General features: G+C 51.1%; 60 protein-coding genes and 1 pseudogene (1 of these 61 running past the window's edge). 38 read left to right on the top strand and 23 right to left on the bottom strand.

Annotation, left to right across the window (positions count from 1 at the left end):
- From pilO2 to ACEQFP_RS14640, 33 genes are all read left to right on the top strand, one after another.
- Positions 1-693 carry the 3' portion of a type 4b pilus protein PilO2 gene (gene pilO2, locus ACEQFP_RS14800; protein WP_236893589.1) on the top strand. The gene continues 600 nt to the left of window position 1, outside the view, so the window shows 693 of its 1,293 coding nt (coding positions 601-1,293); its start codon lies beyond the left edge, outside the window; its stop codon occupies positions 691-693.
- Complete coding sequence (gene pilP / locus ACEQFP_RS14795) at positions 683-1,246, top strand: type IV pilus biogenesis protein PilP (protein WP_236893588.1); 564 nt, start codon at positions 683-685, stop codon at positions 1,244-1,246. The genes pilO2 and pilP overlap by 11 nt, the downstream gene beginning before the upstream one ends.
- A gap of 5 nt (positions 1,247-1,251) precedes the next feature.
- Positions 1,252-2,739, top strand: coding sequence for a GspE/PulE family protein (locus tag ACEQFP_RS14790; protein ID WP_236893587.1), 1,488 nt, complete (start codon positions 1,252-1,254; stop codon positions 2,737-2,739).
- A complete protein-coding gene (locus ACEQFP_RS14785; RefSeq protein WP_236893586.1) occupies positions 2,736-3,848 on the top strand; it encodes a type II secretion system F family protein in 1,113 nt (370 codons plus the stop codon). Before ACEQFP_RS14790 ends, ACEQFP_RS14785 begins: the two co-directional genes overlap by 4 nt.
- Positions 3,849-3,894: 46 nt before the next feature.
- Positions 3,895-4,488, top strand: a complete 594-nt coding sequence (locus tag ACEQFP_RS14780) for a type 4 pilus major pilin (protein WP_236893585.1) — start codon at positions 3,895-3,897, stop codon at positions 4,486-4,488.
- Between the two features lie 54 nt (positions 4,489-4,542).
- A complete protein-coding gene (locus ACEQFP_RS14775) occupies positions 4,543-5,025 on the top strand; it encodes a lytic transglycosylase domain-containing protein (RefSeq protein WP_236893583.1) in 483 nt (160 codons plus the stop codon).
- Positions 5,025-5,693: a prepilin peptidase gene (locus ACEQFP_RS14770; RefSeq protein ID WP_370555269.1), complete on the top strand. Its 669-nt coding sequence runs from the start codon at positions 5,025-5,027 to the stop codon at positions 5,691-5,693. The genes ACEQFP_RS14775 and ACEQFP_RS14770 overlap by 1 nt, the downstream gene beginning before the upstream one ends.
- A complete protein-coding gene (gene pilV / locus ACEQFP_RS14765) occupies positions 5,690-6,931 on the top strand; it encodes a shufflon system plasmid conjugative transfer pilus tip adhesin PilV (RefSeq protein WP_236893581.1) in 1,242 nt (413 codons plus the stop codon). The genes ACEQFP_RS14770 and pilV overlap by 4 nt, the downstream gene beginning before the upstream one ends.
- A gap of 509 nt (positions 6,932-7,440) precedes the next feature.
- A complete protein-coding gene (locus tag ACEQFP_RS14760; protein WP_236893579.1) occupies positions 7,441-8,598 on the top strand; it encodes a tyrosine-type recombinase/integrase in 1,158 nt (385 codons plus the stop codon).
- An 8-nt stretch (positions 8,599-8,606) separates the two neighbouring features.
- Entirely contained in the window at positions 8,607-9,065 is a 459-nt protein-coding gene (locus tag ACEQFP_RS14755) for a DotD/TraH family lipoprotein (protein WP_336886513.1), read from the top strand.
- A complete protein-coding gene (locus ACEQFP_RS14750) occupies positions 9,062-9,847 on the top strand; it encodes a type IV secretory system conjugative DNA transfer family protein (RefSeq protein WP_236893577.1) in 786 nt (261 codons plus the stop codon). Before ACEQFP_RS14755 ends, ACEQFP_RS14750 begins: the two co-directional genes overlap by 4 nt.
- Positions 9,844-11,001 (top strand): plasmid transfer ATPase TraJ, encoded by a 1,158-nt coding sequence (gene traJ, locus ACEQFP_RS14745; protein ID WP_236893575.1) that lies wholly within the window; start codon positions 9,844-9,846, stop codon positions 10,999-11,001. Before ACEQFP_RS14750 ends, traJ begins: the two co-directional genes overlap by 4 nt.
- Positions 10,998-11,258, top strand: a complete 261-nt coding sequence (gene icmT, locus ACEQFP_RS14740) for an IcmT/TraK family protein (protein ID WP_236893573.1) — start codon at positions 10,998-11,000, stop codon at positions 11,256-11,258. Before traJ ends, icmT begins: the two co-directional genes overlap by 4 nt.
- A 15-nt stretch (positions 11,259-11,273) precedes the next feature.
- Positions 11,274-14,651, top strand: coding sequence for an LPD7 domain-containing protein (locus tag ACEQFP_RS14735; RefSeq protein ID WP_236893571.1), 3,378 nt, complete (start codon positions 11,274-11,276; stop codon positions 14,649-14,651).
- Between the two features lie 7 nt (positions 14,652-14,658).
- Positions 14,659-15,102 carry a hypothetical protein gene (locus tag ACEQFP_RS14730; protein ID WP_227016278.1) on the top strand — a complete coding sequence of 148 codons (444 nt, stop codon included), beginning with the start codon at positions 14,659-14,661 and terminating at the stop codon, positions 15,100-15,102.
- Positions 15,103-15,115: 13 nt separating this feature from the next.
- Positions 15,116-15,838 carry a DotI/IcmL/TraM family protein gene (locus ACEQFP_RS14725; protein WP_236893569.1) on the top strand — a complete coding sequence of 241 codons (723 nt, stop codon included), beginning with the start codon at positions 15,116-15,118 and terminating at the stop codon, positions 15,836-15,838.
- A gap of 18 nt (positions 15,839-15,856) precedes the next feature.
- The gene (locus tag ACEQFP_RS14720) at positions 15,857-16,834 is read left to right on the top strand and encodes a DotH/IcmK family type IV secretion protein (protein ID WP_181367136.1); all 978 of its coding nucleotides are present in this window, start codon (positions 15,857-15,859) and stop codon (positions 16,832-16,834) included.
- 2 nt (positions 16,835-16,836) lie between these two features.
- A complete protein-coding gene (traO, locus tag ACEQFP_RS14715; RefSeq protein ID WP_236893566.1) occupies positions 16,837-18,087 on the top strand; it encodes a conjugal transfer protein TraO in 1,251 nt (416 codons plus the stop codon).
- An 11-nt stretch (positions 18,088-18,098) separates the two neighbouring features.
- Positions 18,099-18,860, top strand: a complete 762-nt coding sequence (locus ACEQFP_RS14710) for a hypothetical protein (RefSeq protein WP_236893565.1) — start codon at positions 18,099-18,101, stop codon at positions 18,858-18,860.
- Between the two features lie 8 nt (positions 18,861-18,868).
- Complete coding sequence (gene traQ, locus ACEQFP_RS14705) at positions 18,869-19,396, top strand: conjugal transfer protein TraQ (RefSeq protein ID WP_181367134.1); 528 nt, start codon at positions 18,869-18,871, stop codon at positions 19,394-19,396.
- A 26-nt stretch (positions 19,397-19,422) separates the two neighbouring features.
- On the top strand, positions 19,423-19,806 hold the full coding sequence (locus ACEQFP_RS14700; RefSeq protein ID WP_109609928.1) for a DUF6750 family protein: 384 nt from the start codon (positions 19,423-19,425) through the stop codon (positions 19,804-19,806).
- Positions 19,807-19,856: 50 nt separating this feature from the next.
- Positions 19,857-20,810 carry a hypothetical protein gene (locus tag ACEQFP_RS14695; protein WP_236893564.1) on the top strand — a complete coding sequence of 318 codons (954 nt, stop codon included), beginning with the start codon at positions 19,857-19,859 and terminating at the stop codon, positions 20,808-20,810.
- Between the two features lie 23 nt (positions 20,811-20,833).
- The gene (locus ACEQFP_RS14690; RefSeq protein WP_236893563.1) at positions 20,834-23,911 is read left to right on the top strand and encodes an ATP-binding protein; all 3,078 of its coding nucleotides are present in this window, start codon (positions 20,834-20,836) and stop codon (positions 23,909-23,911) included.
- A 14-nt stretch (positions 23,912-23,925) separates the two neighbouring features.
- A complete protein-coding gene (gene traW, locus ACEQFP_RS14685; RefSeq protein ID WP_236893562.1) occupies positions 23,926-25,122 on the top strand; it encodes a conjugal transfer protein TraW in 1,197 nt (398 codons plus the stop codon).
- Positions 25,119-25,637, top strand: a complete 519-nt coding sequence (traX, locus tag ACEQFP_RS14680; protein ID WP_236893561.1) for a conjugal transfer protein TraX — start codon at positions 25,119-25,121, stop codon at positions 25,635-25,637. The genes traW and traX overlap by 4 nt, the downstream gene beginning before the upstream one ends.
- Before the next feature lie 54 nt (positions 25,638-25,691).
- On the top strand, positions 25,692-27,839 hold the full coding sequence (locus tag ACEQFP_RS14675) for a DotA/TraY family protein (protein ID WP_236893560.1): 2,148 nt from the start codon (positions 25,692-25,694) through the stop codon (positions 27,837-27,839).
- 90 nt (positions 27,840-27,929) lie between these two features.
- Positions 27,930-28,181: a type II toxin-antitoxin system Phd/YefM family antitoxin gene (locus ACEQFP_RS14670; protein WP_109609917.1), complete on the top strand. Its 252-nt coding sequence runs from the start codon at positions 27,930-27,932 to the stop codon at positions 28,179-28,181.
- Positions 28,178-28,465 (top strand): type II toxin-antitoxin system RelE/ParE family toxin, encoded by a 288-nt coding sequence (locus ACEQFP_RS14665; RefSeq protein ID WP_109609915.1) that lies wholly within the window; start codon positions 28,178-28,180, stop codon positions 28,463-28,465. Before ACEQFP_RS14670 ends, ACEQFP_RS14665 begins: the two co-directional genes overlap by 4 nt.
- Before the next feature lie 17 nt (positions 28,466-28,482).
- Positions 28,483-29,163 (top strand): plasmid IncI1-type surface exclusion protein ExcA, encoded by a 681-nt coding sequence (gene excA / locus ACEQFP_RS14660; protein ID WP_236893556.1) that lies wholly within the window; start codon positions 28,483-28,485, stop codon positions 29,161-29,163.
- 83 nt (positions 29,164-29,246) lie between these two features.
- Complete coding sequence (locus ACEQFP_RS14655; protein WP_236893554.1) at positions 29,247-30,518, top strand: conjugal transfer protein TrbA; 1,272 nt, start codon at positions 29,247-29,249, stop codon at positions 30,516-30,518.
- Between the two features lie 3 nt (positions 30,519-30,521).
- Positions 30,522-31,538 (top strand): DsbC family protein, encoded by a 1,017-nt coding sequence (locus ACEQFP_RS14650; protein ID WP_236893552.1) that lies wholly within the window; start codon positions 30,522-30,524, stop codon positions 31,536-31,538.
- A 10-nt stretch (positions 31,539-31,548) separates the two neighbouring features.
- Positions 31,549-33,879 carry an F-type conjugative transfer protein TrbC gene (gene trbC / locus ACEQFP_RS14645; RefSeq protein WP_236893550.1) on the top strand — a complete coding sequence of 777 codons (2,331 nt, stop codon included), beginning with the start codon at positions 31,549-31,551 and terminating at the stop codon, positions 33,877-33,879.
- Complete coding sequence (locus ACEQFP_RS14640; RefSeq protein WP_236893548.1) at positions 33,800-34,321, top strand: phospholipase D family protein; 522 nt, start codon at positions 33,800-33,802, stop codon at positions 34,319-34,321. The genes trbC and ACEQFP_RS14640 overlap by 80 nt, the downstream gene beginning before the upstream one ends.
- 242 nt (positions 34,322-34,563) lie before the next feature.
- On the opposite strand, the gene ACEQFP_RS14635 is transcribed toward ACEQFP_RS14640, so the two are convergent.
- The 3 genes from ACEQFP_RS14635 to mobA are packed head-to-tail and all read right to left on the bottom strand — an operon-like array spanning position 34,564 to position 37,380.
- A complete protein-coding gene (locus ACEQFP_RS14635) occupies positions 34,564-35,088 on the bottom strand; it encodes a hypothetical protein (RefSeq protein WP_236893546.1) in 525 nt (174 codons plus the stop codon).
- 20 nt (positions 35,089-35,108) lie between these two features.
- Positions 35,109-37,034, bottom strand: coding sequence for a TraI/MobA(P) family conjugative relaxase (gene traI, locus ACEQFP_RS14630; RefSeq protein WP_236893544.1), 1,926 nt, complete (start codon positions 37,032-37,034; stop codon positions 35,109-35,111).
- A gap of 1 nt (position 37,035) precedes the next feature.
- Entirely contained in the window at positions 37,036-37,380 is a 345-nt protein-coding gene (gene mobA / locus ACEQFP_RS14625) for a plasmid mobilization protein MobA (RefSeq protein WP_109609900.1), read from the bottom strand.
- A 279-nt stretch (positions 37,381-37,659) separates the two neighbouring features.
- Between mobA and ACEQFP_RS14620 the strand changes: the two genes are divergently transcribed.
- A complete protein-coding gene (locus ACEQFP_RS14620; RefSeq protein ID WP_236893542.1) occupies positions 37,660-37,971 on the top strand; it encodes a molybdopterin-guanine dinucleotide biosynthesis protein MobC in 312 nt (103 codons plus the stop codon).
- A 174-nt stretch (positions 37,972-38,145) separates the two neighbouring features.
- Here the strand turns inward: ACEQFP_RS14620 and ACEQFP_RS14615 are convergent, their stop codons facing one another.
- The 15 genes and pseudogenes from ACEQFP_RS14615 to ACEQFP_RS14545 form a co-directional block, all read right to left on the bottom strand.
- Entirely contained in the window at positions 38,146-38,979 is an 834-nt protein-coding gene (locus ACEQFP_RS14615) for a DUF932 domain-containing protein (protein WP_236893540.1), read from the bottom strand.
- Between the two features lie 654 nt (positions 38,980-39,633).
- The gene (locus tag ACEQFP_RS14610) at positions 39,634-39,900 is read right to left on the bottom strand and encodes a hypothetical protein (protein WP_236893539.1); all 267 of its coding nucleotides are present in this window, start codon (positions 39,898-39,900) and stop codon (positions 39,634-39,636) included.
- A 92-nt stretch (positions 39,901-39,992) separates the two neighbouring features.
- Positions 39,993-40,433 carry a DUF1419 domain-containing protein gene (locus ACEQFP_RS14605; protein WP_236893538.1) on the bottom strand — a complete coding sequence of 147 codons (441 nt, stop codon included), beginning with the start codon at positions 40,431-40,433 and terminating at the stop codon, positions 39,993-39,995.
- Positions 40,434-41,362: 929 nt separating this feature from the next.
- Complete coding sequence (locus ACEQFP_RS14600; protein WP_236893537.1) at positions 41,363-41,563, bottom strand: hypothetical protein; 201 nt, start codon at positions 41,561-41,563, stop codon at positions 41,363-41,365.
- A gap of 85 nt (positions 41,564-41,648) precedes the next feature.
- Positions 41,649-41,945: a hypothetical protein gene (locus tag ACEQFP_RS14595; protein ID WP_109610017.1), complete on the bottom strand. Its 297-nt coding sequence runs from the start codon at positions 41,943-41,945 to the stop codon at positions 41,649-41,651.
- 53 nt (positions 41,946-41,998) lie between these two features.
- Positions 41,999-42,502, bottom strand: coding sequence for an antirestriction protein (locus ACEQFP_RS14590; RefSeq protein WP_236893536.1), 504 nt, complete (start codon positions 42,500-42,502; stop codon positions 41,999-42,001).
- A gap of 498 nt (positions 42,503-43,000) precedes the next feature.
- A complete protein-coding gene (locus tag ACEQFP_RS14585) occupies positions 43,001-43,123 on the bottom strand; it encodes a type I toxin-antitoxin system Hok family toxin (protein ID WP_227016285.1) in 123 nt (40 codons plus the stop codon).
- A pseudogene (locus ACEQFP_RS14580) lies at positions 43,068-43,217 on the bottom strand (DUF5431 family protein); the annotation flags it as partial. The gene ACEQFP_RS14585 and the pseudogene ACEQFP_RS14580, both read right to left, overlap by 56 nt.
- A gap of 169 nt (positions 43,218-43,386) precedes the next feature.
- Positions 43,387-44,097: a plasmid SOS inhibition protein A gene (locus tag ACEQFP_RS14575; RefSeq protein WP_272906425.1), complete on the bottom strand. Its 711-nt coding sequence runs from the start codon at positions 44,095-44,097 to the stop codon at positions 43,387-43,389.
- Positions 44,098-44,147: 50 nt separating this feature from the next.
- Positions 44,148-45,452, bottom strand: coding sequence for a DGQHR domain-containing protein (locus tag ACEQFP_RS14570; protein WP_109610007.1), 1,305 nt, complete (start codon positions 45,450-45,452; stop codon positions 44,148-44,150).
- An 841-nt stretch (positions 45,453-46,293) separates the two neighbouring features.
- Positions 46,294-47,205 (bottom strand): DUF1281 domain-containing protein, encoded by a 912-nt coding sequence (locus tag ACEQFP_RS14565; protein ID WP_236893531.1) that lies wholly within the window; start codon positions 47,203-47,205, stop codon positions 46,294-46,296.
- A 565-nt stretch (positions 47,206-47,770) separates the two neighbouring features.
- A complete protein-coding gene (locus ACEQFP_RS14560) occupies positions 47,771-48,541 on the bottom strand; it encodes an N-6 DNA methylase (RefSeq protein ID WP_236893530.1) in 771 nt (256 codons plus the stop codon).
- A gap of 264 nt (positions 48,542-48,805) precedes the next feature.
- On the bottom strand, positions 48,806-49,147 hold the full coding sequence (locus ACEQFP_RS14555; RefSeq protein WP_109609985.1) for a hypothetical protein: 342 nt from the start codon (positions 49,145-49,147) through the stop codon (positions 48,806-48,808).
- Positions 49,140-49,520, bottom strand: coding sequence for a plasmid partitioning/stability family protein (locus ACEQFP_RS14550; RefSeq protein ID WP_109609983.1), 381 nt, complete (start codon positions 49,518-49,520; stop codon positions 49,140-49,142). Before ACEQFP_RS14550 ends, ACEQFP_RS14555 begins: the two co-directional genes overlap by 8 nt.
- A 4-nt stretch (positions 49,521-49,524) precedes the next feature.
- Positions 49,525-50,481 (bottom strand): plasmid segregation protein ParM, encoded by a 957-nt coding sequence (locus tag ACEQFP_RS14545; RefSeq protein WP_109609982.1) that lies wholly within the window; start codon positions 50,479-50,481, stop codon positions 49,525-49,527.
- Positions 50,482-50,771: 290 nt separating this feature from the next.
- Here ACEQFP_RS14545 and umuD point away from each other — a divergent pair, with 290 nt between their 5' ends.
- Positions 50,772-51,206, top strand: coding sequence for a translesion error-prone DNA polymerase V autoproteolytic subunit (gene umuD / locus ACEQFP_RS14540; RefSeq protein ID WP_370546749.1), 435 nt, complete (start codon positions 50,772-50,774; stop codon positions 51,204-51,206).
- Positions 51,206-52,477: a translesion error-prone DNA polymerase V subunit UmuC gene (gene umuC / locus ACEQFP_RS14535; protein ID WP_236893529.1), complete on the top strand. Its 1,272-nt coding sequence runs from the start codon at positions 51,206-51,208 to the stop codon at positions 52,475-52,477. The genes umuD and umuC overlap by 1 nt, the downstream gene beginning before the upstream one ends.
- Before the next feature lie 223 nt (positions 52,478-52,700).
- On the opposite strand, the gene ACEQFP_RS14530 is transcribed toward umuC, so the two are convergent.
- From ACEQFP_RS14530 to ACEQFP_RS14510, 5 genes are all read right to left on the bottom strand, one after another.
- Entirely contained in the window at positions 52,701-53,024 is a 324-nt protein-coding gene (locus ACEQFP_RS14530; RefSeq protein WP_236893528.1) for a molecular chaperone GroEL, read from the bottom strand.
- Positions 53,025-53,119: 95 nt separating this feature from the next.
- Complete coding sequence (locus ACEQFP_RS14525) at positions 53,120-53,761, bottom strand: ParA family protein (protein ID WP_236893527.1); 642 nt, start codon at positions 53,759-53,761, stop codon at positions 53,120-53,122.
- Positions 53,762-53,969: 208 nt separating this feature from the next.
- A complete protein-coding gene (locus ACEQFP_RS14520; protein WP_236893526.1) occupies positions 53,970-54,764 on the bottom strand; it encodes a site-specific integrase in 795 nt (264 codons plus the stop codon).
- The gene (locus tag ACEQFP_RS14515) at positions 54,761-55,387 is read right to left on the bottom strand and encodes a DUF2913 family protein (RefSeq protein WP_370555263.1); all 627 of its coding nucleotides are present in this window, start codon (positions 55,385-55,387) and stop codon (positions 54,761-54,763) included. Before ACEQFP_RS14515 ends, ACEQFP_RS14520 begins: the two co-directional genes overlap by 4 nt.
- A gap of 127 nt (positions 55,388-55,514) precedes the next feature.
- On the bottom strand, positions 55,515-56,132 hold the full coding sequence (locus ACEQFP_RS14510) for a hypothetical protein (RefSeq protein ID WP_236893524.1): 618 nt from the start codon (positions 56,130-56,132) through the stop codon (positions 55,515-55,517).
- 541 nt (positions 56,133-56,673) lie between these two features.
- On the opposite strand from ACEQFP_RS14510, the gene ACEQFP_RS14505 reads away from it, so the two are divergent.
- Positions 56,674-57,285, top strand: coding sequence for a DNA-binding protein (locus tag ACEQFP_RS14505; RefSeq protein ID WP_336886512.1), 612 nt, complete (start codon positions 56,674-56,676; stop codon positions 57,283-57,285).
- The gene (locus ACEQFP_RS14500; protein ID WP_396464352.1) at positions 57,282-57,611 is read left to right on the top strand and encodes a hypothetical protein; all 330 of its coding nucleotides are present in this window, start codon (positions 57,282-57,284) and stop codon (positions 57,609-57,611) included. The genes ACEQFP_RS14505 and ACEQFP_RS14500 overlap by 4 nt, the downstream gene beginning before the upstream one ends.
- The last annotated feature ends 60 nt before the right edge of the window (positions 57,612-57,671 follow it).

The following is a 57,671-nucleotide window of genomic DNA, read 5'->3' as shown; positions in this document are numbered from 1 at the left end:
CTGCTGACAACCTGGCAGAAACATGAGGAGGAGGCTCGTATAGCTGCTGCACACGCAGCCCTAGTGGCCAGACAGCAAGAATTATCAAAAGCGCCGGCTGACAGCCTGAAGCCCTGGGCAAAACTACCGCCTCTACCAATCATGCTCAATGCTTGTAGTTCCGTATGGAAAAAGGTACCGATATCTATTGCTGGATGGATCTTCAATACAGCAATGTGTAGTAGTAATGGGATTATAACTCTGCACTACTCCCTACCAAGCGGAGGAACTGTTGGTGATTTTGCTTCAAGACTACCAATCATATATGGCCAAGATATTCAGCCAGTATTTAATATCCCTGGTAGTGCAGATGATGCTGCTTTTACATTACCAGTCCCACTAACGAAACCAGATCACCCAGAAAAACTACTACCAGGCAATCAACAGATTCAGCATTTGACAAGCTATGCCCAACGAATTAACGCTCGCTTACGTCTAAATGAGCTGAATGCAAGTACACAATTAACTCAAGGAAATGTAGAAAACATTCCTTGGCGTACGTATAGCTTTACATTTATTACTGATATTCCTCCGGACCGTCTATTCGCATCTACACGTTTCAATAGCAGTGGAATAAGGGCTAGCGGGATCATTACCACGCTAAAAAGCAATCGTCTGGAGTACACCATTGAGGGACTGCTATATGCCAACTAAAAACCTGCTAGCTTACCTAGCATTGTGCATGATGTTGCTGCCTTCAGGGGGGAGAGCAGCACCAATAGAACCTACAGCCCCCACGCTGAATACAGCAGAAAGCAAACCAACTCAGACGGATACGCCATCACCAACTACCTTCTCTCGAGTAGAGGCCGGCCGCGCTTTAAATCTGGGTCAACTCGAAGCTATACAAGCTGAAACAGTGCTATATGAAGCTCAGCTTGCCAGAGCTAAGGCGCTGAAGGAACTACAAAATAACGGATATGATCGCTCCCTTGATCAACCATTTAATCCAGCCCCACCATCACAAGATAACAAACCTGCAGTAAAGGGAGCTGTTCAAGATGCAATTCCACCTCAAATCGTTGAGATCACCGGCACGAACTCAGGGTATCAAGCAGTCTTGTCACTCACCAATGGTAATCAGGTCACCGTACAAGCAGGTAATCAAATTCCAGGCACTGACTATATAGTCAAGCGGATCACGCTCAATGAGGTTGTGGTCTCTGGGAGAAACCAGACTCTGGTATCCCTCTCTTTTTCAGGATAACAAAGATGTCAAACAACTCAGCAACTGACTACACCTTCCTGGACGATGGAAATGCGGGCTGTCCTCCCGTGCTGTATGTATCAGAAGCTCATAGCGGAGATCTGAATGTTCAGTCAGCCATCGCGAGCGCCTTCAAAGCACTTCCGGGCCTGACAATAGAACGTATTCAGCTCGATAAGCTGAAGCTAATGCAACAAAGCATAGAAAGTAGCGATGCCAGTGAATACTCTAACCAGCAAGCAAAAATCATTAGTTTTTTCCGTCAGGCCAAGGAAAAAGGGGCTAGCGATATTCACATGCTCATCGGGATGAACGATGTAACTGAGGTGCAATTTCGCATCCACGGGGATCTGGAGCCGGTGATGCAGCTCGAGCAAAAGGAGGGGATGACTCTAGCATCTACGATCGTTATGTCCATGTGTGATGTGGCTGAAAAGAGCTTCAACCCAAACCGTGCCCAAGATGGTCGTGTACGTAAAGAGTTCCTACAAGGCATTGGGCTATTCGGGGCACGCTACGCTCATACACCGGCTGAATTTGGTCTGTATGTAGTCATGCGTATCTTACCCGATGAAGGAAAACATCCACCTACACTTGATGAGCTTGGTTTCTTATCAGAGCAACAATTTCTGATCCGTCGAATGCTGTCGAGGCCTGAAGGAGTGATTATTCTATCGGGTCCAACTGGCTCAGGAAAAAGTACTTCTCTGCGGACATTCAGCGAAATGTACCTGTCGTTTACCGGTCATCGTAAACGTCTAATGACGCTGGAGGATCCACCGGAAGGAGAGATTCAAGGAGCTGTGCAAACACCTATCATCGCAGATAAAAGTGATCCAGATGCTGTTAGTCTTGCTTGGGTTAGGTCTATTTCCGCTTCATTACGACTGGACCCCGATGCAATGGTCGTCGGCGAAATCCGTGATACTAACTCGGTGAAATCTGCGCTAACAGCCGCAAAATCTGGGCACTTGGTTGAAACCACGCTACATGCTAATGATGCGGTTGGGATTCTTGATCGCCTGACTGACACATTAGGTATACCTATTGGCCAAGTCGCTGACCCTCAAGTCATGATCGGGTTAATTGCACAGCGGCTTGTACAGATGTTATGTCCGCATTGTAAGAAAAACTGGAATGAGGTTAGCGCCAGCCTGGAGGAAGAGAAAAGAGTATTGCTTGAGCGATTTTGTCAGGTGGAGAAGTTAGCTTTCCGTAACCCTGAAGGATGTGGGAAATGTTATAAAGGCGTAATTGGCCGGCGTGTCATTGCGGAAGTTATTCGCCCCGATGCCAAATTTATGGATCTATTTCGCCATGAGGGCAAGCTAGCTGCACGTAGTTATTGGGTAAACGAGCTAGGCGGCATCACTCGTGGTCAACACCTGATGCGCTATCTCAATAATGGCCTGGTAGATCCGATTGATGCAGATTATATAAGCCCTCTGGATGAAGACAGCCTGACACTGTTACCACCGGAGGTTACATCATGATTTCACGCTTACGCGAACAATTGGCGAGTCTGCGAAAAAGTACGTCGTCAGAAAATCTGAATGAAGGAGTTGGACGATGGCTGGCAAAAAAAACCTTTACTACCACAGATCGCTTGACACTTTACGAGGATTTGGCCTTCCTGCTCGACAATAATCAAAAGGTTGAAAAGGCACTACTAGCCATGATCGGCAGCTACAACGGGAAACGCCCTCCCATGGTGTATTGCCTTGAAGATATGCTTACTGCTTTACGCCAAGGTAAATCTGTTGATCAAGGATTAATATCCTGGATTCCTAAACAAGAGGCTTCCATCCTCAGCTCTGGGGTTCAGGACGGAAATTTAGCCGCAGCCTTATATCGAGCCATTACAGTAGTAAAAGGAATGGCGGAGATGAAGAAGGCTGTTGTTTCTACCCTAGCTTACCCTGGATTGCTACTGGGGACCTCATTCGCCATGATGAACATGGTAAAAGTCTATTTTCTCCCTCGACTTGAATCTATGACTCCCCGAGAGAATTGGCACGGTGCATTATGGTGGCTAAGCGCTATATCTGAGTTTTTTGTGGATAATGCAATTTTACTAGGGATAGCACTCCTTATTTTCCTTGCATTTATAGTTTGGTCATTACCGAATATGACAGGGAATATTCGCCAACATATACTGGATCGTTTACTACCTTGGAGTGTATATCGTGATGTTCAAGGGGTGGCTTTTTTACTGAACTTTAGCGCACTAATGCGTGCAGATGTAAAAACAGAGAACGCCATAGAAATTCTATGTCGTCATGCTCCACCGTGGCTGTATGAACGACTGGCAGCCACATTACGCCAGGTAAGGCAGGGGAATCATATGGGACTAGCATTAAGGGATGCCGGATATAATTTTCCATCTGCCCGAGCAATAAACAAACTGGTTCTACTTACTGGTGGTGATAATTCAGAAGTTATTATTGAAAACTTCGCCCGAGTCTGGCTTGAACAAAGTGTAGCTCGAATAAAACGTACGGCGATTCTACTTTCTAATCTTGCACTAGCTACTAATGCTGGTTACATGCTACTGATCATTCTCTCCACACAAAATCTCAATGACCTCGTGGGTACGCACTAATTAATGCAACCCGTTTTTATCAAAATCAAAAACTGAAGGAAATAATATGGAACTTCATCGGTCTCCATCACACACGGCTGTCCATCGTGGGGCTATAACTCTATTAGAAGCTATGATTTACCTTTTTATTGCACTAGCTGTTCTAGTAGGTGCTATGACCCAAGGAGGAGGGCTATTCAATCGTAATGATGCCAACACGGAATTCAATAACGCGGCTGAGCTGCTGGGTAATTCTCGATCAATGCTCAAGTCATCTGGTACTTACAATTTTACTGGTGCGGCTGATATGACTGGCGCCCTTATTCAGTTTGGTGGTGTACCGGCAAGCATGACTATCGTTGGCACAAAGTCATCCGGAACAGCACAACTACAGAATCTATGGGGAGGTGCCGTAACCGTACAACCGGTCTCTACAAGCGGAGGACAGAAATCAACATTCTCCTTAACCTATACAGCAGTTCCACAGGAGGCCTGTATTACTCTGGCAACAAAAATAAGCGCTGCTCCTAATGTCGTCACAACTACGGTGAATGGAACTACGACCAATGGTCCCATCTCGGCAAGCAAAGTTGGCGGGCAATGTACCGCTGATAAAGGCTCTATTGGTCAAAACACTCTCACTTTTACCAGTAATACCTGATGCCTACTCTGCCGGCAGGATTCTACTGCCGGCATCTCTTTGGAGTGCATGTTTATGTGGTTTTCCTTTCATCGAGGCTTGCTCAGCTTAGCACTCAGCGGAGCCATACTGATATCACTGCCAGTGCAGGCATTTTGCTTTAAAGAAGCGGGTGCCCGGTATAAGGTTGATCCTCTACTACTCCGAGCCATTGCCCAGGTTGAAAGTGGTATGAACCCTCGTGCTATTGGTAAAAATATGTCAGGCAAAAAGCTACTCAGCCTAGATTTAGGATTGATGCAAATCAATGATCGGCACGTTCCGCAACTGAGAGCAATGGGTATTCTGAAGACTGAACAGGATCTACTTGATAATCCTTGTCTCAATGTCCAAATAGGTGCTTGGATACTGGCGAAGCACTTGCAGCAATGCGGTGTCAACTGGGAATGTCTCGGCTCCTACAATGCCGGTTTTGCCAAGGATAACTCGCTCCGCAGAATGACATACGCCCGTAAAATTTACTCAACGTATATAAAATCTTGGGGAGGTAGTACCTGATGGCTATCCTCCCCAAATTATCATTGCTTATATCCTTCGGAATAGCATTTTTTCTATGTGCACAACTACTTGTCAAACAAACACAATTATTTTTACTGGAGCACAGTGGACCAACACTGACTCAACTACAGATTTTTTCAGTTACATCTGTTTTTATCTGCACTGGATTGATACTAGCATTTTGTGCATTATTTAATGACATTAGTTGGTGTTACATAAGCAGAGGAATTATATTGCTTGCCTGGGGTATCCCCATGGTTCTTTTAGATATACGGAATTGTTGGCTGCCATTTCGATATACTACTGGATTCTGGATAACAGGCCTGCTATTTACGTTACTGCCAGAAAGTTATTTGTCGCTCATCGGGGCAATATGCAGTAGTAGTGTTATGTTTATAATGCTCTATGCATTTCACACCGTAGCGTTGTATCTTCGGGGTAATGAGGGGTTTGGTGTCGGAGATGTACATCTAATTGCAGCGATCAGTGCCTGGTTTCCTTGGCATGTGGCTAGCCTCTTAAGTGGTTATGCATTCTTATGTTTAGTAATAGGCTCACTTCTAACTCGCCAAACGGAACAACCCTATGCACCCTGGCTTTTTGCCATACTGACGCTATCTGTCTTGGCAGGAGCTTTCCATCAAACTTCCATTCCTGGTGTTTTATGAAAAAGAAAATAGCAAACGCTCGAATCAATAGAGGAATGACGCTGCTATCTATGGGCATCGTCTTAACACTCGTCCTGATTGCTGCTCCAATCGGTTTGCAAAGATACTCTACATTTCTGGAGGAGCAAGGATGGGCTGTTACAGCAACACACCTAAGTACGGTAAATCAAGCTGCACGCCAATACATTAAAGATAACTATGGCACTCTGCTGAATCAGGTCAAAGGTGGAAGTAATGTAACAGTGACAGGACAAACACTACGAGATAAAGGATACTTACCTCCTGGCTTTTCACTGTCCAACAACAGCTCACAAAACTATATCTTAGCCATCACACGCAACCCTAAGCAGGCAAATAAGCTAGTTGCCTTTGTCTTAACTGCTGGCGGTCAGGATATGCCTTTCAAAGCCCAGCGTTATATAGCCCAAAACACTACAGGGCTAGGTGGATACATCTATCCGATGAATATCGCAAACGGCGCTAGTGGTGGCTGGCAAATTAACCTCTCTTCAATGGGACTCAGTGGACAACAAGGTCATTTAGTGACATTCCTTACCTCTGACGTACTTGCCGGGGGGGCAGAGGAGAGTGATCGTTTATATCGTTATGCTGTAAATGGCCGCCCTGACCTCAATAGAATGCACACAGCAATTGACATGAATAAAAACAATATTGACAACGCAGGTAATATCAGTGCTGATAGTGGCGCATTTAATAAAGCAATAACAGCAGGATCTGATATTACATCAAATGACGGTTGGCTTATCACAAAAGGAAATTATGGCTGGCAAAATAGTAAATGGGGTGGTGGTTTCTATATGTCAGACAGTAATTGGATAAGAACAGTAAATAAGAAAGGGATCTATAGCGGCGGGGAGATAAAGTCAGAAGGACGACTGTCAACCGGAGAGTTTATCCAGCTAGGAAAAGTGGCCGTCGCAGGCACAGCGTGTACCCCCAATGGGCTTGTAGGCCGTGACAACAATGGCGGCATACTTACTTGCCAATCCGGTGTGTGGAAGGGCGTAGGGGTTGGGGAAGCCTGGTTCTCACCAACCATCCACCAATGGCAGTCTATCAATATCGGACAACACTCATACTGTGCATTAGCAACGGCCAATTACGATTACAACAACTGGAGAGGTTGCCAGATTAGCCGTAACCGTGATCGCACCTGGCAGCTAACAGGGCATCACGTCGGTAACGGAGAGGCAACCTGTCAAGCGGTCTGCTTTTGAACAACAGGTACTACCGGCTACTGTCCGATAATGAGTTTTCCTAGGTACGGGCAGGAGTACCAACCACCAGACTGCCTGCACTGGCAAGAGCTACGTGTACTGATTTGCCCGGCACATGTTGAAGCGCTGTTGTTGTCACATATCGAATACGGGCATTTGTACAAATCAACATCAGTTGCTGTTCCGCTAGAGCTTTTCCAGGAACCGGATTGGCAAGTTAATTTGTAGAGCAGATTGCATAAACAGTCAGGTTTGTTCTGGGGCATGCGGCACTCCAACCATTCCCGGTTGGATTTGACCACTTGAGCCGTTCTGATCTATTTGGACTACATTGTGCACCACCGCCTGTTAAATGTTCATACGGCGCACAATTAATACTGGCTACTTCATATCCAGTTGCGACCCGTGTTATGGTTCTTATTGAAACGCCCTTCCACACACCGGATTGGCAAATATGTTGATGAAGTAGAACATATCTATTATCGTGCCCTCTTTTTTAGGGGGCCTAGATGTCAGCAAAAACACGCATTAAAAAGATCACATTGCAAAAAGCACTAGAAAGATACTGCAGCACAGTATCTGTTCACAAAAAAGGATATCAACAAGAGTTTTATAGAGTGCAAGTAATTAGCCGCCATCCTATATCACAAAAAAACATGGATGAAATCACCACTGTAGATATCGCAAGTTATAGAGACAACAGACTTAGCGATATAAATCCGAAAACTAAAAACAAAATTAGCGGAAATACAGTAAGACTTGAGTTAGCCTTACTATCTTCGCTGTACAATATAGCAAGAATAGAATGGGGAACTTGCAAGTCGAATCCTGTAGAGCTCGTTAGAAAACCAAAATTGCCATCAGGACGAACAAGACGATTATCCCCTCTTGAAGAACAATCCATTTCAAACTTACTCATCAAAAAAAATAATGATTTATTTGTTATTTTCAAACTTGCATTATCTACAGCAATGAGGCAAGGGGAAATACTCTCCCTACGTTGGGAGAATATTAATACTCGAATGAGAGTTGCTCATCTCCCATATACAAAGAATGGTTCGTCTCGCAATGTTCCTTTATCTCATGAATCAGTAAAACTATTGTCGGCGATGATAGCAAAAAAAACAGGGCCTGTTTTTTCATACACATCATCAGGGCTTAAAAGTGCTTGGAGGCTAGCCATCCAAGAATTAGATATAAAAGATCTTCATTTTCACGACTTACGGCATGAAGCTATAAGCCGGTTGTTCGAGCTAGGAACGTTAAATGTGATAGAGATCTCCTCAATATCAGGCCATAGGTCAATAAACATGCTAAAGCGATATACGCATCTTCAATCACACAAACTTGCAAGTAAATTGGACAAAGGGAAGAAGCAACAAAAAAACAATAAAAATATTTTTATTCCCTATCCAGCAATATTAGAAAAAGATATAAGGTATAAGGTTTCCTTCTTTGATTTCGACAACTTATATGTAGAAGACGAAAGCGAGGAACATGCTCTAAGAAAAGCTAGTGAAACACTTTTGAGAATACTAGCTACCTCTATACATAATGGAGAACCTATCCCTCCCCCCGGTCTATATCCTCAACAGCAGGGTATAAACATAATGATATGTCCGCTTAATCCTGAACTGGCCATATCAAAACTCACACACCAAATTTAGGAAAAGTCATGATAAAAATAACATTCATTGGAGTTTTGGCATTTGTTTTTCTTTCTGGTTGCCAAATGCCAACCAAAAAAACTTTTTCTCAACGACCATCTGACCTACAGACTACCGCTAATCAAATAAGCCACACGCAGAAGTTGCTATATTCATCTAACGTAATAAATGAAGTTCCTAACATTCAGCCCGGTACTTTTTCAGCAAACAGTGACAGATTATCTGTAAATTGGGAAGGTGATGCAATTGAGCTATTATCTCAAGTAGCCAGGCAGCGCGGCCTACATTTTGCTTATACTGGTGTCAGACTTCCTCTCCCTATCAGTATTTATGAAAGAAATATTACGTTTGAAAACTTATTGCGACAGATAAAGATTCAAATAAATTGGCGTGCCTCGTTAATACAGCACCCCCAAGAACTACGCCTATACTTCTCATCGCCTGATAAGGGAGGTCGGTTCGCATGAAACGACTCGTTATAGTTAGCCTATTACTAGGCTATACACTTCCCAGCCTAGCCGAAGATGCCCCGCCAGGCATTCAGAATTACTTGAGCCCTACCGTAAATGACTACAATGGTCTGAGTGATACAGTTTGGCAAATGCTCACTGATGCAGGGCAAACTGTTGGCTTTCAGGGAGGTAAAGCTCAAAGGGCATGGGAACTTCGGCAAGTACTGATATCTCGCGATACTATACTGAGTAAGATGTATGACTTTCGCCCATTAATTAGCAGGCAAGGATATCTCCCCCCTGTAATCGTCACTGCTACTGATCTAGCACATATAACACCTAACCAAATTAGAACAGCTTATCGTACATATAACATTCTTGTTCCAGCTAAGTTTGTTAGCAACCCTCCTAACTGGCGTACTTGGTTACTACCAGGTTTATCAAGCAAACGTATTGATGCCCCCGATGCTAGTGTTCGCCCCAAAAATAGTAAAGAAAGGAGTGTTTGGGAAACAGCTATTCGAAAAGGCTGGGATGAGGGAAGACAAAGCGCCGATAGAACTCTTGAAGCGAATTTCAACCGACTAACTCGTGATTATACTGGTATGCTCAGATATTCCACACTACTACAGCAAGGAATTATACAAGCACCAGATATTAGAGAAACGCAACAAAGCATTACCGGCTCTCGTGATGAGCTAATGATAGGTGATAAAGTTAAACGAATTCAGGATCCGGGTGGTTTTATTGTAAATAAAGAAAAATGGAAACCAATTATCCGTAAGGGGGATGAATGACATTCCCTACATTTGACTTCCATGCACATGGAGGTATCAATGGAGATAGCCTACGTACCTTCTTGGTTCATTGCGCTAAAAATAATGTCTCAGATATTTTTCTTCAAGGTGGAGGTCCTTTAGTTGTTGATCTATATGGCCGGAAAATCCGCGCCAGTGAATTTCGTATTGAACCACCTCAGTTGGCACGCCTCATGGATGAAGTATTCTCAGAACAAATAAAAGGTGACTTGAAAGCAGGAAAAGGTGTTGACCGAGCGCTGCAACTGAGCGGCGACATGTACAACCGTTATGGGCTAGAGCGTGGTGAGCGACTGCGTTTTCGTTGTAACTTTGTCCAAGCAACTATCGGCGATTACGATATGGTGCCAGCATTAACGCTCAGAACTATCCCTACAGTCATTCCTGAGTTGGAAACCCTAGGACTGGAAGATGATTTATTTCCCTTTTTGCTACCGCATAAAGGCTTGGGTCTGGTCGTTGGTGAAACCGGATCTGGTAAATCGACTCTTCTGGCGTCAATTTATCAGTACTGTGCTATACATGACCCCGACCGCAAGATAGTCACAGCGGAAGATCCTATCGAGTTTCTGCTGAACTTTCCTAACACGATACTCTTGCCTGAACAGTCACAGATAGGTAGGGACGTCGCATCATTTGCCGAACACCTGCGCCTAACTCTACGCCGTGCCCCAGGCGTGATTGGCGTGGGTGAAATTCGTGACTTGGAAACCCTCAGTGGTGCCATCATGAACGGCCAGTCAGGACACCTTTGTTTATCCACGATGCACACCAATTCACCTGGAGAGACTATCCCTAGAGCTCTAATGCTGGTTCCAGAAGATCAGAAAGATGCGATGGCCTGGAACTTGCTCAGTAACCTTCAGTTCGTCATTGCTCAGCGCCTGCTTAAAACAACCGACGGTAAACGCCAGTCGGTCCGGGAATATCTGGTATTTGATGACGAGGTAAAAGAGTCACTTGGCCAACTGAAATACACACAATGGCGTACCTGGATTGATAACTATCTCGGCGAACGCGGTAAGCGGATGAGCGATAAAGCCTGGCTGATGTACCAGGCAGGCATTATCGACCGCAAGGAACTCCTAACAGTCATCAACCCACATGAAATTTCGCGGAGGGAAGCATTGTGAACATCTGTGAATGGCGGGATGCAGGTCGCCGGCTGGAGATTCTTGGGATCCCAGTCGTCTTGTTTGCGTTGTACTTCGCTTGGTTCCAGTGGCCTGAGACCAGCACAATCTGGGCGGTCACAATTCTGATTATCTTTTTCCGGGTCCTCTCCTTCTTCGGCTTCACCATCACTGTATTGTGGCAACGGCTGGTTAGCCTCCTGCGTGGCAAGCAACTTACCGGACGTCCGTGGTGGTACCGCCGGTTCTTTGAATAAAAACAGGAACTGATTATGCAAAAACGTACCTACCTCACTATCACACCGAATAACAAAAAAGACGCATTACGCGCGGCCGGACGTCTTGATGATGGGAAATATGCACTCGAGTATGATCGTTCTGAAAAACTCTGGTTTGCGGTAGAGGGTGCAGACCTAGAGAAAGTGAAAGCCTGGCTACCCGAAAACACCGTAACGGACGTCGGTCAGACCATCACCGATAACCTGACGCCAGCGGAAGAGTTCGCGCAGGTACTAAAGGATGCAGGTTTCATCCTGCCTAAGAACAGCCTGCCTGAGATGGACGGTAAGCGGCACAGGGTTGCCACCAATGGCGATAAAGCCGGTGCCACCTCAGGCGTGTACCAGGGTTTTCTCGATGGACGCCCGGCGGGATGGTATCAGGATCACCGGGCGAGTGAAGGCAAGGTGAACTGGACGTCTACTGGCTCACATACCTATGACCCGGCAGAGACCATGAAGCAACGTGCGCTGGCCGCACAGAAGCGCTGGGACAGGGAAATACAGTCACAACTAGAGTTTGCACAGAAGGGGAAAAATCTGTCGCGGCAATGGAGCAAAATGCCCGCAGCCACAGAGACACACACCTATCTAGCTCGAAAAGGTGTACCGGCAACCGACGGTGTACGTCTGGATAAATACGACAATCTGGTCATCCCTCTACGAAACACCGATGGCGAGCTCCGCACCCTCCAATACATCAAACCCGACGGCACCAAGAACCTAAAGAAAGGCGCAGAGAAGACCGGCAACTTCTTCGTGGTGGGCGGTGAGCTTAGCCCGCAGCGTCCCGTGCTTTACGCAGAAGGTTATGCCACGGCCGCCAGTCTGCACCTCGCCACAGGAATGCCCGTTGTGATGACGGTGGATGCTGGCAATCTGGTGACGGTGTCACGCAACCTGAAGGCTCGCTATCCAGACAGTCTCCACATTATCCTGGGTGAGGACGACTTCACCAAAACCAACAATAGGGGTGAGCAGGATAACAAGGGGGCTAAAAAAGCACGGGAAGCCGCTTCGGCTATTAATGGCGTTTACATCATCCCGACCTTCACCGAAAGCGAGCGTGCACAGGCGTTTGCCGGTACAGCTACCTTCAGCGATTTTAACGATATTCACGTGGCCAGAGGACTGGAAGCAGTACGCGAACAGCTGGCCCCGATATTCGACGAACTCATTCCCGACTGGCGTCAGCCCCTTACGGAGACTCACAGCATGCCTGACAACGACATCCGGCAGGATGAACCTACCATTCCATACTCCGATTTCTCTGACTATCCGGACTTTAGTGGCGATTTTCAGGAGGAGTTTGCGCCGCCAACGAATGTATCTGAACCGCCGTTACCCATACCGGAACGTATACAGCCACATGAATCACCTGAAGTTGTACAGCCAGAAGTCTCAGTTGCGCCACTGGTGCCAGCTAGTGATGAAAAAGCCTCGCCTTCACCTTCTCCGGAAGAACTGGTCTCACATCCGCAGGAGCTATCTGCAGATCCCTCCATACCGGTAGCTGAAAATCCCCCCCCTGCAGACACGTCGTCTTTAACCGCGTCGGACAGTTCTCACATAACTAGCGCCGACCTGCAGAATGCAACCCAAGCTGACATCGCCAGCGCAGAGATGTCACCATCTGTCAGCCCTCCGGATAACGTTGCTGAGGCACAGCAGGCCGATCCCAGCATCCTGCCGGTCACGGAGGCACCATTAGTGCACGCATCATCGAAGGATGAATCACTACATCCGGCCGCTGCAGACGTCGATCCTGCACCCACTCAGGAAAATGGATTTTCATTCACATTCGGGCGCCTACCGGGCGATGTCAGTCCTGAAGGGCCAGAAGTGGCCCGTATCGACCTGGATGAGCTCCTACAGGGACTGACCAGCCGCCAGGAAGGCCGGACCTGGGTATACGCGCTCGATGGCGAAGATGCGTTTCGAGATTATGGCGACCGCATCGTTATGGCTACACCGCAGGCCAGTGAAAACGACCGTATGATCCTGGCCGCACTACTCTCAGCCAAAGCTAATCAGCGTGGTGCCGTTGAAGTTACCGGAAGCCCAGATTTCATTCAGCGCACGCTGACGCTGATTGCCGATCACAACATTGAAGTGCATCTGAAAAACCCGCAGCAGCGCGAGCAGTTTGAGGCCTTGCTACAGGCCAGAGCAGCTGAGGCAACGGCGAAGAACGGCATCAATATCAGCACGCCCGGGCAAGAAGCTACACCATCGCCTGCCACGAATACACCGGCTACCACACCCGGTTCGGATATATCACCAGCAGTGAATAGGGCAGCACCTGAAAATAGCCCCTCCAACCAGACCACACCAAAGGCTGCTGCATCAGCCATCCCTGAAATGACCGTCTTTGAGAAAGAGACACTGCGAACGGGACTGACCGGCAAGCTGCTTGAATCCGGGAGGGCTCCCTACCAGTTCGACAAAACCAATACCGAGAGTTTTTACGTCCAACTGCGTACAAAAGCCGGCAACAAAACCTACTGGGGCGTGGAACTGGAGCAGGCGCTGAAGGACAGCGGCCTACAACAAGGCGATATCGTGAAGCTGCAGTATCTGGGTAAGCAACCCGTGACAGTCAACGTTCCACTGACGGATAAAGATGGGGTGATCATCGGATATGAGCGCCAAGAGAAACACCGCAACCACTGGTCACTGAGCCCCGCGCAGAACAACCGCCTGTTGGTTGCTGACCGCCACCAAGTCGCACCGGCGGCGCTATCTGCCTATGACGGCAATGTCTTCTGGCAGCTGCAGCAGCAGGTGATTAAGGAGGTAGCCCCATCTCTGTCACTTGCTTCGCCGAATGGCCACGGCCTGCTGTACACCGGTCCAGACGGTGAAGGACAAAAATCGCCACAATCGCCACCGGTAAATGCCGTGGTACCGGCCTTATCGAAAGCGGCAGGCTCGGTGGTTATGCATGCGGCAAACAGCGATGGTGAAGTACTGGCACACCTGGTAAAAGCCCACGGCGATTATCTGCAGGGCGTGATGCGTCATGAGGGAGAGCTTCGCCACGTACTGGCCCGGATATGCACCGGTGCCAACGGCAATACTTGGCTTGCCGTAAATACTGTCTCCGATTCTGGCGAACTCACACTGATAGGCCACGGCTCAGCCGTGAACTTCGTGAAGAACGGTGAAGCACTTCGGGACACCTTTGCTTTTCAGCTTAAAGGGAAGGATGCCCCGAAATTTGCCGTTCCCCTAGTATCACCGGGAAAGATCCCGCCGGCCCTGCACAGCAAGCTGGGGTTCGACAAACCCTGGGCACAGCCGAAAGCACCGGAGCCGGAACAGGCACCCCGGGTGCAGGTTAAGCCGGCCAATCAACCTCAACCCATGTGAGGACCTCATGCGTAAAATACTCTGCACCACCCTTTTACTCCTGGCGTGTCTTCCTACAGCCGATGCAGCTTCCTGTCGTGCTGGTATTGCTGCAAAGGCCGGCAGTGAAGCCGGTTATAACCGTGCTAAAGAAGCTGCTGACGCTTGGTCACAGCGCCAGAACAACGTCACCGCGTCACTGGGAGACTGCCTAGGGAATATTTCCACCACCATTACGGCACCAACGTTTCCCAATCTAACCGACATCATGAATCAGATCGGCCAGAAAATTTGTAAGGCTGCTCGCGATAAAATCAGTAACTACGTTCCTCCGACCATAGACCCCTGGGGAGACTATGCCTCCAGTAGCGGCCTTTCGTCTTACAGTTCGGGAACGACATCAATTCCCGTCAGCACGCAATCATCCCCGGCGGCCACTGACAGTGGCCGTTCTTTTATCTCACTGAACTGATGGAAACTACCAAGTGACGAAACAATCTCCAGCCTCCCCAGGGGAGGCTTCTTCAGACACGACAAAAAAGGTTCAGGAGTTTGATGAGAAACACCTCGTCCCCTTCATGGAGGCAATGCAGCTTCAAAAAGACAGGATGCTTAACGCCTCTTTTGCCCGCAAATGTCTGGCGGTCGCTCTGGTGTCCGTCTCCTTCAACCTGGTGCAGTTTCCAGTTAACGCTTGGCTTACCTGGCAGGTTGCTCACCCTCCGGTGAAATACTTCGCCACGCTCAACGGCAGTGTGTTGGCACAGTACCCGACGTCAGAACCAGCTTACAGCGATGATGACGTGATCGCATTTGGTGACAAGGTAGTCCGCAGCGCCTTCCAGCTCGACTTCAAAAACTACCGCACACAGATCAGCGATCAGCAGCAAAAGTTCTCAGAAGAAGGCTTCAGGAGCTACTACAGCGCACTAACCAACTCCAACCTGTTCTCAAAGGTAAAAAAAGACAAGCTGTTGATGTCTGCCAACGTCACCCGCAAAGGGATGATTTACCGCCGTGGCAGGGAAGGTCAGGGCGGACCCTACATCTGGGAAATTCAATATCCCGTAACCCTGAGCCTTGATGGCCAGACCCGCAGTCTGCCACCTCAGAACTTCATTTTTACGATCCGTATTCAGCGCACCGACGTCAGGCTCAAGCCTGAAGGAATCGAAGTAGCCTCAGTAGTCACCCGGGATGCCAGCTAAATTACGACAGGAAAACTCATGAATATTCGACTTCTCACGACAGCTTTATTGCTCTTGTCTGCAGGCTATGTGCATGCCGCTAACTGGGCAGATGCTCGAACAAACACCCCTTCAAAGGATCTTCCGCCCGTCTCTGCTGCACCGATGCAGCCAAGTGAACCAGCAACAGACATCACCGCACCGTTACGTCAGTCACCGCCAGCACCACCGTCTGCAGCGGAGGCTTGGGCTATCGGACAGGCCGCACCACTCAACCGAGGAGAGATAGAAAACGTCAGCCGGGCAGTCGATGATGCCAGTCGGGGAAGAGCCTGGCAGCCTGCGGATGTAGTACCACGGATCTCCACGCTAACTGTAAACCTATCTCCGGGATCATCTCTGCCTGTACTCAGAACAGCTACACATCAAGCCAGCACGGTGATGTTTACGGACAACACCGGCGCCCCATGGCCACTGGCAGCCCCACCCTATAATGCAAACTCCGATGGCTTCACTGTGAATTACATCCCAGATAGCAGCGTGATGACTGTGCAGGCCCGGAGGCAGTATGACCGGGGGAATGTCACGGTCTACCTGAAGGGACTAGCGGTACCGATTATCGTAGACGTCACCAGCGGTGAAGCCAGTAACCAAGCCGCTTCGCGTGTTATTGATACCCGCCTGGATCTGCGCATTCCACAGCGTGGGCCGCAGGCGAAAAAGATGCCGGCACCACAATCAAAGATTGGCCTGAATAACCCCACCCTGCAGGCCTTTCTTGATGGCGTTCCCCCTAAAGAAGCTCGACGCCTGAAAACTGAAGGATCCGTACCTGATACACAGGTTTGGCAGATGGGCGACGACCTCTTTATACGCACCCGCAGCGAACTGCGTGATGCGTTCGAACAGACCCTATCCTCCGGCGATGGAACTTTACTGTACAAACTGCCACTGACCCCAGAAGTGGCTTTTTCTCATGGTGGGAAAACGGTCTGGATGACATTATCTCTGGAGTAAATATGGCCGCTGAAAAAGACGCTCGCCGGGACGTAAAGAAAACCGGCTTAATCATCGTTGGTGGAGGCTTCGCAGTCATCGCCGGGATTTTCTTACTGGTTTCCTGGCTGAATGCACCTCCGCCATCAGTGACACGGATAAGCGTGGATAGAACAGCAGATGGAACAGGAAAAACCACGGCTGAAAGCCCGCGATACCAAACCCTGCTCAGAGAAAACAATGCAGAAGGTGCTAAACAGGCGATGGCTAACAACACCAGTTTTATCGCCTCCGCAGGTTCTGGAACGGTGCGCCAGGTGCCACCAATTTCACAGGAAACTCCACCTTCACTACCAGCACCACGGCCAGAGGAGCCATTGCCTCCGCCTCAGCGTGCCCCAATGCAGTCAATCGATCCAGATCGTAAAAAAGCCTTGGAGGCGCTACTCAAAGAGCTCGTTGCTCAACGAGAGGCACCAGTTGGTCAGTTGGCTAGTGTGACCGGACAGACTGCGGGTCAGGCCGCTGGAGCCTCAGTCGCTACGGCTGCAAGTCCTTTCTCTGGATGGACGGACAGCCTTTCTCCTTCGACGAGAACTAGGAATGTCACGGGGTCAAGCGGCGCAGCAGCTGACCGGATTGTTATCCCTGTCGGTAGTCGTCCGGGTGGTGTGATTGTGACGGCGATTGACTCAGACAACACTGGCTCGCAGGTGCTGGCACAGATTCCAGCAGGACCTTATGCCGGCGCCACGTTAACAGCTAATGGCGTCAAACTCGTCGGCGATGGCGTGTCCATTCACTTCACCAATATGGACTGGAACGATAACACCTGGCGTATCGATGCCTGGGCTGCCATGCCGGATACACTGCAGTCATCCGTCGCCTCATCGGTCAACAACCGCTATGCAACGCGCATTCTGCTGCCTGCGCTGGCTCATGGTCTAGGGTTAGGTGGTCAGCTCTATGCCAGCGCCAATACGCAAATCCTAAGCACCGGACTCAATACTATTGAGGGACGCGTGGGCATGCCGGACGGTAAAGCGGTGGCCGGTACCATCCTTGGCGGGGCCGCCCAACAGGCAGGTCAGGTCATCAGCAACGACGCGCAAAAACTCCCGGTGAAGCAGGTGCTGGTTGATCGTGGCCAAAGCATCGCCGTGTTATTTATGTCCGCCGTAAAGGAAAGCGACAAAGTGATTAAGACTCGTGATGAGCCGACTGCAGTCAGTCTGCAGCCGGCCAGCCGCATGGTCCCTGCCTTACACCCCTGAAGAGAAACGCCATGAAAGAAAACTATTTCGATTCGGACCTTGAGCCCGAGGCTTCGCCCTTGCCGGAGCTTCACCCGGAACCGGAAACCGAAAAGTCTGAGACGCAGGCCAAAGACAACGACCAAAAAGCTAAACGACAGTTCATGGGCTATGACCTTAGCACGCTGCTGATTGCCGGCAGCGTGCTGGTTGCCATGCTTGCCTACGCTGTCTGGCCAGATGAGCCACCTACGCACGCCTTTATACCTGATCACCAGGCGGCCCCTGCACCGGTAGCGCCTACGGTTGTGGAAGAAGCTCCTGCACCAGAGCCCGAACCACTTCAACTCGCAGAGCCAGTTCAACCCGCCGCGCCCCCAGTTGACGCTCAGGCGCTGCAGCAGGTCAGCGAAGCCAGCAAGCAAGGGATAAATGCCCTGAATAGCCGGGTTAGCGAGGTAGAACGACGTCTAACGGCGCTTGAAGCACGAATAAAAGCCGTAGAAGCAAGCCCTCCCCCTCACGCCAGCGCCGCCAATCAGCCTGCAAAACGCGCTGCTGTTAAATCCACTACCACACGCCGTACATCGACGGTGCGGACTGGCACTGTGAGTCAGCGCAGCACCGGCGTGCAGGGATGGCGAGTACATACCATTTACCCGGGCATGGCCTGGATAACTCACGGAGGATCCACCTGGTCGGTACAAGCCGGCGACACACTCAACGGAATGTCCATTCGCAGCATTAATGCCACTACACGCACCGTCACCACAGACAGGGGCGTTATTCGCTAGGAGGGCTGATGGACGCCATTCAAATCCTGGTACAGGTTGCCGACGGTCTCAAGACCAGCGGTATCCGCCTGATACTGGCCCTGGGTTTTATGTTCGGACTTGGCGGATGCATCTTCACGCTGTTTTCCGTCGCCCAACGCGCACGTAGCGGTAAACCGACCAGCGGGCTTAAAGCCCTGGTGTCGGTCTGTCTCGGCGGAGCCCTTATCGCCCTACAACAAATGATGAACAAGGCCGCCCATACCCTGAGCTTTGGCGATGTCTCCTTTGATGCCATCGCCTATGCCCCGGATTCCATGGGTCAGGCAAAACTCGCCATCGATGCCGTGCTTACCTTGCTACGTGCAATCGGGGTGTTGTTTTTCTTCATGGGTCTGTCTCGTATCCGCCGCTCCTTGGTGGATGGCCACACTGGCCTGTCAGCCCGAGAAGATGTCTCTGCCGGCATGGTGATGCTCATCTGCGGCATTCTCCTAGCCTGCAATCCACAACTGCTCAATGCCCTGCAGAACACTCTGCATCTGAGCTGGAATTAACTCCATAAACAAAAGAGGTTTTAACAATGCGTCATTTCACACTGTCTGTTTCCGTTCGTCTCTGGCTGGCAGCTGCTTCTCTGGGTCAACGCCTTATCGCTCCACTGGTTATGCTCTTGAGTACCCTGACCCTCCCAGCTCACGCAGCTGATGATATTTTTGGCATGGTGGATCAGGTGGCCGATGGGGCCGATAACTCAGGGAAAAGCCTGCTGAAACTGGCGAAATTTGGGGGAATTGGCCTCGTAATTATTGGTGTATCACTTTGGGTAGCCAAGAAAAAGAACCCGCAGATTGGCTGGGGCTTGGTTCTGACCTTTATCGGTGCTGGCTGCATCATGATTGCTATTGACCAGTTCATCAAAAAAGGTCAGAGCACCATTCAGCTAAACCCAGTTGATGTGGGTTAATGTCACTTCCCCGGCGCTTGCGCCGGGGTTCTGCTTTACAGGAGGTTATCTTGAACCGATTCCCGGAAACGCTCAGTTTCCTTTACCCCATTCAGCTGGAGCCCTGTCCACCCGACGACAGTGACACAGCGCTCCCGTCCCTGACCCTGAAAGCACCTGAAGCCACGACGTTCTGCCAGTGGCTTCTTCCGGTGGCTCCTGAGTTTTACCACTGCGGTACCTCTGCCGATGCAGGCTACAACTCCAACGTCTGGCTGCTTCCCCTGGCCTCTCTGACAAAACAACTGGAACAGCTGATGCCAGACCAACGTGATGGCACCACGCTGGTAGAGTCGCTAACAAAAGCCTGCCGACGCTGGTCCCGCCATCACGTCACGCATCTGCGTTTGACCGCCGCCATACGTTACCGCCACTTTGACATTGAGCAGCAGGTATGGGGGCATCAGCATGCCGGGCATAACCCGGCCCTGCGCCGGCGTGCAGCAGAGCTCACCGGTGATGTCTGTGAGTTTTGCGGACACGTCAGCACCAGTAACCTGCTGGCATTTCGGGACAATAACCCGGAAAACACCCACGACGATAATGTGACCGTCGCCTGTAACGTATGCCTGTGCAGCCGCCATCTGAATCGTCTGGGCGCGAATGATGGTGTGATGGTTTACCTGCCTGAGCTGGTGCCGGCGGACATCAGCCGGCTGATAAGAGCGGTGGTGGCCGCCCGACGTGACGGAGACCAGCGCCAGCAAAATGGCGCAGCCATGATCCTCAACTGGCTTGCGGCACACCGGGCTGAGACAGAACGCTTTTGGGGGACCAGCCATCCGGGTGAGTTTGGTCAGGCTCTGCAACAGTCATCACCGGTACAGCGGGAGTCACTGCAACAGCGTCTGCGCCATATCGTCCTCATCCCAAATCCGGACATCATCGCCACCCGTTCGTCCAGCCTGAGCCTTCCACCAGGTCAATGGACGTCCCTGTACAACAAGTACTGCCGCCAGTCCTGACGGCGCTATCAGAGAGATTGAATATGAAAAACCCACTGGTCACCGCGCTGGAATGTGTGGAGGAAGCTATTGCCTGGGCCTCACGCTACGCACTGGGCCAGGACTTTACCCGTTACTGCGATCTGCGTACGACTGTTGGACTGACTGATGACGATCGCAAACGCCGTCCTGGCATGGCCTCACCGTATATTCTCCTCACAGAAGAAGGCCACTATGCCAGCGTGTTCGAAATCGAGGGGACCTACTGCGCGTTCAATGAAGAGAAGGCCATAACGGAAGAAGAAAGGCGGGATAAAGCGCTTTTCAGTAACTACATTTCACACCTGACCACCCTGTTGACCAGCGAATTTAAAGAACCTGGACGTAAACTGAGTTTCGTCTTCGAATGCGATCCAGATAAAGCACGGGCAGAACTAAGGAAACTGCTGGCTCACCAGTACCGCAGCCTGAAGCGTATGGGCCTCGACCTGACCGATATTCTGGATGAGCGTATTGAAAAAATGGCGCCCTTTATCGCCAGAGAGCGTGCTTTTCTTGTGGTGTACACCGCCCGTGAAGCGCTATCCACGACCGAAATACGCGATGAAGAAAAGCGACGCGAAACCCTAGTGAAGAAAAGCCCGGGCGCGCGCTATGGTCAGAATCCGGTGTTCCAGGAACTGGAGGGCCTGAAGATCCGCCATGACACATTCATTACAATGCTGGAAAACCAGTTTGGCAAAGGCGACTTCGGTACCCGTATTCGTCTGATGAATGCCCATGAATTTGGATTGGCGTTACGTGAAGAAATAGAGCGTGACAGCACGTCAAAATCCTGGCGACCGTATCTGCCCGGGGATATAAAGTGGCCGCATGGCCGACCTAAGGGTAACGACCATTCCACACTATTGGCGCCTCATCTTCACTATCAGCTATTCAACAGCGATCCGAAGATTGATGGCAGCTTTATCGAACATGATAACCACTGGCACACCACGCTGGCACTCTCGTTGGGACCTCAGCAGCCAGAAACGTTTAGCCAGCTATTTGATAAAATCAACCGCCACCTACCCTGGCGTATCCGTATGGATTTAATGCCCGGTGGAATCAAAGCGCTAGGTGGAAAGAGAACTATCCTGAGCCTGGCCGGTCTGCTGCCACCGCTGCGCCCGATCTATAATTCGGTTCAATGGCTGGATGAGGCGGATAAAAGCATGCCGGTCTGTGTGATGACAATATGCGCCAGCACTTGGGCCCGAGATAAAGAAACAGCGAAGCGTAACCGTACCCTGCTTCAGAAAGCACTCCAGTCTTGGGGAATCTGTGAGGTCACCGGAACATTTGGAGATCCTGCTCGAGCCTGGGCATCCACTCTGGTGGGAGCGAACGCACTCAGCATCCCGTCACTGATGTATCCGCCACTCTCAGCGGCGCTAGCATTGCTCCCCCTGCAGCGACCGGCCACCCCGTGGGCTGATGACGCCAGCATTGTGTTTGCCACCCCTGACGGTAAGCCCTTCCCGGTGAAACTCGCCAGCAACCTGCAGACCAAATTCACGGAGATCGTTGCCGGTGAACCAGGTACCGGGAAGTCGGTAGCCCTAGGGGCACTTAGCGAGGCCATCTTATTCTCAGGCCAGAGTAGCCTGCCATTTCTATCCTATGTCGATAAAGGTTTCTCTGCTCAAGGTCTAGTCAGGCTCATTCGTGACGCGCTGCCCAAATCCCGCCAGAACGAAGTGGTCGGTATGGTTCTTGAAAACAGCCGCAAGCACTGTAAGAACCCGTTTGACGTCCAGATCGGCATGAAATACCCGCTGACGCCGGAAAAGGAATATCTACTCAGCATCTGCGAAACACTTTGCGTCAACCCAGAAACCGGCACTCCACCAAACTCACAGGACTGCCGGCAGATCCTCAGCCGAGTTATCGATACAGCCTATGAGACGAATGCCAACCTGGCGCCAGTTCGCTATGCGCAAACGCTGGAGCCTCTAGTTGATGAGGCGCTGGAAAAGACAGGTATCCGCCATGAATACGACGATAACTGGTGGTCAAAAGCCACCTGGTTCGAGGTCAGGGATTTACTTTTTTCCCGAGGAGAAATGACCGCCGCCACCCGCGCCCATTATCAGGCCATGCCGGAGCTGAGTGACCTACAAGTCTACCTCAATGATGAGGACGTCCGTATGCAGTACGGCACCATCACCCGTGAAGGCAGTGGGGAAACGCTGCTCTCCTATATCAGCCGTTGCCTATCGGATGCCTTACGCACCTACAAAATGCTTTCCGGCCGTACCGTGTTTGAATTAAACCCGGACACTCGCGTGATAGCCATTGACCTGAACAATGTGGTTGGTGGCAAAACTCGAGCCGGTCAGGTCAAAACCGGGCTAATGTATCTGTATGCTGGCCAGTTGGCCGCCGGGCATTTTGAGCTGCCGCAGTATCGCAACGAGCTGATGCGCGAACTGCCGGAAATGTACCAACCATTTCATCACGAACGACTGACCCAGCTGGCGCAAGAGGTGAAAACCAAGATCTACGACGAACTGCACAACGCCAAGGACATCCCGTTTATCATGAATAAACTGGTCACCCAAGACCTGGAGAACCGCAAATTCTTCATCCGTACCGTGCTGAGCTCTCAATATCTGAACCACTTCCCGCACGAGATCTTGAAGTCGGCCAATAGCCTCTATCTGATGCAAGTCAGCCACGAGGATCTGCCTTTGCTGACCGAGCATTTTGGCGTGCCGGTGCATACAGCGCAGACGTTTCGCCATATCGGATCAGGGGCCTCACCTGACGGCAGCGGTACCCACTTCTTGGCGTGTTTCCGCCTAAAAACTGGCAGAGTGGTGCAAATCCTTAAAAATACCCTCGGCCCCAAAGAGCTATGGGCGCTCAACTCAACCCCGAAAGATGCCGCATTACGCGACCAGTTGTATGACCTTCTCGACGGTCGTAAGGCCAGAGCTATCCTAGCTGAAGCCTTCCCGACCGGCAGCGCTGTCAACCTCATTGACCTGCGCCAGAAAGAAGCACGAGAAACCGACCACGGCAATGTAATTAACCGACTGGCCAGCGAACTGATTGCCTCACGCGGCCTGCAAATTTGATTAAGGCAAATCCCATGAATAAACGACTACTAGCCGTCACCATCGGCGGCCTATTGCTGTCTGCAACAAAAGCGCTCGCGATTACGGTGGATGTAATGTCCAGCGTTCCTGTGACCACTCAGATCGTTCCACAACTGAGCGCGGCTAACAGCACGCTGGGTACTATTCTCTCCACCAATCAGCAAATTGGCGGTGCCATCACTTCCGGTAACGACAAGATTGCAGCCATGATCCAGCAGTCAACAGAAAATATGCAGCAGTACGCTACCTATGCACAGCAGGTACAAAACCTGGAGCAGGCTAGGCGCAACTACACCGTACCGGACAGCATCTGCAGTGAATCGGCCTCCGGGCAGGCCTCACAGGTAGCCCGTCAGTCAGCGGCAAAACAGTCAACGCTTGCCAGCGGCGGGAGTATCCGAAACGCCGCTATCAAAAAAGCCCTGTCATCCAAACCCGACGTACCGGAAAAGGACCTGTTTGTCACGGCAGAAATCCACCGGAGCTACTGCACAAAAGAGGATGCGGATGCCTGGGGTGACCTCTGCAGCGGTGAGTCGGCATTACCAGGAGGAGATAAGGAGGTCCGGTCGTTACTGGCCGGTGCAGGCCCAGAAGGCAAGGCACCGGAGCTGACATTCACCCCGGAACAGACAGATGCGGCAATGATGTACCTCAAAAACTCGGTCCGCCACAGCCCCGGTCGTGCACTGAAGAAAGGGGAAGTTAAAACCGATAGCGGCCGTCAGTACATCGGGATGATGACAGAGCATGATGCCATCCAGAGCGCCGCTGAGCAGCCTCAGCTAGCGATGGTGGCCGCTAGCCAGCCTAACGAAGCCACAAAGGATGTTCTCGCTGAGGCTCTCCAGACACCATCGAGTAAAGCCTGGTTTGATGAAAATGCGTCACCGGAAGCAAAGCGTACCGGCATGATGTCGTTACGTGAGTTTGAGTCCTTCGAAGTCAATCGCCGATATGCCAATACTGATTACCAGACCGACCTACAGGCGATGGACGGTGACAACCTCCTGCGTGAATCCATTCGTATTCAGAGCCTACAAACCGCTCTACTTTTGGGTATCAAACAGCAGCTGCAGGAGAACGCCATTATCTCTGGCCAGCAACTGAGCCTAGAAGGTGTTCAATACTACGAGCCTCGCCTAGCGCAGAAACTTCAGCAGGCCGCCGCCGGAGCCACACGCCGATGAAAAAAATACGCAAAAAAGTCTGGCTTGCCGCTAATTTGATACTTCCGCTCTGGGAAGCCGGTCGAATGGCTCACGCGGCCCGATACGCAGCGGAGAAAAATGCGGAACGGTTCCGCCGCCTTTGGCCTGAGTCAGCCAAAAGAGAAACAGAGATGCTCAGTTTTGATGAGGCCGTGGCTGCCAGCGGCCATAGTCGTGAATCGCTGATGCGTCGTTATCTTCTCGCTAAACGGATCTGGCTGAGCATGTTCGCCTCAGCTGTAAGCATCGTCATTCTGTTACCCGTGGGCACACTGACACTGCTTACAGCCCCACCAAGCTCGGGTGTACTGCTGGTGCGAATGCTCAGCCTGATGTTCATGATCTCCACTTTTGCCGGCATGCTGTTTGTCTGTGCGATGAAAAACCAGTTTCATCTTTGGCAGCTTCTCAACCGAGAACTGGGGTCATTTTCGCAGTGGCGGGCAACCGGCACCTGGCTAAAAGAGATCTTCAGTTGGCGTGCAAGGTTCTGACAATCCCCCCCTGCCATCCTCAGGATGAGCATTCTGTTCGTTACGGAAACCTATATGAAAAGACTGCTACTGTTACTGGCTGCTTTCGCGCTGGTCGGTCTGTCATTGCCGACATTTGCAGACAACATCAACTATGACACGATCAGCGGGGCAGCCACCCGTTCTACTGACCTATCCCGTCAGTTACTTATTATGGTCTATGGGGACGTGGTGAATAATCCCCTGCAGCCTCAGAACGTCAGCTTTATTGGCCAGCTGTACGGTGTATTCAACGCTATTATCGCAGGTCTGGCATTTATCTGGTTTATGGGGATCACACTGAGGGCCACAGTCCTGACCGGGAACCGCGGCAAAGTATTTGGTCGTGGTAATACAATGATGGCTCCAGTATCGTCCCTAGCAGGTTTTATGGCTTTGGTACCGACACCTTCTGGCTGGTCTATATCGAATCTGGCGTTCCTGTGGATGTCATCAATTATGGGAGTAGGGAGCGCCAACCTGCTCACTGATAAAGCGGCTGACGCCATTATGGAAGGTCAATCGATGATAATGCAGCCCGTAGCCGGCGAAACCATCACGGCTGCCAGGGGTATCTTCGATATGTACCTGTGTAAGACGGCGATGAATACCGAACAGGCTGAAATGCACCAGTCAGGTAATAGCAACACACCGCCAATGTCAGAACAGCGCTCCCCAGATGGCCGTGAAGTGCGAATATCGAACGGCAGCGCTCTCTGCGGAAGTGCCAAACTACCAGAAACAAAAGACAACACCTCCTGGTTCTCCTTTAGCGTCCCGATAAATTCCGGCCCGCTCGAAACTGCCCAGATGAATGCCTTTACCACGATGAATAGCACATTATCTCAGAGCGCGGAAAACTTTGTCAGCGCCTGGCGTAGTTATCAGGACGGAGGGCAAGGCCAACTCCCTGATGTTGAGGCGGAAATTCAGCAGGCAGCACGCCAGTATGAAGACACAATTACAGCAGCAACAGCAAGCGTGGACAATGAAGGTACAATCCGTAGTGAGCTAGCAAACTATCTGAAGCAAAGCGGCTGGATTTCGCTGGGTGCTTGGTATCAATCCTTCGCAACGGCGAATCAGAAAGTAAACAGCATTGCTCATAAGAGTCCAGTAGTCACTGGACCCTCAAATATAGGCGAAGTTGGGGTAGGAAAACTAAGGGAAGAGATTCAAACAGCATTGTTGGCACAACGTAAGAACTCAACATACACGCCACCACTAGGATCTGCTAATACTGCAGGAAATGAAAATACTGACGATGTTCAAAGTGCTAACGATGCCATACTTAAAATCATGCCTCCTATGCAGACATTTACCAGTTGGGTTATTCAATCGGTTATGTCTGGTCAAAATGGAGATAACTCAGAACAGGTAAATCCATTGCTGAAAATGAAAGCGATCGGAGATTACACTCTCGTAGCAGCCCAAACTTCATTTTCCATTTTTACTGCAGCTAAGGCAGCGGTTGATTGGGCGGGAGCTGATGGTAATGGCCTTACCAAAATAATTAATACCGTCACCGGCGCCGGGTATATCGCAAAAAGTGTGATGGGCTCTATCTCCCCGGTGGTGTACTTTATATTATTTATATTGCTGAGTGTGGGATTTTCACTTTCTATTTTCTTACCTTTTATTCCATTGATTTACTGGATAACTGCCTGCACATCCTGGCTTGGAAGCGTACTCATTGGAACTACAGCAGGTTCACTATGGGCTGCAACACATATAGGCACTGAAGAAGATAAAGGTAGTCGTGCCAACTACGGTTACATCTTTTTGATTGATGCCGCTATCCGTCCATCTCTTATGGTATTCGGATTCTTTTTCGCCAGCCTGGTAGTCGTGGCCATCGGTACATTACTGAACATGTTAATCACTCCGGCGCTAGCAAACGTGCAGGCAGATTCCGTGACCGGCCTCGCCAGTATTATCGGGATCCTGATGATTTATGCACGAACTTGCACCACGCTGGTATCTTCTTCATTCAGCCTACAAGTCTATTTGCCAGATTATGTCATTGCCTGGTTAGGTGGTCGTGAAGCTGCACAGATGATGAAAGGAGCCGTTGAGTCCACCCGTAGCATGTTTGCTGGATTTGGAAGTAAAGCCGGTCACGCACCAGGACTGAAAAAAGTAGATGCAGCCAAACCAAGAGGGGATACTAACGGCTTTAAATAAAATGAAACCAGTCACGTAAAAAAGACTTAAAAATAGGTCATTTTATGATATAATTTGACCTATAAACCAGTCTCATGCCAGGAGAGTATTATGCCCAACATCATTCATAGTGATACCACAGCTAGTGTCAGTGAGCTTAAGAAAAACCCAATGGCTACCGTCAATTCTGGTGCAGGCTTTCCTGTGGCAATTTTGAACCACAACCAGCCGGTTTTCTACTGCATACCAGCCGAACTCTATGAACAAATGCTTGACTACATTGATGATCAGGAGCTGTCTAAACTGGTTCAGAAACGCAGTAAGCAGACCTTACACGATGTAGATCTGGATAGCTACCTATGACATATCGGGTAAAGTTTAGATCGGATGCATTGAAAGAGTGGAATAACCTTGATAAGGCTATTCAGCAGCAGTTCGCCAGAAAGCTCAAGAAGTGTGCCGAAAATCCTCATAACCCCTCCGCGAGGCTTCGAGGGATGCCTAATTGTTATAAGATAAAATTACGGGCATCTGGCTTTAGGTTGGTTTATCAGGTTATTAATGACGAGTTAATTATTGCTGTGGTCGCCGTGGGTAAACGGGAGCGCAGTGAGGTATACACGCTAGCCAGCAAACGGCTCAGATAAATATCGGGAAGATAGCCATGACAATTAAACACATCGATACTTATAGCAAGAATTGGCCTGTCGCTGTAGTTGGGGTCGTGTCATTTGGATATTTGCTTTTTGTTTTCCCGTTTCACCTAGGGCTCGCTGGGTGGTTCTATGCTATGAAAGATAACCCTCGATACGGGATCCGACCACAAGATATACCACTCGCATCTTTCTTGTGGATCTCATTAGCAATCGTAATCGGCTTGGTTACCTATTCGATTATAAAACAACGAAAAAATATTAAAGCCTTTTCAGAATTTTTCAGAGAGTCTGAGCTTTGTGCCCCATCCCCCCAGAATATTGCTAGAGATCGCACGGGGTGGGGCTACCTAGGGATTGATACCAAGAAAGGGACCCTGCTTTACATCAATCATCCTGATACAACCATTTTTAACTTCTTTTTTCCACGAGATGTTAGGGTTATGGGATTCGGTATGTACGACTGGAAATCCATTGAGGTAGAAGGGAAAAAACTGACTATTTACACCAGTAACCCTGAACTCCCATCAGTTTCTATAAACACCGGCAAAGCTGAACAACTGCTCGAAAAAATCAATGCGATGCGTAGCCAGAGCTGGATCTATGAATACAGTATTCCTGGTTGTGTAGAAAATCAGGCACCGAAGATAGCTGAAAGAAACGGCATCAACCTAGTTCTACCACCGAAATAATTCGTACGCTGATCTCACCCCTTCATTAGAGGCACTCCTTTCAGAGTGCCTTTTCTTTTGCATTCGCACGACCAAGGCACCCTATGACGCAACTACCCCGCAATGACGTCCGGTCTAATGACTGGTCAATGGCTGTGGTCGGCGGCTTTATCACGCTGATTATCGCAGCCCTATTTTTTCGCCAGCTCACCGTCGAAACCTGTACTACCCTGCTCTACTGGCTATGGAATATTGCCGATTTCCCTCGTACTCATGAATATGCCGCCTGGCGTATTAACCTTCTGGCCAGAACGCACAATAACGCCCCGAACGTTAGCTGGGGTGAGTTCTTCACCGTAATGGATGTCACCGCAGGCATTCTCATGATTGTACTGCTCCCGCTCATCATTACGGGCATGATCGCCGTTCGCCGGCACCAAGTAAGTCGTACCCGACGCGATATATCAATCCAGACACTGCCCCGCATTATGTCCACGTTCTCACCATCAATTATTCCAGCACTAACCTATGGTGATAAAAAACAGCAGTTGCTGAACGTGGATCCTGAAGAACATCGCAGCGCACAGACACCGGATGAGTTCGCCATTGAGCACAAGCTGGTCGTTAACCAGCGTCTACGCCGTGATCTTGCTCAGGAACAGTTCATCGCCCAACTGGGCACCCGGTTGCCCAAAGTAGCTGCCGGTGAGGACGTATCCCCACTCTTCAACACCTTCAATGACCATGAACGGGCAATGTTCGCCATCTTCGGTTTACAGCATTTCATGGACAAGCGTAAAGACGCAGAAGCACTGCTAGATGCGCTCAACCGCTCCACGCTGAAAGTAGACCGCCGGTACCGGAACAGGATTGGCTACCCAAATCTGACACTAGCCAACGCCGCATTCCAAAAAGTAATAGCCACAGAGCAGGCCCGGAGCTTCATCAGGCAATACGGCTACTGCCGTACTGCCATCTCGGCGCTGCATGACAACGATCTGCACTTACCCATTCGCCGCTTCCGCTGGCTGAAAGGTCTCGATCGCCCACTCTGGTACACCCTAGCGTCTACCGGTCGTCCCTGGCCATTTGTGGAGGCTGCCGGCGTCGTCAGCCAGGCCCACTGGGAAACACTGGCTGCGCGTTACCGCGTTCGCCTTAGCCACCCCATCATGAGCCTCGCGCTGGATGGCCTCGAGGCCGATTTGCGGAGCATCGGGGCCGTCGTTGACGACACGTCAGGAACGGCTCGCTCACCTGTTGAAGAGGAGGGCGATATCGATGATGACGATGAAGATGCCGACCCGGCAGCTGGCCATACAGAAGAACCACACACACACCGCCACACCCATTCCTTTCGCCCAAAAATGAGATAACCCATGTCAGAGAAAACCATTTTCAATATCAGCACCGAAATTCACGATCAGCACCTTCTGGTCCGTCTTAACGACAGCAACCTCTTTTGTCTGAATATGCCGACCGCCGATCGTTATCAACTCACCCTGGAACAGGATGCCGGGCAATACGTTATCTGGATGCGCCAGAGCAATAATGGCTTTGCCCGTCTTTTCTCAACTGAAGACCCGGAGCTCGCCAGCCTGATAATGGACACAACAGCCGATGCACTCACACGTATGGCCATGACCACCAATCCGGTTCGGAAAGTCCCCTCTGTCTTATCGTCGAAGTGGAAATGGTTCACCCCTGGAGTCCTATGCCTGGCCCTTGTAGCAGCCTGGCTGGTACCGCAGCTCAGCGGACCAGTAAAGATGACGGTCTCCGCCCCGCAGGTATTACAGACTCAGCCTGCAGCAGTTGCAGTAGCCCCGGTAGTACCGGTACAACAGGCCCCGCAGGCTCAGAACAGTAATCCCGCGCTCTCTCCGGAAGCAGCCGCTGAGGCCCGGACTTTGCTCGCAGAACGTCTCAAAAATGGTGCAGCAAAGCAGGAATTCACTGTTCGCCTATCCTCTGGCCATGAACGCTCACTTTACATCTTCCTTGATCCGGAATGTCCTAACTGCCGCATCTTTGAACCGACCGTCCAGGCTCTGGCAGAAGACTACAACGTAGAGATTTTCCCGGTAACGTTGATTGGCAAAACCCGCACTGCAGACGAGGTGGCCCCCCTACTCTGCGCAGCACCGGAAAAGCGTGCAGGGATGTGGAAGGCCCTGAACGACACCGGCGCAGATATGCTTACCTTGGCAAAAAAGGAGAAAGCTGTCACCGCCTGTGATGCTGGCAAGCAGGCCCTGGCGCGCAACGATCTGGCATTTGAGCTATATCGCATGCCGGGGACACCGACGGTCATCAGCGATGACGGCCGCATGATCCCACTGCAGGCAATGACCAGTGATGCAGCACTGAAATCCTTCCTCAATACCCGCCAGTAAGGAGATCTTAATGGATTTAAAAGGACGTCCCGGCCCTGTGGACAGCTGGCGAATAAGCCGGCTGGTTCACGATAAGCTGGCTGAGCGCATACTCCTGGCACCGGCTACCGTGCAGCTGCTACTGGTGTTTTCTCTGATTGCCGGCGCCTTATGGCCAGCCACATTGTTGTTATCCCTACCACTCAACACCATCCTGCTGGTCGCATTTAGCGACCAGCGCTTTCGTTTACCGCTGCGGATACCGATGGATGTCGGAGGACTGGACCTCTCGACAGAGCGCGAGCTCAGTTGGAACATTCCACTGCTCAACCTGAACCTGCCCAAGATTATCAGGGGAAAATCAGAAGGTACGCTATGCCTGGGTACAGCACGCAAGCAGGACAGAGGCAAGGAGTTGTGGCTACAAACCTCTGACGCCCTGCGCCATATGCAAATTATGGCCACCACCGGTGGCGGGAAAACGGAAACGCTCTACAGCATGTACCTCAATTCGCTGTGCTGGGCACGCGGGTGCTGTATCTCTGACGGTAAGGCACAGATAGACCTCGCTGTCGCCACCTGGTCAATGGCCAGACGCTTCGGTCAGGAAGACGACTGGCACGTACTGAATTTCATTACCGGTAGCGATGACAAGTTTAAAAAGTTGTTACTCGGTGATAAGTCTCGTCCACAATCGAACGGCACCAATCCTTTCGCTTACGGGAGTCCGACCTTCATCACCCAACTGATGGAGTCTTTACAACCGGCAGGCAACGGTAGCGATGAAGGGTGGAAAGACAAAGCGCGCGCCATGATGAACGCGCTAATTTACGCTCTATGCTACAAACGGGCCAGGGACAACATTCTGCTGACGCAGGACGTCATTCAGTCCTATCTCCCGCTGGTTAAGTTTGTGAGTCTGTACCGTGAAGCGTTGGAGCAAGGCTGGCACGAGGAAGGCTACAAGCCGATGGAGAACTATCTGGCCAACCTCGCTGGCTTTGATATGAACCTGATTAACCGTCCAGGAGAATGGTCTCAGGGCGCTCTGGACCAGCACGGGTACCTCATCCAGCAGTTCACCCGCATGCTCAGCATGTTCAACGATACCTATGGCCATGTTTTCCCCAAAAACGGTGGAGACATCGATATGCAGGACATCCTGCACAACGATCGCACGCTGGTTGTGCTCATACCAGCTCTTGAGCTTTCCGATAATGAAGCAGCCACGCTAGGTAAACTCTACATTTCTGACATCAGGATGAATATCGCCAAAGACCTGGGTAACAAAATTGAGGGTTCACCTGAACACACATTGACTGTGAAAAAGTTCGCCAGCAAGTTTCCGTTCATGCTCCTTTGTGACGAGGTTGGTTACTACTTCGCACCAGGTCTGGAGAAGCTAGCCGCTCAGATGCGAAGCCTTCGTTACATGCTGGTTATCCTTGGCCAGGATCTGCAAGCTATGCTGAAACACGGGAAAGAAGTGTATTCCGTGAATGCCAACCTCGGCACCAAACAGTTCATGAAAACTGAAGATACGGAAGACACTCTGAAGATGATCCGTGCGGTCGGTGGTACTGGCCAGTACGCAGAGCAGCGCACCATGGAACGGACCAGTATGGGGAGCTATCAGGACATTGACCGCGTGGAGTTTCGTGACAAAGACAATATCCAGCTAGATGAACTCAAGTCACTGAAGGAAGGTGAAGGCATCATCGTGTTTGAGGATCAGCTGGTTCGCAGTAACTCCATCTACATCCCGGATAGCGAGAAGATTTCGAAGCTGCAGGTAAAAATCAACCGTTACGTTCCCATTCGTCGCCCAGATTTCACCGATCTTTGTCGAGAAATACCAGCCGCAGAACGCCGGCGTCCAGTATCCCAGGAACGGGTCAACCAGATTCTGGATATCTGCCACTCGACTAGTCCGGAAGAGTATCACGGCCACCTTCAAGCCCGTATCGAGGACCAGACACTTCTAGCCATCACACAGCTGGCCAGCGATCTGGATAGCCGAACCGATGTGGACTACAGCGACGATGAACGCGGTATTCTGCTGTTTGAAGCAGCAGTTAACGCCCTTGAGAAGAACAAGGGCAAATACCGCTGGCTGAAGGACCGCGAAAATATACGCATATCGAAGAAGCGTATTGAAGAGGCACACCAGAACAATGCCGGATACAGCAAGCCACCGGCACAACCATCACCAACGGAAAATTTCTTCCAGCCGGCGGCACCTTCATACCCCGAGCAAACCCACCACACAGAGAACAACACCAATGATGACTGGCACCAGAACTTCGCGCCTGACGCTTTTACTGACGACTTTGCTTCTTCCTCTGTCATCGATCGCATCTGAGGTAAGAATCACTACCGGATTTTCTCCCGGAGGAAGCGCCATCGAAAATATACTGACTGCAATTAATAGCGCCCGGCAAAGCATCGATGTTGCTGCATACAGCTTTACCAGCAAGCCTGTGGCCATCGCGCTGGATAACGCCAGCCAGCGTGGTATCAGAGTTCGGGTAGTCGCGGATGCGAAAGACAACGGCGGCCGATATTCAGCTGTCACCTGGTTAAAGCATAAGGGTATCTCGGTTCGTCTGAACGACCGCTACGCTATTCAGCACAACAAATTCATGGTTATTGATGGAGTGACTACTCAAACGGGCTCGTTTAACTACACGTCTAGTGCAGTTAAACGCAATGCCGAAAATACGATAGTCATCTGGAATGAGCCTTCGACAGCGCAGGCTTATCAGGGGGAATTTAATCGTCTCTGGAGTGAAGGGACTGATTAACGTCAGGCAATCTGGCTGGTCACGTCACGCAGCTGCACCTGGATAATTTTAGGCTACAACCACTCGCTTCCTTAGCTGAGGTTCTAATGGATTTTCATGACCCGTTTCTGGTGTTAAACCTTAACATCCTTACCACAGAGTCGTTTAAAAAAATAAGCTAATGCGCCAATCATAAAACCGCCTTCGTGGCGGTTTTTTTTTGTTTCCTGGATCAAATAACTCAGGGACTAGAAATTACAGCTTCAGGCGTCACTACATGTAAGGTCATACAACACAGAAAGATCGAAGATGATGATTGAGGGCCCATGAAGATAAGAATCGGTCCATGCACCTTCCCAGTCATAAACGCCGTGAAGTCCGCAGTTTCTGAATAGCTCGATGGTCTCTTCCGAATTCACGCCTCTGTTGCCAGCGTAGAACATTTTACCTTTGAATTTCTTGTAATGAGGTTGTGCTAACCCATACCACTCCCTTCCTTGCGAAAGTGACGTGCTGATCCCGACAGGGAGATGGCGATGCAAAAGTTCCGCAACTCGCGGCTGTTCACTGAGAGGTTTGCTGAAATCCGCGAGTAGCGCCCTCTCCGAAAGCTTACATTGGTAGACAAGCGGGGAGTCCCCGTTACGGCATTTGTAACGGGCATGATTACGAGCTCCGGCAAAGTTATTGGTAAACCAGATAGCATCGATTGTGCCTGCTTCCCCTGTGCCCTTAAAGGAGGTATCAAACTCGGTGAAGCGCGCGCGCGACCCGTGAAATAATTCCATTTAATCCTCCAGTTTCAGTGTTACCTGTTGGGTTTAGGCGAATGCTGAGGCTGCATAGTTTTTTTACCGATCGTTGTGTCCGGCTCCTGACGATTCATGCCAGTGTACCCCGCCTGCTGGCGCTGCACAGGATGAGTCAGAGGTACGGTTTTACCGGACGACGCATTGAAGTGCGGAATGTACTGAATAGTACCCTGCACAAACGCTTTATCTCCCCTGACTTCCACCCTCTCCCCGCTTTTCTCTCCGGTGATGTGCAACGCCATTGCCAGATTTTTACCCTTCTCTGCCGGCGCATCGGCAACCTCTATATACAAACCACGATCGAGCAGCACCGGCTTGCCTCCGGATGAATACACCACCGCACCATCACGATTTACATTCGTATCATAGCCACGAATCTGCGACGGACGAATATCATCCGCAACTGAGTGGAGAATAATATTATCAGAGATAGCCGCCGTACGGTTCTTACGCTTCTCGCGGTAAGCCCAACCACGCAGCTGAGAGATAGCCGCTGCGTCATTGCTTGTAGCCTGCACTTCCACCCAAGCTCGATACGACAATGGACGGTAACCCGGCATCGCTTTCAGAGCCTTCCTCTCATCTCTTATCTGCAGACGCAGCGCAGCCATATCCTTCATTTTCTCCACTTCCAGCGCACGGAATATCAGTTTCCGTAGAAGAGGATCGCGTTCGGTCATGCGCACGTTGTTCTTACGGATACGATAACTGGCCGCCAGCTCGCGAAAGCGGCTCCGGGCAACGTCCGCAGAAATCCCTGGTCGCACAAAACTAGTTTTGTACGCCTTATAGCGAGCAATCAGATCCTGGCGAGCCTCAGCACGGGCATTACGCCGCTCAGCTCTAGCACCTTTATCACGACGGTGAAGACGATTGTCGTATTGGGATTCAATATCTACGGCACTCAGCAAAACATCCTTGCCATCACGGTTCACCTCACGGATAACAGATGCCCGGGTAAAAGCACCGATCAGCTCCTGCTGGCAACTAAGCGTTAGCTCCGGATGAAGATCACTGGCTTTAATCGGCGCCTGTTCATCATCGGCAACATCGTAAATTGCAAGTCCCTCACCTTTCTGACGCAGCTCAAGCCCGGCCGAAATCAGAATGTCATGTACCCCATCCCAGTCATAGCGCCCGCCCAGAAACAATGCATCCATCTTCTCTCGGCAGTTATCCACTGCATACGAAAATAGACTCTCTTTGTCACCAAAATGCTCCAACTGACGCGCAGGTGCAGGAGCGGATTTATAGAACTTCTGACGACGAACAATCACACCAGAATCGTTAACCATGTAAGGTCCATTATCATGCTTCCAACCATTTTTAAGCTCCAGTTCACGGCAGCAACGGTCAAGAGTGAAGCGATCGTTATACAGTGAAGCAGCCTTATAACTCACTGGATTAATACGGTTAACGCTCAAGTGGCAGTGCAAATTATCGGTGTCGTCATGGATGGCAAAAACATACTGATGCCCTTCCATACCAAGGCGTTTCAGGCAGTGTCTGGCTGATTCAAAAATCTGGTCTGGAGTAGGTCTTTCAGACTCAGGCCAGGACAGAATGGCATGGTAAACTGGATCATTGCAGCGAGTGTTTTGCACGGCCACCATGTCCATTTCAGTGGAGGCGGTAGCGAGAGAGAAGCAGTTTGTCTCACAGATGACCTTATCGCAACGCACCTGCTGACGTCCGTCCGGGAACGTTGCGATAACATCCTGTGAATCAGGCAACGCATTACGTGTTGCGTACCCAACCAGGTCATTAAAGATTTTCTCTTCTGATCGTGACTTACGAACAAAAGGACGCTCTGGCGACAGCGTTTCACTCATCTCAACATCATCACGCAGAATGGTGTAGGAGACGAGTTGCAAGAAGCTGGACCTGCCATCACGGCGCCTTTCGGCCACGACTGCGAGCATACTAATCCTCAATGTTGTTCAGGCTATCGGCCCGAAATTTCATTAGTGTTTTCTGAAGCGCCGCCAGCGTATCAGCAAACTGTTTACTCAGTTCAGTGGTCATCATCCCCTGCTTTTGCATCTCGCTGTAGAGATGTTTTTGCAAGCCACCCAACTTCAGGATCTCATTCATCTGCTTGGTATCACCCTTAGCCACAATACGACGACTAAGGGCGGCACGGCGGAGAAATTCACCTGAGCTGATCCCAGCTGCTTTAGCACTAGCAACGACCTGTTCTTTTTCTTCAGGGAACCAACGAATCCCAAGAAAAAGGACTGTCCTCTGGCGTTTTTCACTCTTACTCATCATCAATCCTGCTCAGTCTGCCAGGCCAACTCAGTCGATAGGGTGTCGGGACGGAGTCCTGACCAGGGCGTTTTGTTGAACCGTCTGCGTGCAGGCGGTTCAACAAAACATACCCTGTCCCACGTTTTACTATCAATATCGATTCCTGGCTGGAAGTATATGTGATTTTGGCTTTGCCGTCACTGGCTAACGCCAGGAGGGGCCGGGTTCTGGAACTGGGTTATTTCGGAAGGTATACTTGTAGACTGCAATTAAGCACATAAAACAGGAAATCGAAGAATGGCTGAGAAGAAATGGTATAGCGTCGAAGATGTAGAGTTGGCTAAAGCGTCACTGGATGACCTGCCCGATTTGACACCAACACGCCTCACAAAAACAGACGTTCTAGAGCAGTTAAAGGGAAAAATTATTGAACTGGCGAATAACAAAGGTTACAGCGTGGAAGATATTCGAAGTGCGCTCGACTCTGCCGGTATACCAACCAGCGTGAAGGCCATCCGCGAAATTCTTAGCTCTGCAAAGAAAGCACCAACACGCACGGCAAAAAGCAGAAAATCAGCAACAGTGGTTACTGATAAACCGGCTCAATAATTGACGGTATGTGACTAACATAAAGAGCCCCTGGGGGCGGACAGGAGAAAGAAAAACGGCACCATCGTGACGATTTTCTTTCTCCTGGCGGGGGATTTCATTTTGAGCCGGTTCGATACCGGTGAAAAATGACAGCGGGAGAAGGTGGCAGAGGTTTCCCCCTGCCTTTCCCTCTCAGGATTTCAGTTCCTTCATTTTTTCAGCCATCTCCCACAACGCCCGATTTAGCTTCACGTCACCATCAATACCATTGACCGGGCGCGTACGCTGGAATTTTCCTTTCGCATTCCGACCCCAGATTCCGCCCTTTGTCATGTTCTCCTGTACGCGCTGATAGGTTGTCCAGAGGTCATCATGTTTATCCTCATCACGGCGGGTCTGCAACACATCATCAGGCGTCAGCGGAATGTGTTTACCTTCGCCTTTATCATCATATTTCCAGTTCAGCGCGATCTCAGCAAAAATTCTCTGCTCGTCCTTATTGAGTCCAATTTCTTTCATCTCGCCGCGCGACTCTTTCACGCCATCGAAAATATCCAGTACTTCATAAGCGCCCTCTATCACCTTCTCGACAACGTCCCCTTTGTGTGGCACGCGGATTTCACCAAACGTTTTTCCGCAAACCATACCGTTCATACAAACGAAGCGGAACATACCGGGGATCATCTGATAGCTGCTACTACCGTCGTGACTATTGAGGAGAATAATTTCTGGCACCTCCTCACCTGAAATTTCCCCCTCACGGCGTAGACGCAGCATATGCTTAGTATGCTCACGCTTTCCTACATCACGCGTACGCGTCTGGCAGGCAAAGAAAGGGTGAAATCCTTCTTTCCGCAGATTATCCAGCAGGGTGATTGTTGGGATGTAGGTATAGCGTTCGCTGCGTGATTCATGCTTTTCCTCAGAGAAGACGCTAGGGACGAAGCGCATGAGCTCATCGTTAGTCAGCGCGCGTTCTTTACGGATGACGTTAGCAGAGCGGAAAATAGATGATAAACGAGCCATAGTGATTCTCCTCATGGGTTATAAAGTGACTTTCTTCTGGCGTCGTCCTTTTGATGATGATTCACCATCGCTGGAGGCCGTTGCCGTGATGAAATGACCGGCATGGACCTTCAGTGAGGCCTGCAAGGGAGCTGTCCGAGGCCGCAGCGCAAGCGACTGACCAGCGGGAGGGAGTGCGAACGGGGGAGGAAAGCAGGCTTTAGCCGTGCCCTTGTAGGGTGAACGGTCCAGGCCAGTGTCTTTCACGGCAAAGGCAGACTGCGATGAATCTGGGAACAAAAAGGGAAACGCCAGAAGGAAGTGGCGGGCAAGGCCCGTATCCGTAAAGGGGACGCAAAGCGGCCCCGGTTGGGGCGGCGCTGGCGCAAGCCAGCTGCAAGCCAAGGGGTGCTGTCTTGCAGGAAGAATTTGCTGATCGGGAAACATATTGCCCCAGAGTGTGGGGCAGTATCATCACCAGTCAAATGTCTGGAACCCGTCCAGACTATCTCCGACGGAAGAAAAATAGATCATGCTGATATTGGCCTGCTTGATACCATGCCAGATAACCCAACGTGCTCCATTCTACCAGGCTGACTCTTCTGGCGTTCAGCGGCTCAACGCCGGTGAGCGCCAGTCGGGGGTTAAATACCGCCCCTTACGGGGCGGTGGTCATTACACAAGACCTTTGACGATCTCGAGAGAGCGGAGCAGATGCCCCCACTCTGCCCCGTTCAGCGCCGGAACGCGGACAGGTTTGTTGAGGCATTCACTGCGCACAATGTGACGTCCCAGCCTTTTCAGACGACGTGAGATGTCTTCCTCCGGTAACGTTTCACGGCGAAAACGCTGGTGCGCGCTGACTGGCTGACCGGCGGCCAGTGCTTCTTCGCGGCGCTTTACAAAATATTCCTGACATGCGAGGATGAAACGGTCTTTCATGATGTAACTCCATCTGAGACTTGTAGTTTCCGGCCTGCGCGAACAGACCGGGGTGATTAAGCAGAGCGACCGCTCTGCTTTTTTATTGCCGCTTAAACGGCAATCCCTTCGGCATCAATAAACGCCTTAACCTTTTCCATAATTTCGCTGTGTGTGAGCGTGGCGTGGTTGCGCATCTGGAAATAGCGCGTGCCGTATTGGGCAAAAATGTCAGTGATGTTGCCGCTGTACATTTCGCTCAGCTTGAATGACTGGCTGTCAGCCGTTCCGCGCCAGTCGAGCGGCGGAAGCACTTCCAGCATGTCCATAAACCGCGCTTCATTGATTTCGGTCACCGGCTGATAATTTGCCTGGGCAAAACGGGCCTGCGCCTCCTCCTCCGTCACCAGCTCCCAGTAATCGCCATGAGCATTCAGCTCCTCCAGCGTCTTCGACGTGGCACAGGCCGTGGTGTGCCACGCACCCTCGACCAAGTGCGCTTTACGCCAGCCGTTGAATCCACAAGATTTGCTCCAGAATGCCATTGCGCTCATTGCCCATTTCCTCACTGGTTGTGCCTTTCGGCTTCTTTCTGGTGTCCCCTTTTTCCGTTTCCGGAAGGCGGGGAGCACGTTGCTGTGACACATGACCGCCCTGTTCCACCGGGGACGGAAACAAGGGGGATGACAAAGCCGCAGCGCAAGCGACTGACCAACGGGAAGGAGTGCGAACGGGTGCAGGCATCAGGCGTTAGCCGGCCCCTTGTTTATGGACCGGAACAGGGCAGTGTCAGTCACAGCAAAAGTGAACACCGCTGACAACGGGGCTAAAGTGGGCGCCGGAAGAAGCCGGTTTACCGGCTTTCCTTAGCGGCCGTCTGTGACGGCTAGTGAAAGCGGCGCTGCCGGTACGGCAGCTGCAAGCGATAGGAAGTCAGGCATCGCTTGCTATCCGATAGGACGGAGACGGGCGAAAGCCTGGCTCCGCGAAGCGTGGTGGCCGCTCCGGACACCCCGCGAAGTGCAGGCGACGACCCGGCTTGCCGGGGAGCCGAAGGGGCCCATTATTAAAGTGCATTTATTGCACTTTTTTTAGTGTCTTTCTATTGAAAAAAATGAAAGAATTAGTGCAACTTCTGCACTTTTTTTATTTTATTTTTTGAGGACTCTATGACAGGTTACGATCTAAAATTATGGCGAAAAAGTCTCGGATGGAGCCGCGAGCGCGCTGCGCAAGAACTGGGGGTATGTCTAAGATCGTATAAAGATTATGAAAATTCTAATTGTGTAAAGCGGGCTATTGCATTGGCCACTCTTGCACTAAGCACAGAAAACTTACTCACCAGCTTGCCGCAGAAGAAGCATCGCGACAGTCTTTTTGTCATCTTGCAGCGAATGCACAACGACGCCCGTGCAGAATTACCACCGGCGGGGCACTGAATCCCCTGTGCTCGATGCACAGGGGATTCAGCAGGGGCACAGGATCAGCTATCTAATTCATTCTCGCGATACATAGGGGCCACTGTTATTATCCCCTTAGTATCAATACTGTCATACAGGTGCGTAATCTCCATCAACTCCGCTAACAGTGTCCCCATGGATGTATCAACAGGACCGCAGTCCTGCTCAGGGTAAACATCTGCCCTTACGGTCAGCTCTTCATCAACAACCGTTTTTTTAGTCATAACAGCTCCGAGACTTTCCTTTCCCAGCAAGGGAGATCTAAAGCCCCCTCACTCGATGTGAGGGGGCTTTAGCAAGGGCGCCAGATCAACAATCGCGCTCAGATTCATGGTGTATTGAGGACACAGCCAATACCCGCTCAAAAGCAATCCCTACGCTGTCACACAGGTGCATCATATCTGTCAGTAGATCCACCATGATGGTTTCTGCAGGATCACCGCTATGAAGCTGTCCCGTTCTCTTGGCAAACAGACAAAGGACTTCAGCCGCCAGTGCTGATCGTTCGGCATTATCCGGTTCACCTCTCTGCGCTATATCTACTCCACTGATCAGCATGGCAAGATCAGCGATCGACATAACCATTGTCTCTAGCTCATTTTTCATTGCGTATCGTTCTCCTTACTGGACCCGGGCAACTTGCCCGGGTCTCGGCTGAATCAGTCAATGGCGCGGAAGATTTTGCTGCGTTCCGGATGATTAATAATGCTCACGTAGTCTTTCAGGGCATCTTGGCGGTCAACCAGGTTCTGGCAGGTCTGCGCGTACTGCGGTCCCATCTCTGAGGTTTTCCAGCACAGCTGATTCAGCACGAACAGCGTGGCAATGATCCCGGCAGCGTCTGCGGAGACTTCTTCGTCAAAATAATTGCCCGGAATGCTCAGCTGGTAAGTGCCCTCTGGTGGGGTCATATACCCGGTCGGGCGGGTAGTGATGATGTCTGTATGTGGGCCGACATGGCCGCTAATCCCGCGCGGCACCTCCCAGAATTGCCACATGCCACCGTCGTAGTTGCTGTGTCTGTCCAGAAATGACTGCACCAGTTGCTCGCCAAACGGCGTCGCAAACAGCCGAGGCACAAACACCTGGCGCTGGCGTGGGTGGGTGATTTCAATACGTGTTACCTGCTCAGTCTGCGGAATGGTCGCGGTTGTCGTGGTCATAATGATCTCCTTCGGCTTCTTTCTGGTGTCCTCCCTTTTTCCGTTTCCGGAAGGCGGGGAGCACGTTGCTGTGACACATGACCGCCCTGTTCCACCGGGGACGGAAACAAGGGGGATGACAAAGCCGCAGCGCAAGCGACTGACCAACGGGAAGGAGTGCGAACGGGTGCAGGCATCAGGCGTTAGCCAGCCCCTTGTTTATGGACCGGAACAGGGCAGTGTCAGTCACAGCAAAAGTGAACACCGCTGACAACGGGGCTAAAGTGGGCGCCGGAAGAAGCCGGTTTACCGGCTTTCCTTAGCGGCCGTCTGTGACGGCCAGTGAAAGCGGCGCTGCCGGTACGGCAGCTGCAAGCGCGGAGCCACAATTTTAGGGCCGGCAGAAAAGTAAAAGGGACTGCCCGATTGCTCAGACAGTCCCTTCAAAAAGGCGCTTCAGGACTTACCAGACCGCATCATTTCCCCTGAAAAGCGGGGGTCGCCCCCCGCTCCAGGTTGCTACTTACCGGATTCGTAGGCCATGAAAGCCGCCACCTCCCTGTTTCCATCCCGGTACCGGATTTCGCAGAGCGATTTCCGTGTCAGGAAAGTGAATATCAACAGAGTAAGACACACTATCAATACACACCAGATCAGGGCGTTTCGCGGTAGTTTCATAGCATACTTCTCCTTGCCATTTGGCAGGTAAGCGGCTAATCTGATGGTGTCTAGTCATACAGATTGAGCCTCGGGTTAATTGAAAAATTACTCGGGGCTTTTCTCTTTCTGCCACACAACATCCAAACTACTGAAACATCATGAGGCAAAAAGCCTCAAGCGCCATGCTCATTATACCGCCAGTCTTCCTACTCTGACCAGAAATAACAGCTAAAATACACGAAAATTCAGCAACCTGAATGTCCCAGTTTATTCGGCACGTACAACCGCTCCTGCGCCCGGACCACCTCGGGGGTATCCCGGACGATCGCCGCCAGATTCAGCACCAGCGTGAAAAGCGATTCTGAGCCATAACGCAACCATTCCAGTTCAGCAAGTGAAGGAAAACGCGGCTGCCACCGCCAAAACATGCTTAGCCAGTCAACTTCCTTCAGGTCAGGATGCCGCTTGTTCCACTGGATGAAGGTATCCGGACTCTGGAAATTCAAATCCAGGGCAGCCAGCTGCACAACGCGATGATATTGAATCGCCTCCTGCTCCCGCTGCCGTTCCCACTGGCGGCGGGATTTGATACCGGACTTATGCGCACTCAGCCGGGCTCGCTGTCGGTCACGCTCCCTCCGCTGAAATTCAACCTCAGGGAACAGCCAGTGCCGTGTTGAGCTGCACAATGGCGTAGGGCAATACTCGCCACGGGTTCGGATCAACGTATCAAATGCCATTTCGTAATCTCCCAACGTAGCCAGCCTCTCGCGGGGGTTCCACATGATGCCGACAACGGATTTCAGTGCTTTACCGGTGACTTTCCCTCGTCCTGTCAGCCGCCTGAAGAAGGCGGCCGCATAGGGGTAGTAATTGAAGCGGCGGCTTCCCGTGTCATTTTCGACGTCGATAATCGCCTGCAATGCCGCCTGCCGCTCCGGCCAGAGTGGTACCAGGGAAAGGTGCTTCGGGACAGAGCCGCCCTCCCGGGCGGTCTGCGTGGGTTTTACTCCACGTCCGTCTGAGGAAACTGCTCGCTTATCCAGGCACGTAACCGACGCATGTTCAGCAGCACAGGCTTCACTGCCTCGCCGTTCCCGGCAATCCGTTCCGGTATAGCCGTCTTCAGCATGGCAAGGTCCAGCTTTTTTTCGGCAGCCACCTTAGTGACCCTTTCCACCATGTCGGAAACCAGTTCGTCGGAGACGTCCTCATCAAAACACGGACGAAGCCAGGCATCCGGATGTTCGGGACTCAGGCCAAATACCGTCAGCAGTCTCTCCGCCGCGCGGTTTTGTGCCGGAGTGTCGCATTTCACCGTTCCCGTCTCCGCATCAACACACACGCCATACCATTCGGCATGGACAAAGGGAGCCAGGGCGTTAATGCATCCCTGTTCGTTACGGTTCAGCAGGTTTGCGATCGTTGCCGCATCGTGGTGCTCCAGCATCATGGCCGTGGCAATCCCGATGGCATTTACCATGACGCCATGCGTGCCGATATGCCGGGTGCGGTAAAGAGACGGTCCCACATTTTCAGCAAGCCATGCCCAGTGCAGCGCCCTGCCCCACGCCTTCCAAAGTCGGATGGCGTCTTCCCGCAGCGCGTCTGAAATCTCGTCACCGGCACGCAGGCCAAACATTTTGCGGGTGGCGTCATGCAGCGCCTTAAAGCTGATAAGCAGGTCACTTTTGGCCGGAACCACGTTGTGCTCGTAATCCACGCGGCCATTGAGTGCAGGTACGGAACCCACTATCTGACGGACCAGCTCATTGACCGGATCTTTATGGTTGTACGCCATTGAGATGGCTGTTGCCGGTTTACTGGCATTGTTGTTAATGTCAGCAAAGAACTGCTGACGGGCCTTCAGTGATAGCCCTTCCGTCAGCAACAGCGTAATGGTATCGGGTGAGTCTTTACGCGCGGCAATATAGTCAATGATCCCCCGTGAACGGGTCTGGCCGTCAAACAGACGAATATCCGCATCCATTGAAATAAATAACGTCCCCAACCCTCCTTTTACCCCTTCCGCCTCTTCAAAGCGAACCACGCCATCGATGTTGCCGACCAGCGTAGGCAACATATAGTCAGTCTTATTGTCATAACCACTAGTCAGGTAGCGAGTAACTTTTTTAGCCCGGCCGAGGTGAACCTCACGCTGGGAGCGGGACATCACATCCCCAGCATCATCAAACGCCATAATACGTTTCAGCATGTTCATCGGCGCGCAGAGCATGTACTGGGCGCGCCCGCCCTGCTGGCAGCGAATAGCGGGAAACTGGAAAAAGTGCTCTTGGATCTGAGTCGTCATAATGGTCTCCTTCGGCTTCTTTCTGGTGTCCTCCCTTTCTCCGTTTCCGGAAGGCGGGGAGCACGTTGCTGTGACACATGACCGCCCTGTTCCACCGGGGACGGAAACAAGGGGGATGACAAAGCCGCAGCGCAAGCGACTGACCAACGGGAAGGCGTGCGAACGGGTGCAGGCATCAGGCGTTAGCTGGCCCCTTGTTTATGGACCGGAACAGGGCAGCGTCAGTCACAGCAAAAGTGAACACCGCTGACAACGGGGCTAAAGTGGGCGCCGGAAGAAGCCGGTTTACCGGCTTTCCTTAGCGGCCGTCATAGACGGCCAGTGAAAGCGGCGCTGCCGGTACGGCAGGTGCAAGCGATAGGCAGGCATCGCTTGCTATCCGATAGGACGGAGACGGGCGAAAGCCTGGCTCCGCGCAGCGTGGTGGCCGCTCCGGACACCCCGCGAAGTGCAGGCGACGACCCGGCTTGCCGGGGAGCCGAAGGGGCCCCGATGGGTTTGAATTTCTGTGATTATGCCGCTTTTAAACCCCGAAATTCGGTTAAAAACAAAATTGGAATAAATGCAATATTTGCACTTTTTCTATATTTTTAATCCAACCATTTTAACCCCGAAACCGGGAATATTTACTGCACTGACTCGCATGATTTCAGGACATCCGGAACCGGGCCGGAGCGCCGCAGGCGCTGGGCTTCGGTCCCTGCAGGCTTCAGCCTGCAGAAGGGTTTTCCCGGCCACCGAAGCCGGTTGTCCACAGTGCAGGTCAGTAAGGTACCGGACAGCCTGTGGATAACATGCTCAGGAGCGCACGGTTCGCGACGCGCCCCTGAGCGGTTACTATTTAACCACCATAGTGCGGTACATTACCCAGTAGCCAGTCCGGGCCAATGACATCGCTCCATCCGTGTTCATCCTCTTCGTCATACTCCAGACTGTCATCAATACACTCAACCAGACGGCCTTCTTCATAACGTCGGTATCCACAATAATCACAGCCGGCCTCGCTGAAATAATGGTCAATGGAACAACCCCATTTATCTGACAGCGCCGCCATGATCGACTCATCTGGTGGAGACCAAGGCGTATCCATATCAATTTCCAGCCAGCCGTTATCGCCTGTAATACCAGCCTGACTGGCTGAAGGCCATTTAATTCCATAGTTAGCGCAGTAAAAGTCATAAGCACTCTGTACACTCTCCAGCAAACGACCATTAAATCCGTTGAGTTCACAGGCAAGCCTTGTGGGAAAAATCAGGCGTAAATCACACAGCTCACCTTCTGGTTCAGCGTCAAGCATATCGAACAACTCTTCTCGGCTGGCTTGCTGCCACAGATGGCTCCAGTCATGGCTTTTACTGCGCATCACGTCTTCAACCCGCGCCTGCTCATCAGCAGTCAGATCATCCCACTTCAGACCGGCAAGCCCCGTCGCCTGATAATACTGGTCGATATCATGACAGCAGGATTTATCCAGCCACACATTACTCCCCAGCTTTGCTACCCATCCACTAAATGCAAGGGTAGCTTCAGTCGGATCGTCGCTGCCATGCGCAGTCAGCGCTGGATACGGCAGATACTGAATATCGATACCCGGCTTCAGTCGCCCGGCCACGCCGGCGATGAACATGCGAATACTTTGATTAATGGCACGTTTGTAATACGGGTACATAGTCCCGTTCGCCCAAGCCTCGACCTCGGCCTGCGCATACGCAGGCACGGTGAGTTTAATTCGGTTGGCACACCAGTTCGGCATCGTTCTCTCTCCCATACAGGTTGGTGGATACGGCTGTCGCCGTGACCACTAACCAGACCGGGCGGTCAGCGGGGGGAACAAGGGCGCGTCCGCAAGCCGCAGCGCAGGCGAAAATCAGTGCTGAATGCGCTGATTTTTGACGTGAACGGGTGAGGAGCGCGGCGTAGCTTCCCTTGTTGCTCACGCCGCCCGGGCTAAGGTTTGGGCACGGCGTCAGCCCTCCCGTGCACAAATCGCGGAACAAAGACCCTCCGCCGGAACGGCGACATAAGGCGACCGGTACGGGAGCGGCCTTTTGGCTCCGGATAACACCGGCTCAACGCCGGGGGGATCCGGTTGGGGGAAACGGGCTGCAGGAGAGCGACCCGGGAGAACCCGTTAACATCAGCGCGGGACAAAACTTGCGGTAATTCCCTGCTCAATCTGGATTGTTCTGCGGACACTTGCCGCCAGGGGCGTCAGATGATGGGGCCCGCCGGGGCGGGCATCCTTATCTGTCCGGGTGTGCCAGGGCATGGCCCCCTAGAAGCACCTGGACAGTCGGGGCAAGAGCCCCGACCTTCCTTCACTCCCGGAGAAAGCAGCGCAGAGAGTCTATGGTATCAGCCGTTCCCAGCCGCTCCTGCCAACCTCCGACGTACCATAGTGGAGTCCGATAAGTCCGACGTACATCGAGGGTCAGAGAATTGCCGATCACGACTTCTGCGGGGATACCCAGGTAGGACAGCTGTAGGTAACACATATGCGCCGCTACCGGGTCAATATCCATGCAGCTGGCAAAGAGTTGGTTCTGATAATTAATGCCCTGCTCTGCCATCACCTCTGCAAAAGCAATCACGACACTGCCAGCGCCTGCAGCGGGTTCATGTAATGTGATAAACGGTTTGCACTTCAACTGATCACGCGCATTACCAGCAGTGACACGGGCTATCAGTTGGGACAGGTGATAAGGGGTGAAAAATTGGCCCATATGTGCAGAGCCGATTTCCAGCTCCATAAAGATCTGCCCCAAAAAATCACCCGGCTGACACTCCAACGCGCCAGTAAGGCATGCCAGCAGGTGTGCCATACGTTTCATATCATCTGGCTTATAACGCTTGGCAATGGTCAGATATTCTTGTTCCAACTCCGGTGAGCGAAGAAAGACATTCTGGACAGCGATCGATGCCATCTCTACAAAGTCCCGGAACACTTCATGCTGGTGATGGTAGCGTGCGATATCGCTAAACAGGCGAACAAAATCCCGGCGGTAATGGTCGTAACCATTTTGCCCGGTATGTACTGGTTCACTATGGGGGGCTTCTGGTAATGCCATATCCAAAGTTAATTGCGTCATTCTGGCGTTCTTTCCTTTCCGGCGGTCTGCGGTGTGCTCCCGCCATACCGCACACGACGCACCGTGCCAGCTGGAAAAAATCCAGCTCCGGATGCAAGGCCGCAGCGCAAAAGACTGACCAGAGGGAAGGAATGCGAACGGGCGCCGCAGCCGGCGGCTTGAATTTTTCCGGCACGGTGCGACGATTAAGCGGTATAGGGGAGAACAGCAGAATGTGAAGAGGTAAGAATGGACAGGCTGGCAGTGTATTACCGCCAGCTAGATTCAGGAATTATCGTGACTCTTATCGATGAGGCCCAGACGATTCATGCAGGTCATGATGGATTCCGGACGACGCTGGTACTCTCGAGCAAACGCATTAACATCGAAATTACCAGCTGTAGCCCGCATGATCAGTTGCTGCTTTTCATCTTCCTCCCAGCGAGCACCATGGCGAGGATACTCTTGCTTATAGCCCGCGCCAGGAGTGGAACGACTGACCAGCTCATGCTGGAGACTGGCCAGTGTTTTATTTTCCAAATCATCTACCAGCCCCAGTGCTTGCAACTCCCGGGCAGCCTTCAGAAACTGGCGAATAAGACGACCATGCTCCTTTAGATCAGTCATTTGATGGAGATCCAAACATCTGGCGAGCATTATTTCGGGTTTCCTCATCTCCAGTTGTAGTTGCTACAGTTCTGGATACAGAGGCGATTTCATTCTCTCCCCTGCCCTGTAGCAGAGCATCAACTTCTCGAGGATAAACCGCGCGCAACAGTTGCAGAAGATCACCAAAAGAGGTGCCATCATTTAGCAGCTCACTAAACAGATAAGGCAATCGTGCGTCCTGCTTACCGAATGCAAAACCGGTCAGTAGCGCGGCGCGCCACAAACGTCCCCTTTCTCCCTGAGGCGTTTCGTCAGTCTTCTGGCAGACGAAACGGTCAGCCTCATTAGTTTCGGGATTCAGGTAAAACATTATCTTGCGTCGCGTATCCATATGATTATCCGATTAGGTACATGCCGTTAACAAGGTCGAACTGAGACGAGTTGGTTTTATAGAAACGCTCTTTCCTGACCGCACAATGATCCCTGACAGCATCAGCAATGAGTTCAGCGCCACCGCCGATGACCATAACGTGTGAGTATCCCTCAAAGCGGCTGACGGCTTCAATAACCCGGTTAACGAGACGACCATGTGCGTCATTCATCGACTCACGCACCAATGCCACACAAGAGGTATCGTTGATCCGCGATGCCAAGTAGTCTTCATCATGACGATGGATGATAATGTCATCAGCAAGATAACTGCTTCCCTTCGTTCTGGCCACAGACAGAGCATCTTTGACAGCACTGGTCATCAGAGATACGCCAAGGGAAGAATCACCAAAGATTCGAGAAATCCCACGCATCTTGCCCATAACCTGCGAGATATCCAGAGTTGTTCCCCCTAAATCGATGATCAGGAGTGAATCCAATTCATTGAGATCCTTCACGACATCAAAGCCTGCTGGAATCGACTCAGGCATCACCTCCACACTGCAAATATTAAACGTTTTGCCCCCATTGAGTTCCACGGGACGCATCAGGTTATCCTTTTTGCGGCGGATATTGCCTTCGTTCGGCTGGTTGTTTTTGTTGTAGTACTCTGCCAACGGCAGAGTAACCACGATACTCACATCCTGAGGCGGAATACCAGTACCCAACAGAGCATGGTGAACTGCCACCACGTTCACATCACTGTACTGCCAGGCCACATTAGTGGTTACCACAGCCTCAGGGCTGATCGCATCAAATGAATATCGTTCTCCATTCAGCATGTAGTTGTAGGCCTGCTGACCGCCAAACGCCACCGCCCACTCACGTTTAAAACTGTTAGGACTGATTGATTGCTTAACCTTTCCACCGTCGTTCCACTGCAATTTGATATTTGTTGATCCGTCATCGATAAAGATTTTCATGTTTGTCACCCGAGATAAATAAAAGCACATTTATGGAACTTTAAGAGATAAATGAGAGAACTATTTACAGATTATACGCGTTACTCATCTACTAGCAAGCACTAAAGGGAAGTATTTGAGATAAATTTGAGACATAAAATCAAACAACACAGAGATGAACCAGAAATTCAGAGCTCATTTTTTTCTCATGGGAGACAACAGATTGATTAAACCTTTGATGAGAGCACTTGCAGAAAACGAAAAATCTTCAAATAATAACTGTATATTTATACAGCTTACAAATAAGATCCATGACATCTATCCAGTTTATAAAAGCGTCTCAAGATCCTGAAATTTTGCAGTTACCATTGTTCGCAGACACAGTACCCTGCGGCTTTCCCAGTCCGGCCCAGGACTATGTGGAGGCAGAGCTCGATCTGAATGACTACTGCATTCTGAGACCCAGCTCGACATACTTCGTCCGGGCGATCGGTAATTCAATGACGGATATAGGGCTTCACAGCGGTGACCTACTTATCGTTGATAAAGCTGAGCGGCCTCGGCACGGGGATATTGTCATCGCTGAAATTGAGGGAGAATTTACCGTTAAACGGCTGCTACTCACTCCCCGCCCTGGACTCAAGGCAATGAATCCGGCTTACCCCACCCTGTACCCCGATCCTGAGCAGCTGCAGATATTCGGTGTAGTAACTGCGTTTATCCACAAAACTAGGAATGCTTACTGATGTTTGCCCTAGCGGATGTAAATAGCTTTTATGCTTCTTGCGAGAGCGTTTTCAGACCCGATCTACGCGGCAAGCCCATTGTGGTTTTGAGCAATAATGATGGTTGTGTCATTGCCCGAAACACGCCAGCAAAAGCCTTGGGGATAAAAATGGGTATCCCCTGGTTCCAACTAAAAGGCACAGATGTCGCAAAGAAAATACATGTTTTTTCAAGTAATTATGAGTTATACGCAAGTCTTTCCAACCGCGTGATGGCACATATTGAGGCGCTAGCACCAAACGTAGAGCAGTACAGCATCGACGAGATGTTCCTGGACATCCGGGGCATCGATAATTGTGTTGAATTCGAGGATTTTGGGCGCCAGTTGCGCGAGCATGTGAAGTCCGGAACTGGCCTGATCATTGGCGTAGGGATGGGACCCACAAAAACTCTGGCAAAGTCAGCACAATGGGCCTCCAAAGCGTGGCCACAGTTCGGTGGAGTGCTTGCCCTGACGCGAGATAACCCAAAGCGAACAGAAAAATTGCTATCGCTACAGCCAGTAGAGGAAATTTGGGGGGTTGGCCACAGGATCTCGAAGAAATTGAACACAATGGGTATCACCACAGCACTACAGCTAGCTCGGACTAATCCAGCCTTTATCCGGAAGAATTTCAGCGTCGTACTGGAGAGAACAGCTCGGGAACTGAATGGTGAAAGCTGTATTTCGCTAGAGGAAGCTCCGCCTCCGAAGCAACAGATAGTCTGCAGCAGATCTTTCGGGGAAAGAGTCACAACCTATGCAGCTCTTCGCCAGGCTGTCTGTCTGTATGCTGAACGAGCCGCAGAAAAACTGCGTGGAGAGAGACTGTTCTGCCGGCATATTGCAGTGTTTGTGAAAACATCTCCGTTTGCCATGAGAGAACCCTATTACGGTAATCTGGCCAGTGAAAAACTTCTCATCCCCACGCAGGATACACGGGATATCATTGCAGCTGCCGCTAGAGCTCTAGACAGGATCTGGGTGGATGGCCATCGCTATGCAAAGGCCGGCTGTATGTTGAACGATTTCACTCCAACTGGAGTTTCGCAGCTGAACCTGTTCGATGATAGTCAGCCTAGAAGCAAAAGCAGCCAGCTGATGAAAGTCCTGGATGAAATCAATCACTCTGGACTGGGGAAAGTATGGTTTGCCGGTAGAGGTATTGCACCTGAGTGGGAAATGAAACGGGAGATGCTCTCTCCGGCGTATACAACCCGTTGGTCAGACATCCCCACAGCCCATATCTAAGAGATCCCCAAAGGACACACAATGGGCGCCATAAAGGTATGTATGAGACATCCAAAGGATGTACCATGCATACACCTGTAATGTTTCATCCATCTATTGCATGTAGGAGACAAAAAAGCCAGGCCGATAATAGAGACACCCAAAGAACACCCAATAGATACCTACAAAGCCATCCAAAGAATACCCAAGGGATATCTAATGAATACCTAGTATAGATTCCTAACTATTTCCCGATTGCACCGTCTCGCTCCAGCTTTTCCCTGATAGCCTCAATGATATAAGAACTGAAATCCAGAGAGGTTTTGCTTGATAATTTTAGCTCAGCATGAGCAGTAAAATATGACAGAGGTATGGCTTTCAGGTTCTTTGCTTTGGTCTTAGGAGGTTCTACTCGAGCCTCTGGAGTATAATCCTCTGACGATATATCTCCATTCAGCTCTTTTGCCTCGGCCGTTGAAGCAAGCGCCGAAGAGGATGTTTGCAGTCGAGCTGAACCCACTAAACTTTTAAGTTTCTCTGCTTGCTCGTTAAAATTTTTCTTACTCATAGTTATTTCCATCAGATATTTGTAAGACATTCAATAAATGTCTAATGTATACACGAAAAGCACCTTATAGACATCCAATGGATATCCGCTAAGTATCATGCGCTCTGGGCTATGATATGCTGAATCTCTTCGACCAAGGCAATAACCTCCTTACCACCTGCAGTGCTGCGTCCATGTAGTGTTTCGGTGACCCCCATTCCATTCTCGATGACCTCCTCAAACTCAGCCCGTGCTGAAATTCGGCTATTCATCAATTTCAGATGCTCGAAGGAAGGGAGGATCGCCTCCAGCTTTGGAAAGTTCTTTTTATTTGGATTTACCTTGCACAGGTAAAGATGAGCCGTGATGTGTGTACCCATAATGACACTAATCTCCTCAAGAACTCCATCAAAGTGCATTAACCCAATTCGTTCGGTCAGAGAGTCTTTAGATGGGACGATAACACAGTCAGCAAATGCAACGGCCGTACGAGTAAGATCAGAGTCAAAGCCACCACAATCTATAAACAGCGTCTTATCGCTATTCTTATATGGCGTCATTATTTCAATTAAATCATCAACTGTATTAGGTACCTTAACAGAAATCTGCTTACCATCCGGACGCAGTCCAAGGATGATAGAAAGGCCCGTATGAGTATCGAGATCCACAGCATCGGACTCCATTTCACCAATCAAATTAACTGATGTTGTGGTCTTACCTACTCCACCTTTAGGATGAGCATTTGCAATAACAGGCATAAGATATTCCTTTTATCCATAATAGATATTCAAAGAGACCCCATTAGACACACGATGGATATCCCAAGGATGTTTAATGGATGTATTTTTAACCTGGATAGAAAGGAGAAGTCAAGCATTAAAAGATATCTACTAGATAACTTTAAAGGTATCTAGTAGATATCCAAAGGATATACCTTGATAAACCAGTACATAACTCTGAATCGAGTTAAGGATTCAAACTTTTCAGCACCCCGACGGCCTCAGCTTCCGACATCGAAAACTGCACCCGCTGTTTAGCAGCCACATCGAGCGCAAAAATCCGCGTGTAGACCTCCGTCGATTTCAAACTTTTGTGCCCCAGTAGTCCCTGCAGAACCTTAATAGGGACCCCCGCGTAGATCATATGCATCGCATAGGAATGCCGGAACGTGTGAGGCGTGACCGGCACGCTAAATGTCACCCCATCGGCAGCCGCCCGGGCAACCGCCTCATTCAGCCAGGTACGCACTGTGCGATCGGTCACCTCCCAAATCCTGGCCGGCGCTATCCTTCCCGTGCGGCGCTCTTTGCGCTCCATCGGTATACGCAGTGTCGCAATCATCGTTTGCAGTTGTTCGATATAGTGCGGATCGGACAGCGGAACCAGCCGATTCGTCACGCTATTTCGGGCTGGCGCGCCGGGACCGCGTAGGGCTTTCTCCTGGCGTTGTTTGAGCGTGGCCAGCGAGACATACGGATATGGCCCCGAAAACGAAAAGTCGCGCCGGCACAACGCTAACACTTCATTGATCCGCGCGCCGGTATTCCACAGTGTGGCAATGAGGGTTTTCTGGTACAGATCAGGGATATAATGCAGCAGGGCGCTGATCTCCACGGCCAGCAGGTATTTCGGATAGTCATCGTGAGTCAGAGCCAACTGGCGCAATGCCAGGGCTGCCGGGTAGTCGATAGCGACGGGTAGGGTAGGCGACGCAATCAAGGGCACTGCGCTGTAGCGTTGCGGATAGTGATCGCCACTCATGCCGTCGCCGCCTCTTGGCATGAACTGACCGCCGGCAACAACGTGATCTCCAAAAATCCGGCCCTCTGCACCGGCGGGGCGATGCGAACATGGCACTGTTTACACAACGCCGGCACACCGCTGGCCTGCTCCCCACAGAGCCGTAGCACCATCGGCGCAATCTGGCGTTGATCCTCATCAAAGCTCTCCTGCAGCTGCGACTTACGCAGGTAGATCGCGTGGTTCGCATTCTCCAGCACCAGGCTGTCCCATTCAGCGTCGTTCACCAAAACGTTGAGCCAGCCCATGCCTTTCATTGTCTCGATGAGGTAGGTCAACCGAAACAGATCGCTTTGCTCAGCCAGCAGGCCGGCACCCGAGCAGTAGATATACTCCACCTTCTGGCGCAATTTAGCCGAGAAGCCAAATTTTTTACCCTGGGCCTGCAACCACAAAATGTCGGGCGCCTGCGCTTTCGAAAATATCTTGTGCTTCTGGGCGGTCGCCAGCCAGCGCATGATGAACAGATGAGTTTGCAGGGGGGTGGCGATTTGCCCATCGCGTTCGGCCAGCCGCAGCGCGACTAACAGGCACCACGCCAGGTGAGTCAGCCCATCAGGCTGGGGAGGAAGGGTTTGCTGCACGAACACTCCTTAACTATCGAGTGGAATGGTGTGCCACATCGGATCAGCAACGCCCCCGAGGCCGTTCGATGTGGCACAACACGCCAACAGTTCTTTGGTGACATTGTCACCTTACCGATTTTTCACGTTAATATTGACTCAGTTCTCTCTCAAATCTCGCATCTTTAGCACGGCGTTTGCGTTCACGATGCAATACCCTCAACAAGGTAGCCTGTACAGACCATTGCGTTGCATTCAGGCGAATAGGAGGAAGATTGGCTTCACGGCGTAAATATTTTGAGAGGCGCAGCGCTCTTATCCCCAAGCGGGCATACTGATACTGTCTCTCTTGAAAAAACTCAGTATGTTGAGGCGGCGTTGAAACCTCGGTTGTATAAACGATACGCCGCTCAGCCTCATTGAGCAGAACAGGCAGCTCATGTATCCGGTACATAAGCCGACTAGAAAGTACTCGCCAGTTACCTGAGATCTCATCTAGCTTAAGTCCACCCGGCGTACTGGTTGTTGGGTAATACTCGCCACCCGTGTTCTCTTCACCATCATCGATGACAATTTTTACGCAGTCTTCAACAAACCTCTCCAACACAAAGACAAGCTCAGTCGATATGAAGAGACGCTCTTCGTCAGCTTTTTTCGCCGCCGCAGCTCTCTCACGTTTATCAATCCGATGCTGCGTCAGCATAACCCCAGCAAGTACAGAGCCAGCTGATAATAAACCGGTCAGCAGTTGAAACAGGTTATTCACGATAGGAACTATTAACGGGGTAGTCATAACGTAAAAGGGTTCCGTGTCAAATCACGACATAGGTCATGATGTGCTATCACATTGCACTATTTCTCAATTAATTATTACCGTAAGAATCACAACATAAAGAAACTATTTCTTTAGGCAATTACCGAATGCCCCTACTGACCTGATCCGAGTTTTGCCTATAAGAAGTAATCGGAAGTATACCACGGTCACAAGCTGCGCAATGTCGTCTATTTATCCGATTTTTCTCGCTAACGATCACCCCGTCAAAACACAACATCTAGTGGCTATGGCATCTGAATAAGCTACTACATCGTGTATCGATACGGTAAGGGGAGGGGGCTGACGATCGGCAGATCCGAAACTACCTTTTTTCGGATCTTACCGCGAAAAGAGAAGGACTGTATGTAGGTTCTGTATTGTATGTTCAGTATGTATTGATTGTATTATATGTATTGTATGTATTTTGTGTATTGTGTATTTTTTACGCTGGGAGTACGATGAATATCATTCCCTGAAAAACCGGAGCCAGACCATGACCACCCTCTCCCCGGACACCGTCCGCCGCATTGAAGACGCCGCCGCCGCCCTGATCGCCGCTGGCAACCTGAACCCGACCAACGAGCAAGTCCGTCAGCACCTCGGCGGGGGCTCCCTGTCCCACATCTCCCCGGTGATGCGCGCGTTCCGCGCCCGCCAGCGCGAGCAGGCCGCTGAACAGACCACGCCCCTGCCTACAGAGCTGGCGCAGCTGCTGACCGGCCAGCTGGGGCTGCTGTGGCAGGCAGCCGTGAAACAGGCTGAAGCCGGGGCTCTGGCGGCACGCGAGCAGGCCGACGACGACATTGCCCGTGCCGACCAGGAGCGGGATGAGGCGCTGGCGAACGTGGCCGCCCTGGAAAGCGAGCTGGCGGTGCTGCGCGAGGTGGTGACCGAGCGTGACCGCCTGCTGCAGGAGGTGCGCGAGCTGCGCGCGGAGGCGCTGCCGCTGCGTGAGCAGGTGGCCCGCCTGACCGCCACCGGCGAACACCTGGCGGCGCAGCTGCAGGATACGAAAGCGGAACTAAAGGAGTCCCGGGAGGACGGCCGTAAACTTCAGGCCGAACTGCTGGCCCTGGCCCGCCAGGACGGGAAGGTGAAAAAATGAGAGAGGAAACCACGTTTCGCATCAGAGCATTTCGGCAGGCACTGGAGAAGGCAGCCCGAGAGCAGCCAGAAGAATGCAACAGCGGACCACGCTGGTGTGAATTGAAAAACTTCCCGGCCGGGAGCTGCGATCTGGCCAGTAATTGCCTGGCGCAATACCTTAAAGACTGCGGAGAAAGCGGGGAGCCAGTCATTCTGTTTATGTGCGGGAATGAGACTTTCTGTGAGGCAGAAAACTCAACGGTTCATGGCCATGTCATCATCATACTTAACGGCGAGTACATCGATCTGACGCTGGATCAGTTTGATGGGCACTGTTGCAAATAGTCGGTGGTGATAAACTTATCATCCCCTTTTGCTGATGGAGCTGCACATGAACCCATTCAA

The sequence above is a fragment of the Edwardsiella sp. A.80236 genome, from assembly GCF_044540725.1.
Lineage (GTDB): Bacteria > Pseudomonadota > Gammaproteobacteria > Enterobacterales > Enterobacteriaceae > Edwardsiella > Edwardsiella tarda.
This window is presented reverse-complemented; position numbering and strand designations above follow the sequence as displayed.

Excerpts from the sequence above, each read along its gene's own strand:
- pilP (WP_236893588.1), top strand. The coding sequence starts at position 683 with ATGCCAACTAAAAACCTGCTAGCTTACCTAGCATTGTGCATGATGTTG.
- ACEQFP_RS14790 (WP_236893587.1), top strand. The coding sequence starts at position 1,252 with ATGTCAAACAACTCAGCAACTGACTACACCTTCCTGGACGATGGAAAT.
- ACEQFP_RS14785 (WP_236893586.1), top strand. The coding sequence starts at position 2,736 with ATGATTTCACGCTTACGCGAACAATTGGCGAGTCTGCGAAAAAGTACG.
- ACEQFP_RS14780 (WP_236893585.1), top strand. The coding sequence starts at position 3,895 with ATGGAACTTCATCGGTCTCCATCACACACGGCTGTCCATCGTGGGGCT.
- ACEQFP_RS14775 (WP_236893583.1), top strand. The coding sequence starts at position 4,543 with ATGTGGTTTTCCTTTCATCGAGGCTTGCTCAGCTTAGCACTCAGCGGA.
- ACEQFP_RS14770 (WP_370555269.1), top strand. The coding sequence starts at position 5,025 with ATGGCTATCCTCCCCAAATTATCATTGCTTATATCCTTCGGAATAGCA.
- pilV (WP_236893581.1), top strand. The coding sequence starts at position 5,690 with ATGAAAAAGAAAATAGCAAACGCTCGAATCAATAGAGGAATGACGCTG.
- ACEQFP_RS14760 (WP_236893579.1), top strand. The coding sequence starts at position 7,441 with ATGTCAGCAAAAACACGCATTAAAAAGATCACATTGCAAAAAGCACTA.
- ACEQFP_RS14755 (WP_336886513.1), top strand. The coding sequence starts at position 8,607 with ATGATAAAAATAACATTCATTGGAGTTTTGGCATTTGTTTTTCTTTCT.
- ACEQFP_RS14750 (WP_236893577.1), top strand. The coding sequence starts at position 9,062 with ATGAAACGACTCGTTATAGTTAGCCTATTACTAGGCTATACACTTCCC.
- traJ (WP_236893575.1), top strand. The coding sequence starts at position 9,844 with ATGACATTCCCTACATTTGACTTCCATGCACATGGAGGTATCAATGGA.
- ACEQFP_RS14735 (WP_236893571.1), top strand. The coding sequence starts at position 11,274 with ATGCAAAAACGTACCTACCTCACTATCACACCGAATAACAAAAAAGAC.
- ACEQFP_RS14730 (WP_227016278.1), top strand. The coding sequence starts at position 14,659 with ATGCGTAAAATACTCTGCACCACCCTTTTACTCCTGGCGTGTCTTCCT.
- ACEQFP_RS14720 (WP_181367136.1), top strand. The coding sequence starts at position 15,857 with ATGAATATTCGACTTCTCACGACAGCTTTATTGCTCTTGTCTGCAGGC.
- traO (WP_236893566.1), top strand. The coding sequence starts at position 16,837 with ATGGCCGCTGAAAAAGACGCTCGCCGGGACGTAAAGAAAACCGGCTTA.
- ACEQFP_RS14710 (WP_236893565.1), top strand. The coding sequence starts at position 18,099 with ATGAAAGAAAACTATTTCGATTCGGACCTTGAGCCCGAGGCTTCGCCC.
- traQ (WP_181367134.1), top strand. The coding sequence starts at position 18,869 with ATGGACGCCATTCAAATCCTGGTACAGGTTGCCGACGGTCTCAAGACC.
- ACEQFP_RS14700 (WP_109609928.1), top strand. The coding sequence starts at position 19,423 with ATGCGTCATTTCACACTGTCTGTTTCCGTTCGTCTCTGGCTGGCAGCT.
- ACEQFP_RS14690 (WP_236893563.1), top strand. The coding sequence starts at position 20,834 with ATGAAAAACCCACTGGTCACCGCGCTGGAATGTGTGGAGGAAGCTATT.
- traW (WP_236893562.1), top strand. The coding sequence starts at position 23,926 with ATGAATAAACGACTACTAGCCGTCACCATCGGCGGCCTATTGCTGTCT.
- traX (WP_236893561.1), top strand. The coding sequence starts at position 25,119 with ATGAAAAAAATACGCAAAAAAGTCTGGCTTGCCGCTAATTTGATACTT.
- ACEQFP_RS14675 (WP_236893560.1), top strand. The coding sequence starts at position 25,692 with ATGAAAAGACTGCTACTGTTACTGGCTGCTTTCGCGCTGGTCGGTCTG.
- ACEQFP_RS14670 (WP_109609917.1), top strand. The coding sequence starts at position 27,930 with ATGCCCAACATCATTCATAGTGATACCACAGCTAGTGTCAGTGAGCTT.
- ACEQFP_RS14665 (WP_109609915.1), top strand. The coding sequence starts at position 28,178 with ATGACATATCGGGTAAAGTTTAGATCGGATGCATTGAAAGAGTGGAAT.
- excA (WP_236893556.1), top strand. The coding sequence starts at position 28,483 with ATGACAATTAAACACATCGATACTTATAGCAAGAATTGGCCTGTCGCT.
- ACEQFP_RS14655 (WP_236893554.1), top strand. The coding sequence starts at position 29,247 with ATGACGCAACTACCCCGCAATGACGTCCGGTCTAATGACTGGTCAATG.
- ACEQFP_RS14650 (WP_236893552.1), top strand. The coding sequence starts at position 30,522 with ATGTCAGAGAAAACCATTTTCAATATCAGCACCGAAATTCACGATCAG.
- trbC (WP_236893550.1), top strand. The coding sequence starts at position 31,549 with ATGGATTTAAAAGGACGTCCCGGCCCTGTGGACAGCTGGCGAATAAGC.
- ACEQFP_RS14640 (WP_236893548.1), top strand. The coding sequence starts at position 33,800 with ATGATGACTGGCACCAGAACTTCGCGCCTGACGCTTTTACTGACGACT.
- ACEQFP_RS14635 (WP_236893546.1), bottom strand. The coding sequence starts at position 35,088 with ATGGAATTATTTCACGGGTCGCGCGCGCGCTTCACCGAGTTTGATACC.
- traI (WP_236893544.1), bottom strand. The coding sequence starts at position 37,034 with ATGCTCGCAGTCGTGGCCGAAAGGCGCCGTGATGGCAGGTCCAGCTTC.
- mobA (WP_109609900.1), bottom strand. The coding sequence starts at position 37,380 with ATGAGTAAGAGTGAAAAACGCCAGAGGACAGTCCTTTTTCTTGGGATT.
- ACEQFP_RS14620 (WP_236893542.1), top strand. The coding sequence starts at position 37,660 with ATGGCTGAGAAGAAATGGTATAGCGTCGAAGATGTAGAGTTGGCTAAA.
- ACEQFP_RS14615 (WP_236893540.1), bottom strand. The coding sequence starts at position 38,979 with ATGGCTCGTTTATCATCTATTTTCCGCTCTGCTAACGTCATCCGTAAA.
- ACEQFP_RS14610 (WP_236893539.1), bottom strand. The coding sequence starts at position 39,900 with ATGAAAGACCGTTTCATCCTCGCATGTCAGGAATATTTTGTAAAGCGC.
- ACEQFP_RS14605 (WP_236893538.1), bottom strand. The coding sequence starts at position 40,433 with ATGAGCGCAATGGCATTCTGGAGCAAATCTTGTGGATTCAACGGCTGG.
- ACEQFP_RS14600 (WP_236893537.1), bottom strand. The coding sequence starts at position 41,563 with ATGACTAAAAAAACGGTTGTTGATGAAGAGCTGACCGTAAGGGCAGAT.
- ACEQFP_RS14595 (WP_109610017.1), bottom strand. The coding sequence starts at position 41,945 with ATGAAAAATGAGCTAGAGACAATGGTTATGTCGATCGCTGATCTTGCC.
- ACEQFP_RS14590 (WP_236893536.1), bottom strand. The coding sequence starts at position 42,502 with ATGACCACGACAACCGCGACCATTCCGCAGACTGAGCAGGTAACACGT.
- ACEQFP_RS14570 (WP_109610007.1), bottom strand. The coding sequence starts at position 45,452 with ATGACGACTCAGATCCAAGAGCACTTTTTCCAGTTTCCCGCTATTCGC.
- ACEQFP_RS14565 (WP_236893531.1), bottom strand. The coding sequence starts at position 47,205 with ATGCCGAACTGGTGTGCCAACCGAATTAAACTCACCGTGCCTGCGTAT.
- ACEQFP_RS14560 (WP_236893530.1), bottom strand. The coding sequence starts at position 48,541 with ATGACGCAATTAACTTTGGATATGGCATTACCAGAAGCCCCCCATAGT.
- ACEQFP_RS14555 (WP_109609985.1), bottom strand. The coding sequence starts at position 49,147 with ATGACTGATCTAAAGGAGCATGGTCGTCTTATTCGCCAGTTTCTGAAG.
- ACEQFP_RS14550 (WP_109609983.1), bottom strand. The coding sequence starts at position 49,520 with ATGGATACGCGACGCAAGATAATGTTTTACCTGAATCCCGAAACTAAT.
- ACEQFP_RS14545 (WP_109609982.1), bottom strand. The coding sequence starts at position 50,481 with ATGAAAATCTTTATCGATGACGGATCAACAAATATCAAATTGCAGTGG.
- umuD (WP_370546749.1), top strand. The coding sequence starts at position 50,772 with ATGACATCTATCCAGTTTATAAAAGCGTCTCAAGATCCTGAAATTTTG.
- umuC (WP_236893529.1), top strand. The coding sequence starts at position 51,206 with ATGTTTGCCCTAGCGGATGTAAATAGCTTTTATGCTTCTTGCGAGAGC.
- ACEQFP_RS14530 (WP_236893528.1), bottom strand. The coding sequence starts at position 53,024 with ATGAGTAAGAAAAATTTTAACGAGCAAGCAGAGAAACTTAAAAGTTTA.
- ACEQFP_RS14525 (WP_236893527.1), bottom strand. The coding sequence starts at position 53,761 with ATGCCTGTTATTGCAAATGCTCATCCTAAAGGTGGAGTAGGTAAGACC.
- ACEQFP_RS14520 (WP_236893526.1), bottom strand. The coding sequence starts at position 54,764 with ATGAGTGGCGATCACTATCCGCAACGCTACAGCGCAGTGCCCTTGATT.
- ACEQFP_RS14505 (WP_336886512.1), top strand. The coding sequence starts at position 56,674 with ATGACCACCCTCTCCCCGGACACCGTCCGCCGCATTGAAGACGCCGCC.
- ACEQFP_RS14500 (WP_396464352.1), top strand. The coding sequence starts at position 57,282 with ATGAGAGAGGAAACCACGTTTCGCATCAGAGCATTTCGGCAGGCACTG.